Raw genomic sequence first — 51172 nt, 5'->3', positions numbered from 1 at the left:
GTCCTTCTGTGACGGTCCCCGGCCCGCCCGTCGGGCCGGGGACCGTCACAGAAGGACGACATGCCCGGACGACTCACGCCCCGCCGCCCCGGACCGCACCGCCGATCCGGCCGACTGCGTGCCACCGCACTCGGCGCCGCCCTCGCCACCGTGCTCGTCCCCGCCCTCAGCGCGTGCGGCGGCGACGCGGCCTCCGCGAGCGGCGACGCCACCCTCAAGTGGACCTCCACCTACTTTCCCTCCCACTGGGACCCCGTGGTCGGGGGCAGTGGCGCCCAGTTCCGTGAACTCTCCCTGGTCTACGCCTCGTTGACCCGAACCGACGAGTCCGGCAAGGCCGTCCCCGACCTCGCCGAGAGCTGGGAGTACAACGACAGGGGCGACCGGATCACCTTCCACCTGCGCCCCGGACTGAAGTTCAGCGACGGCGAACCGGTGGACGGCGCGGCCGTCAAGGCGGCCGTCGAACGGGCCCAGAAGCAGAAGAACTCGGCGCTCTTCGGCGACCTGACGTCGATCGAGTCGGTGGACGCCAAGGGCCTGGACGCCACCGTGAATCTCAACCAGGTCGACTACCAGATACCCCAGTTGCTCGGCCAGCGGGTCCTGCAGATCGCCAGCCCCAAGGCCGCCGCCGCGCCCGAGAAGCTGGACCAGAACCCGGTCGGCGCGGGCCCGTTCACCGTCACCCGGATCGTCCCCGGGACCAAGGCGGTACTGAAGAAGAACACGGAGTACTGGGACGCGGACAACATCCACATCGACACCGTGGAGCTGACCTCGGCACCCGACGCCTCCACGGTCGTCTCCGGACTGCAGACCGGCGTGTACAACTTCGCCGACATCGACCCGAGTCAGGCGGACGCCGCCAAGAAGGCCGGCCTCGACGTCTTCGTCCAGCCCGGTTTCAACGCCTCCAACATCAGCCTGAACGTCAACAAGGCGCCGTTCGACAACGACAAGGTCGTCGATGCCGTACGGCACGCGGTCAACCGCCAGGAGTTCGTCGACAAACTGACCTTCGGCTACGGCGAGGCGACCAACCAGCCCTTCCCCAAGGGTTACGTCGCCTACGACCCCGAGTCCGAGGACGCCCACCCCTACGACCCGGACAAGTCGAAGAGGCTTCTGGCCGAGGCGGGTTACCGGCCCGGGGACATCAAGCTCGACCTGGTCGTTCCGGAGGAGGACCCGCAGGCGGAGATCGTGCAGTCGCAGTTGGCCGCGGTGGGCATCACCGTCGACATCAGGATCGACAAGAACTGGGCCACGCCGTTCTTCGCCAAGGACCTCACCTTCTCGCTCTACGCCACCACCGGCCGGGACTCCGCGGCCCAGACGCTCACCGCCCACTTCGGACCCGACGGACCGCTCAACCTCAGCTCGCCCTACGAGCCGGACGGCTTCGAGGCGGCGATCGCCAAGGTGCGCGGGACCCCGCTGGACGCGCCCGAGTACCCGCAGGTGCTCCAGGAGGCGACACGGGCCGGACTCGCCAGCAAGGCACTGATCTTCACGCACTCCCGGCCCAACCTGGTCGCCAAGAGCAAGTCGGTCTCCGACCTGCCGAAGAACCCCGCCCACATCGACTGGACCGGCGTGACCATCGGCGGCAAGGGGGCGAACCCGTGACGGCCACCGAGGCGCCACCGGAGCCCGTCCCCGCCGGCGGGCTCGCCGCGAAGCGGACACGGCACGCGCTGGGCCGGGTCCTGGCCGTCCTCGCCAGGTCGGTAGCGATCTTCGTGCCGGTCTTCCTGGTGGCGACCTTCGTGACCTTCGCGCTGCGCTCGCTCAGCGGCCTCAGCCCCGCCCGGATCCAGCTGGGCGAGCAGGCCACGCCCGAGGCCGTCGCCCGGGTCGAGGCCGAGTGGGGTCTGGACCGGCCCTTCCTGGTCCAGTACGGCGACTGGATCGGCGGTGTCCTGCACGGCCGGCTCGGTGCGAGCTGGACCAACGGAGCGGACATCTCCACGCTCATCGGTCTCGGCCTGGGCGTCAGTCTCTCCGTCGCGACGTTCGCGCTGGTCATCGGTGTCGTGGTGGGCTTCGCGCTCGGCACCCTCGCGGCACTGCGCCGCACCACGTGGGTGGACCGTGCGGTCACCGGGTTCGTCACCGTGATCTCGGTGATGCCCGCGTTCGTGGTCGGCATCGTGCTGGTCGCCGTGCTCGCCGTACAGCTGCATCTGTTCCCCTCGGCCGGATACGTCCCGGCGGAGCAGGGATTCGGGCCGTGGCTCGCGCACATCACGCTCCCGGCGGTGGCGCTGAGCCTCGACGTCGTCGCCGACGTCGCGCGCCAACTGCGCTCCAGCCTCGTCGCCGCGTACCGGGAGAACTACGTGACGGGCGCGGTGGTGCGGGGGCTGAGTCCTCGGCGGATCTTCTTCGGGCACGTGCTGCGCAACGGCCTGGGGCCGACCCTCGCCACCCTCGGGCTGAAGTTCCCGTCTCTGGTGGGCGCCTCGGTGGTCACCGAGTGGATCTTCGGACTGCAGGGCTTCGGCCGGTTCGCCAACGACTCCGCCCAGGCCGGTGACGTACCGGCCGTGCAGGGCGTCCTCGTGGTGTCGATCGCGCTGGTCGTCGCCTTCAACCTCGTCGTCAACCTGGTGCTGGCGCGGGTCACGCCGGCCTCGCAGCGGGGAGTGTGAAACATGCTGCGTCGCGTTCTCTCCCTCACCTCCGGCCGCATCGCCGTGGCGATCCTGGCGGCGGTCGCACTGCTCGCGGTCCTCGGACCACTGCTCGCCCCGCAGGATCCGCTGGCCACCAGCGACAACGCGCTGGCCGCCGTGTCCGGCAGCCACTGGCTGGGCACGGACTACCTGGGCCGGGACGTCCTCAGCCGCCTGCTCGACGGCTCCCGGGTCAGCGTGCTCGGCGCGCTCGAGGTCGCGCTCACGGCACTGGTCGTGGGGGCGGTCCCCGGGATCCTTTCGGTGTACCTGGGGCGGGTCTTCGAGTGGGTCACCCTGCGGCTGGCGGACACGCTCGTGGCCCTGCCGTTCCTGCTGTTCGCCGTCGCCGTGATCGCCCTGCTCGGCAACGGGCTCACCCAGGCGATGCTGGTGACCGGCGTGCTGGTGTCGCCGCTGTTCTACCGGGTCTCCCGCGCCGCCACCCTGACCGTGGCCCGCTCGCAGTACGTCGAGGCCGCGCTGATCTCCGGCGCCTCGGTCGGCCGGGTGGTGCGGCGCCACGTCTGGTCCAAGGTGCTGCCGCCGGTCTCGGTGGCCTTCGCCCAGACCATCGGCACCGGTTTCGTCATCGTCTCCAGCCTGACCTTCCTGGGCATCGGCGTGCAGCCGCCGGAGCCGACCTGGGGCGGCCTGCTCGCCTCCGACCTCGGCTATCTCAGCCACCGGCCGTGGGCCCCGCTGGTCCCGGCACTGCTGATCATGATCACCGTCTGGGCCGGCAACCTGCTCGCGGACGCGATCCGCGACGTGTCCGGCGAGGCGGGCCGCGCCCTGCTCAAGGGCCGCGGAGCCCGCACCGGCCGGCCCGGACGATCCGAACCCGCTCCCGCAGGAGGCGCGTGATGACGACGGTTTCCGAGAAGCTCCTCACCCGGGCGGAGGAGACCGGCACACCGGGCCGGGCAGGCCCGCCCGGCAGTGCCGTGCCGCTGCTCTCGCTGCGCGGGGTGCGGATCGCCGACGGCAGCGACGGCCGCGAGATCGTGCACGGCGTGAGCTTCGACCTCACCCCTGGGAAGGTGGTCGGCATCGTCGGCGAGTCCGGCAGCGGCAAGACCCTCACATGCCGGGCCGCCCTGGGCATCCTGCCGCCCCACTTCGAGGTGACCGGCGGCTCGGTCGAGATCGAGGGCACCGACATCTCCACGCTCTCACCGGCGCGGTGGACGGCGCTGCGGGGGGCCACGATCAGCGCGGTCTTCCAGGACCCGGCGTCCTACCTGAACCCGTCGCTGCGGATCGGCAGGCAGATCGCCGAGGTCGTCCGGGTCAAGAAGGGCCTGGGGCGCCGCGAGGCGCGGCAGCGTGTCCTCGCCCTGCTGCGCGCGGTGCACCTGCAGGAGGCGGAACTCGTCCACGACCAGTACCCGTTCGAGCTGTCCGGCGGCATGCTCCAGCGCGTGCTCGTCGCGGCCGCGATCGCCGCCGACCCGCGGATCCTCATCGCCGACGAGGCCACCACCGCGCTGGACGTCACCGTGCAGGCCGAGATCCTCGATCTCCTCGCCGACCTGCGCGACCGGGCCGGACTCGCCCTTGTCGTCGTCTCCCACGACCTGGCCGTCGTCGCCCAGTTGTGCGACGAGGTGCTGGTGATGCGGCAGGGCGAGGTGGTCGAGCAGGGCCCCACCCGCAGGGTGCTCGACCACCCGCGGCACGACTACACGCGGATGCTGATCCGCGGGCACGAGAGCTACGGACTGGAGAAGTTCCTCGGACAGCCGAAGGAGGAGTCGTGACCGCCGACCGGCCGGACGACGACACCGGCACCGTGACCGGCGCCGGCGCCCGCCCCGTTCTGGACGTCACCGGGCTGGAGGTCCACTACGGCAGGCGCCGCAGGCGCCGCAGGGCCCTGCACGGCGTCTCCCTGACCGTCGCGCCGGGCGAGACGGTGGGCCTGATCGGCGAGACGGGCTCGGGCAAGTCCACCCTCGCCCGTACGGTGCTCGGGCTGGTGCGCCCCAGCGCCGGATCCGTGGTGGTGGACGGCGAGGACGTCACCGCCCACGGCGCCCGCCAGTGGCGTGACCTGCGCCGCCGCGGGGTGGTCCAGTACGTCTTCCAGGACCCGCTGCGCAGCCTCGACCCGGACCTCACCGTCGAGGCCTCGCTGACCGAGCCGCTGCTCGTGCGGGGCGCCACCCGGCCGGAGGCGGCGGCGCGGGTACGGGCGTTCCTGCCCCGTGTGCGGCTGCCGGAGGACCTCCTCGGCCGGTTGCCGGGCGAGCTCTCCGGCGGGCAGCGGCAGCGGATCGCGGTGGCCCGCGCACTGGTCACCGAGCCCCGGCTGGTCCTCCTCGACGAGCCGGTGAGCGCGCTGGACTCCGCCAACCGGGTGCAGGTCCTGGAGATTCTGAAGGAGCTGCGGGAGAGCGGCGTGGCCCTGGTCTTCATCTCGCACGACCTCGGGTCCGTGGCGGGGATCGCCGACCGCATCGCCGTGCTGTACCGGGGGGAGCTGGTCGAGGTCGGTGCCGCCCGCGACGTCGTGGGCCGGCCGGAACACCCGTACACACGGTTGCTGGTGGGCTCGGCACCCACCCTGCGCGGCACCTCCGCCGACCGGGGCGAACGCGCGGCGCTGCGTGCGCTCCTGCCCGCCTGACCCCCGCCCGCCCCGGTCGTCACAGTCCCTTCCCCGCGGAACACTCCACCGAGCAGCCCGTTCCCCACCGAGCAGTCCGTTCCCCACAGACAGGAAGACCCATGTCCCGAAGGATCCATCTCGCCCTGCATCCCTACGGTGTCGGCGGCCCCGGCCAGCACGGCCTGTGGAAGGACCCCCGTGTCGCCAAGAACGCCAGCGTCGACATCAACTACTACATCAAACAGGCCCAGGCGGCCGAACACGCCCTGTTCGACGCCCTGTTCATCGTCGACAGCCAGTTCATCAACGCCACCTACCCGGCGCACTACCTCAACCGGCTGGAGCCGCTGACCCTGCTGTCCGCCGTCGCCACGCACACCCGGCACATCGGCCTGGTGGGCACGGCCAGTTCGACGTACAACTCGCCCTTCAACCTCGCGCGGCGCTTCGCCTCGCTCGATCTCATCAGCGGCGGCCGGGCCGGCTGGAACGTCGTGACCAGCTTCGACACCGGCACGTCGCGCAACTACGGGCTGGACGAACACCTCGACTACGCCACCCGGTACGGCCGTGCCCTGGAGTTCGTGGAGGTGGCCCGCGGACTGTGGGACTCCTACGAGGACGACGCCTTCCCGGCGGACGTGGCGCGCAACGTCTTCCTCGATCCCTCCAGGCTGCACGAACTGAACCACGAGGGCGAGCACTTCAGGGTCGCCGGACCGCTGAACATCTCACGCTCGGCACAGGGCCAGCCGGTCGTCTTCCAGGCAGGTGTGTCCGAGGAGGGACGCGACCTGGCGGCGCGGGTGGCCGAGGGCGTCTACGCGCCGGGCGGGTCGCTGGAGCAGGCCCAGGAGTACTACGCCGACATCAAGAGGCGGACCGCCGCCCACGGCCGGGACCCCGACCACATCAAGATCTTCATCCACGGCGGTCCCGTGGTCGCCGCCACCGACGAGGCGGCCCGGCGCCGCGAGCGGGAGATCTTCGAGGAGGACAACGACTTCGACCGTCATCTGGCGCTGCTCGGCCGTTCCTTCGGCGCCTACGACTTCAGCGTGCACGATCTCGACGCACCGTTCCCGGACGTCGCGCACCTCGCCGAGAAGGGCGGCCGCACGGGCGCCGCCAGAATCATTGAGCGGGCCCGCAAGGAAGGGCTGACGCTGCGTCAGGTCGCGCAGTCCGTCGCCGAGTTCCGTCGCTCCCCCTTCGTCGGGTCACCCGAGACCGTGGCCGACACGATGGAGCGGTGGTTCGGCGCCGGCACGTTCGACGGCATCAACCTCGCCTTCCGCACCCAGGAGGAACTCGACTACTTCGTGGACGGCGTGGTGCCGATCCTGCAGAAGCGCGACCTGTTCCGCACCGAGTACGAGGCCGACACACTGCGCGGCAACCTGGGCCTGCCGGTCCCGGCGAACCGGCACAGCAGCAGGCGTACGTCCGTGGACGGCCGGGGGGACCGGACGTGACCAGTGGGCGACCCCGCTTCAGACTGGGCTTCCTCACCCATGTCCAGGGACGCGGCACCGACCTCGCCAGGACCTACCGCAACGCCCAGGACCTCTTCGTCGTCGCCGACGAACTCGGTTTTGACACGGGCTGGGTGGCTCAGCACCATGTGCCGCTCGGCGGTGGCGGGCTGTCCGCTCCGTGGGTCTTCCTCGCGCACGCCGCCGCGCGCACCACCCGCATCCGGCTCGGCACCGCCGTCACGGTGCTCCCGCTGGAGGACCCGGTCCGTCTCGCCGAGGACGTCGCGACCGTCGACGCGCTCAGCGGCGGGCGCGTCGAGCTGGGCGTGGGAAGTGGGTCCAGCGACCTGGAGTACGCCGCGTTCGGCCGGGACGTGGCCCGCAGACGCGAACTGACCAGCGAACACCTGGACGTGCTGCGGCGCGCCCTGCGGGGCGAGGAGGTCGGCGCCCCCGGCTTCCGCGTCCAGCCCGCCGGCGGCGACTTCACCGGCCGGATCTGGCAGGGTGTGTTCAGCGGGGGCGGGGCGGCGTACGCGGCGGGCAGCGGCTCGAACCTGCTGCTCAACCGGGCCGCCTACGGCCACGACGCGCCCACCGACGAGGTGCAGCGTCCCTGGGCGGACGCCTTCCTCGCCGCCTGGGACCGGCCCCGCAGGCCGCGCGTCGGCCTGTCCCGGCTGGTCTTCCCGGCGAAGGACCGCCGCACGGCGCTGCGGCACATCGGGGACGACGTGCACCGCGCGGCCCTGCGCATGGCGGAGCACGGGGCGTTCCCGAAGGGGCTCGGCGCGGACGAGGCGCTGCGTCGCTTCCACGCGTTCCTCGGGTCCCCCGAGGAGATCGTCGCGGCCCTCCGCCGGGAGAAGGTCCTTCCCCTGGCCACCGATCTGATCACCCAGTTCAACCCCGCCGTCCCCGACCACGACGCCACGATCCGCGCGCTGGAGCTCATCGCGACCGAGGTCGCACCGGCCCTCGGCTGGAGCCCGGCGGCCCGCGACGAGCCCGCTACCGCAGGAGTCCGACATGAGTGACCACACCGACCACTACGCCCCGAACGGCCTGCGCACCCGCGGCACGGTCGTCGTGGTGCCCGGCCGCGGCGAGACCCGGGCGACCTACGGCCGCCTCTCGGCCCGCCTCGCGGCCGACGCCTACCGCGTCCGCGTCGTCGACGCACCCGACCTCACCGTCCGGGACGGCGACGACAGGGGGGCGGCACTCACCCGGTTCGGTGCCCGTCTGGCGGAGGCGGTCGAAGGCACCGCGGACACCGACGGGGTGACGGAACCCGTGGTCCTGCTGGGGGCGGACGCGGGTGCCGTCGCACTCGCCGCGCACCTGGGACGCACGGGGCGGCTGCCCGGGGGCCGGCGGCCCGACGCCCTCGTCCTCGCCGGGGTGCCGGGCCGAACGGCCCCCGGCGTCGGCTCCTGGGACGAGGAACTCGACGTACGCACTTCCTGCCCCACGCACCGGGGCACGCTGAGCAACGACGCGCGGGTGCGGCGGGGTTCACTGGGCGAGGCTCTGCCGGATGCCCTGCTCGATGCCGCCTACGACGCCGAACTCGCCCTTCCCGTGCTGTTCCTGACCGGCGGCACGGACCCGCTCGCGGACCGGGCCGCCCTGCTCCGCACGGCCGAGTCCCTGCCCCGGGCCCGCCTGTCGGTGGTCCGGGACGCCCACCACGACGTCCTCAACGACGTGCAGCACCGCTCGGTGGCCGCCGAGATCGTGACGTTCCTGGAGGCCCTGCGGGGTCAACTGGTGCCGGTGGTCGCGGTGGAGACGAGCGCCTGGTGAGTTCCGCGCCCACCGTCACAGGCCGGCGTCACGGGTCCGGCCGCCCCCTCTGAATCCCGACCTCGAAAGGGTGCCCCCCATGGCCGCCATCCTGTCCGTTTCCGGAAGCCCCTCCCCCACCTCACGCACCGCGCGCCTGCTGCGCCACCTGGACGACCGGCTGCGGCTCCAGGGCCACGACGTCACTCCGCTGGACGTACGCACCCTGCCGGCCGAGGCACTGCTGGGCGCCGACTTCCGGCACCCGGCGATCACCGGTGCCACCGCCCTGTTCGAGCGGGCGGACGGGGTGGTGATCGGCACCCCGGTGTACAAGGCCGCGTACTCCGGGCTCCTCAAGTCGCTGCTCGACCTGTTGCCGCAGTACGCGCTGACCGGCAAGACGGTGCTCCCGCTGGCCACGGGCGGCAGTACGGCCCATGTCCTGGCCGTCGACTACGCGTTGCGCCCGGTACTCAGCTCCATGGGGGCGCTGCACGTCGTCCCCGGCTGGTTCACGCTGGACCGGGACGTCACCGTCGACGACAGCGGCGCGACGGTCGTCGCGCCGGGCGCCGCCGAGGCGCTGGCCCGGGTCACGGACCAGTTCTCGTCGGCGCTGGGCGGGCGCACGGCCGCACTCGCGTCGACGGCGTGAGCGCCGGTCGGCCAGTCGTCATCGGGGGCGCCGACGCCTGCGTGGATCCGTACGGTCGGGGAGCGCTCATGAACCCCAGCCGCCCCCGACGCCCCGGCTGGAGAGGAACGAGTCCCGCAGGGCCCGGCGCAGGCCGGGGACCTGCGTGTCGAAGTGGGCGGCGAGTGCCTTCAGCGACTGCTTGTGCTCCCGGCGCTCCTTGCCCGTGAACACGGTGCTCACCTCGCACTCGGCGGCGAGCACGGCCATCGTCGACGCCTGGGACGGGACCGCGGCCGGGGCGTGTCCGGACAGTACCGCCTCGCGCGCCGTCGCCTGGAGTCCGAGCACCTGTCCGGGGTCCGCCACGGTGACGTGGTGGGAGGCGAGCGGGGACAGGCGCCGCTTCTCGGGCGGTGCGACGGCGCCCGCCGCCACCAGCTGGGCGCGGACGGCGCCCTCCGCCGTGTGCGCCTTGTTGTGCACGAACCGGAGCCACCGCTTCGGCCGCTCGGTGGGCAGGTCGCTCCACACCTCGGCGGCGAAGGTGTCGGCCGGCGGTTCACCGGTGCGCCGCGCCACCTTTCCGCCGTCCGTGCCGAGCAGCCCGGCGAGAGCCAGCTCGGCCAGCGCGCCGGCGCGCAGCAACTGGCCACGGCCCTGGAGGTCCACGGCCCTGAACTTCTCCTGGTCCACGGTGTAGCAGAGCAGGTACAGCTTCTGGGGCAGCGTCAGGTGCATCGTTCTCCTCGGGTTCGGACGGGACGACTCCTTCCAGGCTGTCGTGAGCACGGCGGCCGCAGCAGTGCGATCTGCCATCGGTCCCCATGACATCTGTCATGCGCTGTGCTCCCCCACTCACTCGGACGCGAACGATGGCAGCGACTGTCATCGCATGTTACTGTCGATGACAGCGACTGACATCGACAGTGGTGCCCTGTCCGGCTTCGCGGGCAGGGGCGGTCGCAATGCGGGACGTACGACGTACCTGGAGGAATCTCATGCGTGTTTTCGTCACCGGCGCCTCAGGCTGGATCGGCTCGGCCGTCGTTCCCGAGCTCGTCGGGGCGGGTCACCGGGTCGTGGGGCTCGCCCGTTCGGACACCTCGGCCGACGCGCTCACGGCAGCCGGGGCCGAAGTGGTCCGCGGCACCCTGGACGACCTGGACGTCCTGCGGGGCGCCGCCGCCGACTCGGACGGCGTCGTCCACCTGGCCTTCAAGCACGACATCGCCTTCTCGGGCGACTTCAAGGGGGCCGGCGAGGCCGACCGGCGCGCGGTCGAGGCGATCGGCGAGGCACTTGTGGGCTCCGACCGGCCGTTCACCGTCGCGTCCGGGACGCCCGCGACACCGGGACACGTGGCGACCGAACGCGACGGCCACGACCCGGACCTGGCCGCTGCCGCCCGGGGCGACGCCCAGCACGTCCGGGCCGCCACCACCGAACTGGCCCTCTCCCTGGCCGCCCGCGGGGTGCGCTCGTCCGCGGTGCGGCTGGCTCCGACCAACCACGGCGAGGGGGACAACGGGTTCGTCCCGGGACTGATCGGGATCGCCCGGGAGAAGGGCGTCTCCGGGTACGTCGGGGACGGCACCAACCGCTGGTCCGCCGCGCACCGCCTCGACTCGGCGCACCTGTTCCGCCTCGCGCTGGAGCGGGCGCCCGCGGGCTCGACACTGCACGCGGTGGCCGAGGAGGGAGTGCCCGTACGGGACATCGCCGAGGTGATCGGGCGCCGGCTCGGCCTGCCGGTGGTGTCGGTCCCGGCCTCGGACGCGGGGGCCCACTTCGGCTGGCTGGCCGGGTCCGTGGCGGCCAACCGGGCCGCGTCCAGCGCGCTGACCCGTGAGTTGCTGGGGTGGGAACCGGTCCAGCCCGGGCTCCTCGAGGACCTCGAGCAGGGCCACTACTTCGCGTAGCCCCGCCTGTCACCCCGCCCCGCCCCGGCACACGCCGGTCCGGCCGGCGGCCGGTCCGCCGGGGCGCCCGCGCGGGGACTCACACGAGTTCGGGGCGGGGCTGTGCGGGCTTCGGGGGTTCCGGCACTGCCGGTGCGTCCTCCCGTTCCCAGGCCCTGGTGGTCCGTACGTGGCCGAGGACCACGGAGCCCGTCGCCAGGACGAGCAGCGGTCCGGCCGCCCACGGGTGTTCGGCCATCTCCACCGGCAGCAGGCGGTACGCGGCCAGGAGCGCGGCGAACACCGTGGTGCCGTGGGCGACCAGCACGGCGCCCGACCGGTCCCAGCCCCGCACGGACGCGCGCATCGCGGCCTCGACGGTCAGCGCGAAGACCACGCCCGCGATCAGGTCGGCGCCGTAGTGGTAGCCGAAGCCGAGCGTCGCGGTGAGGGTGGCGACCAGCCAGAACGCCCCCGCGAACCGCACCGCCCGCGAGCCCCTGCGGGAGTGGACGAAGAGCGTGGTGGCCCACGCCGTGTGCAGGCTGGGCATGCAGTTGCGCGGCGTGACCTCGTCGAACGGCACCGAGTGCGGGATGCCGAGCCGCGGCAGGACGTCCGGCCAGAGCTGGGCCACCGCCCACGCTCCGCCGTCGGCGCCGTAGGCGTAGACGGGCCCGACGACCGGGAAGACCAGGTAGACGGCGGGGCCGAGCAGGCCGATGACGAGGAAGGTGCGCACCAGGTGGTGGCTCGGGAAACGGCGATCGGCCGCCACGTGCCGCAGCTGGTACAGCCCGACCAGGGCCGCCGCCAGCGGAAGCTGGCCGTAGACGAGGTGGAGCAGGTGGCCGCCGACCGGCTCGGTGGCGTGCACGAACCGGCCGACCAGCCACGAGGGGTCGCCCAGCGCGTGGTCGGCGGTCGCCACGTACGGGTCGAGCACCACTCCGCGGGTCTCGGACGTGATGAGCAGCCAGGTGTCGCCCGTCTTGTGGCCGGCGACCAGCAGCAGCCCCAGTCCGACCCCCTTCAGCAGCAGCGTCCGCTCGCCACCGGTCCGGCGGGTGACGGCGACGACCGCACAGCCCAGCACCACCCACAGCGCGCCGTTGCCGAAGTTCATCTCGGCGCCCACCGCCCAGCGCACCAGCCAGAGCACGACGTCCAGGCCGACCGCGGCACCGGCCGCGACGAGGCGCTGCCGCCAGGTGAGCACGACCATCGTCAACGCGAGGCCGGCGTAGAGCAGCGGTCCCGAATCGGGAGCGAACACGACCTCGCGCGCCTGGTTGGTGAGCGGCCCCCGCACGCCGTAGTGGCGCGCGGCGAATTCCAGCGCGACGAGGAACCCGGCGGTCACCGCACCGGCCGCGCCCCACAGCACGGCCCGCGGCCGGCGCCGGGGGGTGAGCGGCCAGCCGCCGTCCCCTCGCGGGGGTATTCGTGTGGGTGTGGTCTTCAATTGTTTGGCCCGTTTGCTAGGGGTCGGACATCTGGTCAGTCGGACATCTGGTCACTCGTGCCGATCGTCACGAGTTCGAACATGCTAACGGCACGCGGTGCGGCACCCGATCGTCCGATCCGCCCTGTTCGGCGTCGTACAGGGCCTGGATCAGGGCGGTACGGGCCCGGGCGACGCGGGACCGCACGGTGCCGACGGGACAGTCGATCAACTCGGCCGCCTCCGCGTAGGGCAGTCCGACGAGTTGCGTGAGGACGAAGGCCTCCCGGCGCTCCGGGGGCAGCGCGTCGAGCAGTCCGGTGAGCGCGACGCCGTCGTCGAAGCCCGGCAGCCCCGGCTCCCGGGCCCGCTCGGCGGCGGCCTCCCAGTCGTCGGTGCGGGCCGGCCGGGGCCGCGCCGAGGCCTGTCGCCGGCTGTCGAGCACCGCGCGGCGGGCGATGGCCAGCAGCCAGGTGCGCGCGGAGGAGCGGCCCTCGAACAGGTGCAGGCTGCCCAGGGCCCGCAGGAAGGTGTCCTGGGCGAGGTCCTCGGCGGCCTGGGGGTCGGCACCGAGGTGGGTGACGAAGCGGCGGACGTCGCGGTGGAGGGCGCGGACGAAGTTCTCGACGGCCTCCGGGTCGCCGGTGCGGGCGGCCAGCGCCCAGCCGGTCGCGGGGTCGTCGCGCAGGGGGGACGTGGTGGGAGCGGTCACGTGCGGCCCTTCTCGTGAGTCCGGACGCACGGCACACGCGGTCCGGGGCGGGGCACCGGCGGGCGGCCTCGCGGCCGACGGCACACGGGGAGGTGCCGCCGGACCGCGCGCCCGCGCACCCGGTGGGGCGCGTGGACATGCGGGCGTCCGGTACCGGTCTCGCGGCCCTGCACGGGCACGCGGCGGTCCGGTGGGGCGGGTGAGTGGCGGGCGTACTCACGCGTGGCGGGCCTGCGCCCGTCGCCCGTCACCGTCCGGCGCCGGACGCCCGGCCGGTGACGGGGGTGGACCGGCTGCCTCAGACGGCAGCGGTGCCCGCGGGCGGCCCCCTGGAGGTGATCGCGTACACGAGGAGCAGTCGCCGCGGCCGGCGGGCCGCGCGGCCGCGGCGGGCTGCCGCGCGCGGGCGGCGCGCGGGTGCGGGGAGGGCGAGGACCAGCCGCAGCGGGGCGGCCAGCCGGGCGGCGGCCGCCCGCAGGACGCGGAAGGCCGCGCGTTCGCCGTACGCGAGCCACAGTCCCGTGAGCAGCGCGGCCAGCAGGTGGGCGGCGAACATGCCGGCGGAGGACGCCTCGGGCATCCCCGCCATGGCCGGGTCGGGGCCCGTCGCGGATCCCCCGGCGTGCACGGTGTGGCTCATGTGCGGCATCGACGCCGTCGGCGGCACCGGGGAGGCCGGCGGCCTCGGCAGTTCCTGCACGCGGGAGAACCACACGTGCAGCACCGCCTGGGCGGCCACCACGGCGGACGGAACGAGGAGGAGCCCGCGTTCCCGGCCGGCCAGCGACCACCCCGCGCCGCCGGTCACCGCGACCGCGACGGCGAGGACCCACCGGGGCAGCGGAGAGCCGGACATGAGGACGTGTCCGAGGGCGGCGAGCAGCACGCAGACCGCCGCGAAGACCGCGGCCCGTGTCGCGCGCAGGCACCACCCAGCAGTCATGGCGGCCCACCCTCGCATTCCCGGCCCCGCCGTTGGAGGGGGAATACGCAACTTCGCCGCCCGGCAATCAGCCCCGGGATGTGATTCACCTCACATGCACGAGTTTGCCTAACCTGATTAGGCAAGCCGATAATCGTCTGCGGTGCTCCGGAGGCCGGTCCGGAGGGCGACGTGGAGGACGCAGGTGGCACGCGTGGGGCTGACGACCGAGACCCTGATCAGGGCGGGGGCCGAGACGGCCGACGAGATCGGCTTCGAGCACACCACGCCCACGGAGCTGGCCCGGAGGTTCGGCGTCCGGACGGCGAGTCTGTACTCGCACGTGAAGAACGCCCACGACCTCAAGACCCGCATCGCGCTGTTCGCCCTCGAGGAACTGGCCGACCGGGTCTCCGAAGCGGTGGCCGGCCGGGCCGGCAAGGACGCGCTGACCGCCTTCGCGAACGTCTACCGCGACTACGCCCTCCAGCACCCGGGCCGCTTCGCCGCCACGCAGTTCCGCCTCGACGCCGAGACGGCGGCGAACAGCGCCGGTGTGCGGCACGCCCAGATGTCGCGCGCCATCCTGCGCGGATACGACCTGGCCGAACCGCACCAGACGCACGCCGTGCGGCTGCTGGGCAGCGTCTTCAGCGGTTACGTCACGCTGGAGGGCTCCGGCGGCTTCAGCCACAGCGCGCCCGGCTCGCAGGAGAGCTGGACCGAGATCCTCAACGCCCTCGACGCACTCCTGCGCACCTGGCCGACCGGCTAGTCCGGCCCGGCGATAGGGTCGGTGCCCAGCCAGCCCCGGACGCCACGGACACACGGATACACGGACAAGGAGTCGGCCATGGGCCCCCACACTCCCCAGGAGGCGCAGCCCGCCGAGGACACCGCAGCCCGGCTGAGGGCGATCGGGGACGAGTTGTCGGACCGCTTCTACGAACGGGCCGACGTGGTGCGCACGTTGCTGGTCACGCTGCTGGCCGGCCAGCACTCGCTGATCCTCGGCCCGCCCGGTACGGCCAAGTCCGAGCTGGCGCGGGAACTGACGGGCCGGATCGAGGGAGCGTCCTACTGGGAAATACTCCTGTCGAAGTTCACCGCGCCGACCCGGATGTTCGGCCCCATCGACGTCGCCGCGCTGGCCCGCGGCGAGTACCGCCAGGTCTACGACGGCCGCGCCACGACCGCCCATGTCGCCTTCATCGACGAGATCTTCAAGTGCTCCACGGCCGCGCTGAACGAGACCCTCGGCTATCTGAACGAGCGGATCTACCACCCCGAGAACGGCGGTGAGCCCGTCCGCTGCCCCCTGATCGGCGCCATCACCGCGAGCAACGAGCTGCCCGAGGGCGAGGACTCGGCCGCGATCTACGACCGGCTGCTGGTCCGGATCGAGGTCAAGTACCTGGAGGACCCCTCGAACTTCGCCGCGCTGGTCCGCTCCGCCGTCAGCCGGCCCGCGGCCCCGGCACGCACCACCGTGGAACTGGCCGCGCTCCGGCACGCCGTGGCCGAGCTGGTCCCTGCCGTGGACGTCCCCGACCCGATCGTGGACGCGGTGTGCACGCTGCGGGCCGCCCTGCGCCGCAGGGAACTGGTCGCCTCCGACCGGCGCTGGCGGCAGGCGGTGAGCCTGCTCCAGGCGTCCGCGTACCTCGACGGCCGCCGGTCGGTCGCCGACAGCGACCTGTCGGTGCTGACCCACGTGCTGTGGAACTCCCCCGCCGAGCGCCCCGCGGTGGAGCGCGAGGTGCTGCACCTGGTCAACCCCGATGCCAAGGAGGCCCTCGACCTCGCCGACACCATCGACGAGCTGGAGGCCCAGCTCGACGCGATGGCGGGGCAGTCCCGCGAGGCACTGAGCGAGTGGGTGATCAAGAAGGCCCACCACCAGCTCGCCACCGCGGGCAGGCGGCTCGAGAAGCTCCGCGAGGAGGCGGCGGGCGCGGGGCGCTCCACCGCCGCCGTCGACCGGGTCACCGGCCGTCAGCGTGCCGTCCGGGCCCGCGTGCTCACGGAGGCCCTCGGCGTCGACGCGAGCGCGGTACAGGCACAGCTCTGAGCACCGGGGCGGACGGAGGGCGAACGGACGGAAGGGCGGAAGTCCGGAAGGACGGAGAGGACGGAACGGAGAGGACGGAGAGGACCGTGGCGCAGACACCGGACCGGGCCGACGTGCCGGCGGGACCGGCCGACGTACGGCCCGGCCGTCCGCAGGCCGCGTCCACGGGGCACACCGGGGCGGTGGTCGCCGACCGCTTCGACCGGATGACGTGGCACGACACCTACGAGCAGGCCGCCGCCCTGCGTGAGCTGGCCGCGGAACTGGGCGAGCACCACGCCCACGCCGCCGACCTCCTCGCCGACGTCTTCCTGGCCGCCTACCGGGTCGGCCCACGCCTGCGCGATCCGGGCGGGATGGAGCCGTCCAGGCTGGTCAACCACCGGATCGTCGGCGCCCTGCTGGAGTCCCCGCGGTTCGCCGAACTGCACCGCGAAACGGCCGGCGACCCGTACGCCGCCGCCATGACGGTCCTCGCCCAGTCCGGCGCGCTGCGGCGCATGCTCGACGACTCGCGGCAGGCACAGGAGCAGGGCGAGCGGGCGAGCGCAGCGGCGCAACGGGCGAAGGCCGCGGCTGCCGCCGTGTCCGAGGCCCTCTCCCGGGCCGCCGAGGCCACCGGTGCCGACGAGGCGGCCGGTACCGACGGGGAAGGGGCCGTGCCGGGCCCCGCGGCCGAGGCGGTGCGGCGCGCGGTCGACGACGCGGAGGCCGCCGCGGAGCGGGCCGCGCAGGAGGCCCGTCAGGCCCTGGCCGCCCCCTTGCCCGGGGTCACCGCCGCCGCGCGGAGCGCGGTGGCGCGGTCGGCCGCCGCGGCCCGGCAGGAGGCCTCTCTGATGCGTGCCTGGGGCGTCGGATCCGGCGAGCTGGAGCGGATGCCGTTCGACGAACGCGCGGCGCTGGCCGAGCGGCTGCGCACCGGCCGGCTCGCCCAGTGGGCCGAACTGATCGGCCGCTTCCGGCAGATGGCCCGGGGCGAGCGCGCCCGCAAGGTCGAGAACGCCACCGGTGAACTGATCGGCGTCACCCTCGGCGACGACCTCTCCCGTGTCATCCCGTCCGAACTGGCGGGCCTCGGAGTGCCCGAACTGCGCGCGGTGTTCGCGGCGCGCTACGCGGCCGGGGAGCTGATGCTCTACGACAGCCGGGGCGAACAGGCCACCGGCCGGGGCGCCGTCATCGCGTGCGTGGACACCTCGCACTCCATGTACGAGGCGGGGCCCGGCGGCATCACCCGGGAGGCGTGGTCGAAGGCGTGCGCCCTGGCCCTCCTCGACCAGGCGCGCGACGCGGGGCGCGACTTCGTCGGCATCCTGTTCTCCGCCGCCGACAAGCTGCAGGTCTTCCGCTTCCCGGCCGGCCGGCCCGCCCCGCCGGCCCGGGTCCTCGACTTCGCGGAGAGCTTCCTCGGCGGCGGCACCAGCTACCAGCGGCCGCTGACGGCGGCGAGGGAAGTGCTGGAGGAGGAGTTCAACGACGCCGCCCGTGCCCGTGGCGACATCGTGATGCTCACCGACGACGACTGCGGCGTCACCGAGGAGTGGATGCGCGGCTGGAACGACGCCAAACGGCGTCTGGGGTTCCGTGTCTTCGGCGTCGGGATCGGTGCCCCGCGGGTGGCCGCGGCCGGTTCGGTCCTCGAGGCGCTGTGCGACAACCTCCGGTCCGTCGAGGACCTCACCGACGTCCACGCCGCGGCCGACCTCTTCCGCGTGATCTGAGCCCCGCGGAAGAGGTCCGGGCCGCTACGGCTTGCGGGCCACCGCGCCGTACATCGCGATGTCCTCGTCGCGGATGTCCTTCTCCCCGGTGCCGTCCGGACGCCACTGGTGGACCTGGACGATGCCCGGCTCGACCAGGTCGAGTCCCTCGAAGAACTCGTGGGCCTCGCCGATCGTCCGCAGCCGCATCGGCATGTCGCGGGCCGCGTACTCGCGGGCCACCCGGCCCACCTCGTCCGGGGCGAACTCGGCGGTGCCGATGGTCATGGCCAGGTAGCTTCCGGAGGGCAGCGGCTCCAGGAGGCGGCGCACGATGCCGACCGCGTCGTCCTCGTCGAGGACGAAGTGCACGATCGCGATCACGGTGAGCGCGACCGGCTCGCCCAGGTCCAGGGTCCTGCGGAACTCGGCGGACTCCAGGACGGCCTCCGGGTGCTGGAAGTCGGCCTCGATGTACGTCGTACGGCCCTCCGGCGTGCTGGACAGCAGGCCCTGGGACAGGGTGAGGACGATGGGGTCGTTGTCGACGTAGACCACCCGCGACGCGGGCGCCACCGACTGCGCGATCTCGTGCAGGTTCGGAGAGGTGGGGATGCCGGTGCCGATGTCGAGGAACTGCCGGATGCCCGCCTCCTCGGCCAGCCACCGCACCGCACGGTTCATCCAGTCGCGGTTGGCGCGCATGTGAACGGGCAGCGCGGGCCACTCCGCGGCCATCGCGTCCCCCGCCTCGCGGTCGGCGGGATAGTAGTCCTTCCCCCCGAGGATGTAGTCGTAGATCCGCGCCGAGTGCGCGTGCTCGGTGTCGATCCGGTCGGCCGGCCATCCGCTGTCGGACAACGTTCGCCCCTCTCCATTCGGTCGTGCTTCGGGTCGTACGGTACGAGTGGACCCTGCGGGCCGGCAGGCCTGTCGGGTACAGGAGTCCGGGCCGTTCAGAGGTCCTTGCGCAGCGCGCCGAGGACCTCCTCCGTTCCTCTGGCCGGCACGGCCTGGGCGCCCAGCCGGTCCAGGGCCTCCCGGTAGACCACGACGTCGTCGTGCTTGTCCAGGTAGACGGCGCCCACGAGGCCGCCGAGGTAGACGATGTCGGGCAGTTCCGGGGCCCGGAAGCGGAAGACGTCGTACGCGCCCGCCCGCAGGGCCGGGTGCGGGCCGGACCCGAACGGCATGATCTGGAGCGTCACATGGGGCAGCCGGCCCACCTCGATCAAGTGGTCCACCTGTTCGCGCATCACCCGGGAGCCGCCCACGGGCCACCGCAGAACCGTTTCGTCCATCACCACCCACAGGCGGGGCGGCGCGGGGCGGGCCAGGAGCTCCTGGCGCCGCATGCGCAGGGCCACCCGCCGCTCGGTGGCCAGGGAGGAGGCGTGCGGGTTCCCGGCGCCCAGCAGGGCCCGCGCGTAGGCCGGGGTCTGCAGCAGCCCGTGCACGAACTGGGGCTCGTAGGCGCGGATGTGCAGGGCCGCCTGCTCCAGGCTCAGGTAGGCCGCGAACCAGTCCGGCATGACGTCGCGGTAGGTGTGCCACCATCCCCGCTTGTTCGCCTCGCGTGCCGACTTCAGGAAGGTGTCGATCTCCTGCTGGTCGCGGACGCCGTACACCTGGAGCAGTTTCTCCACGTCCGGCAGGCGCAGCCGCGCCACCTTCGCGGCCTCCATGCGGCGGATCGTCGAGTGGCTCACCCCGATCGACTCACCGGCCTGTTCGAAGCTCAGACCGGCCCGGGTGCGCAACTCCTCCAGCTGTCTGCCGAGGATCATGCGCAGCACGGAAGGGGCACCGCCCCAGTCGGTCTCGGCGGTCACACCATCTCCCTCTCACCGTCTGCCGCGCCCGGGCCCCGGAGGCACAGTCTGTCATGCGGACACGTCCGCCCGAGGAGCATGCCGTCACTCAGCTGCAATTTTCAACTTGGCGGTTGCGCAGGGTTGTTGACGGATGACACAGTGGCTGCACCGCTCCCCGTTTCCTCCTTTCGCCAACCGGACACCAGACCCGTCCTGCAGATGACGCATCCCCCACCCCTGGGACGGTCGTGCATGACAACGTTCTCCTGGTGCTCCGCCGGTTGTACGCGCCGAAGGACACCCCCCATGGACCTGCAGCACACCCGTGACCCACGCCCGTCAGCGACCACCGCGCGTGAGGGAGCGTGCACGCCCGGCAGCGTCCATCCGCCGCTGCACCGCACCCCCGGCCCGGCCGCGCTCCGCCTGCCCGCCGGGCTGCGCTCCGGTCTCGGCCACGACGCGGTGGGGACCTGCCCGGAGCACGGTGAGCGCATCCTGGCCGCCCTTCCCCGCGCGGGCTGCGTCTTCGCCGCCGAGGGACGCTGGTGGTGGATCGTCCCCTCCGGATCGGACATCGGGGTGGCCTGGCCGCACAGCACCCACTACGTCTTCGGCGACCCTTCGTGGACCCGCCCGGCGGCCGCCGACCGGCCCTCCGGCCCGCGTCTGGTGCACGGCCCGGACGGCGACTCCCCGTACACGGCACCCATACCGCTCTACTTCCTCGTGTGCCGGCTCACCGGCGTACCGCCGCGCTGGTCCCTGACGCCCTGACGCCCCGGCCCCGCCGCCCGCGCCCCGACGGCCTCGCGGGGAGCTCCGCCCGGGGGAACCCCGCACTGCGGCCGGTGCCGCCCGACCGGCCCACACACACCGGCGGGCCCACGCACGCCGGCGGGCCCGTACACACCGTCAGTTCCACGCACGTCGGCGGTCCGCACGGGGAGCCGGATCCGCACGCGCCGGCGTCCGGGATCCCGACGGGCCCGGACCCTCGCTGACGGGCGGCGTGCCACGAGCGTTTCGCGGCCCCTTTCGGCCGGCTTCCGGGCAGGAACGGCATGTCCCTCCGCTTCCCCTTGCACAGATCGCCGTGGACACCGGCAGATCGGCGCGGACACCGATGGTACAGACCACCCAGCATCATAAGCAGCGGCGAACATGTCAATAACGGGGACCACAACGTCCGGTCTGTGGCGGGCACTTGCCCAATCGAGGGCTTTGTCCGCTTCACTTCCCGAACCTGGAGCGGCTTCTTCCGATTGATCTCGTTCAACTAGTTGACATGCGCAGGGAAGGACTACAACCCTGCAAGTCCCCCCACACCAAGGAGGACCGTGTGCTTTCCCCACGCAAGCTGACGGCGTCCCTGGCCGTCGCGGCGTCCATCGGCGCCATCGCCGTCGTCGGCGGCCCGGCCGAGCACGCTTCCGCCGTGCCGGACACCATCCCGCTCACCCTGAAGAACGACTCGGGCAACGCCGAGCAGGTCTACGTCTACGTGATCGGCACCGAACTGGCTTCGGGCACGCAGGGATACGCCGACGAGAGCGGCGCCTTCCACGCCTGGCCCGCCGGTGGCGCTCCGCCGGTCCCCGCCCCCGACGCCTCGTTCGAGGGGCCCGCAAACGGCGGGTCAAAGACCGTTCAGCTTCCGAAGTTCTCCGGCCGGGTCTACTTCTCGTACGGCAAGAAGCTCGACTTCCGGCTCGCCGAGGGCGGCCTCGTGCAGCCCGCCGTCCAGAACGCCGACGACCCCAACCACGACACGCTGTTCAACTGGACCGAGTACACGCTCAACGACTCGGGTCTGTGGATCAACTCCACCCAGGTGGACATGTTCTCGGCGCCCTACTCCGTGGGTCTGACCGCAGGGGACGGCTCCACGAAGCAGACGGGTTCGCTGAAGCCCGGCGGGTACAAGGCGGTCGCCGACGGCCTCACCCAGCAGGGCGGCGGCTGGGAAGGACTCGTCCAGACCCAGGGCGACGGCTCGCCCCTGCGCGTCCTGGCCCCCGGCCACGGCATCGGCTCGGGCGACATCCCCGCCGACGTGATGGACGACTACATCAACCGTGTCTGGGACAAGTACGGCACGGACACGCTGACGGTGACGCCGTTCAAGGAGCAGCCGGACACGAAGTTCTACGGCAAGGTCAACGGCGACAAGATGGACTTCACCGACGGCAGCGGTGCGGTGGTGACCTCCTTCGAGAAGCCGGACTCCGACTCGGTCTTCGGTTGCTACAACAAGCTCGACGCCCCCAACGACCAGGTGCGCGGCCCCATTTCGCGGACCCTGTGCGCCGCGTACAACCGTTCCACGCTGCTCACCAACTCCGAGCAGCCGGACGCCGACAACTCCGGGTTCTACCAGGACGACGTCACCAACCACTACGCCCGCCTGATCCACGGCCAGATGCAGGACGGCCAGGCGTACGCCTTCGCCTTCGACGACGTCGGCAACCACGAGTCGCTGGTGCACGACGGCGACCCCAAGGACGCGGCGATCACGCTCGAGTCCTTCGACTGACCCGGCCGGCCCCACCCGCGCCGGAACAGCGCTTCATTCCCCCCACCTCCTCGGTGCCCGCTCCCTCCGTGGGAGCGGGCCCATGAAGGGAGAGACATGGCCTCCCCAAGACTGCTCCGCAGTTGCCTGCTCGCCACCCTGTCGGCCACTCTCGTGGCGGCCGCCGCGGTGGCCCCCGCGCAGGCGGAGCAGAAGCCGCAGTCCGCCCAGGCGGTGACGTTCTCCGACACGTTCGACGGACCCGCCGGATCCGGTGTCGACTCCGCCAAGTGGCAGCTCGAAACCGGTGACAACGTCAACAACCACGAGCGGCAGTACTACACGCCCGGCACCGACAACGCGAAGCTCGACGGGCAGGGCAACCTGGTCATCGAGGCCCGCCGGGAGAACCCGGGCAACTACCAGTGCTGGTACGGCACGTGCGAGTACACCTCCGCGCGTCTGAACACCTCCGGCAAGTTCACCGCGACCTACGGTCACGTCGAGGCCCGGATGAAGATCCCGCGCGGGCAGGGCATCTGGCCCGCGTTCTGGATGCTGGGCCAGGACATCGGCGAGGTCGGCTGGCCCAACTCGGGCGAGATCGACATCATGGAGAACGTCGGCTTCGAGCCGTCGACCGTGCACGGCACCCTCCACGGCCCCGGCTACTCCGGCGAGGGCGGCATCGGCGCGGGCTACACACTGCCGAACGGCGAGGCGTTCGCGGACGCCTTCCACACCTTCGCGGTGGACTGGGCGCCGGACAAGATCACTTGGTCGGTCGACGGCAACGTCTACCAGACCCGCACGCCGGCCGACCTGAACGGCAACGCGTGGGTCTTCGACAAGCCCTTCTTCCTCATTCTGAACCTCGCGGTCGGCGGCTACTGGCCCGGCGACCCCGACGGCTCGACCACCTTCCCGCAGCAGCTGGTCGTCGACGAGGTGAAGGTCACCACGAGCGACGGCTGACCCCACGGGGCGGCACCCCGCGCGGCGCGGGGGTGCGGGAGGGCTCTCGCCCGCTCGCGCCCCCGCGTCTTCGCGTGCCGCGGTCAGTGGGTGGTCGTCCTGGCGGCCTCGGCCCCCGGAGCGTTCTCGTCCGGGGCCGCGGGTGGCGGAAAGATGAGGTCCTCCAGCGCGTCGGCGGCGAAGAGGAAAGCCATCATCACGACGGGTAGGAGCAGCGCGAGCAGAATCACAGGACCTCCCGGCAGGTCGGTCTGTGGGCTTCGTGGCCCGGTCTCCAGGATGACCCCGAATGGCGGAGTGCGCACGGCGGGCGACGCGAGACCCGCGAGCACCCCACCGGTATCGAATACATGTTCACTCGCGCGCATGTCTCTCGCCCCTTGCCGTCGGCCGTCCGCCGCCGGTGGCGTCCGCGGGCCCCGGCGGTGCGCAATGCCCGCATGCACTCCCCCGCTCCCGGCGCCGAGCGCCCGAACGCGCCCGGCTCGCTCCTCGCAGCCTCGCCGGTGTCGGCCTCGCCGTCCTCGATCCCGCCGGCCGGGTGCTGCCCGGCCTCGGTCACGACGGGCGCTGGGAGCCAACCGGGGTACGAGCGGGTTCCGACGAGTGCTGGAGCAGAAGCCGGAGGGGGGCGGTGCGGCCGGTTCGGTCCCGAGTCACAGACGCCGGGCGACAGCCCAGGTCCGAGCGCGGTCTTGCGCGTCGAAGAGGTCGGTGTGGGTGATCATGACTTCGGTGGCCCCGGCGTCGAAGTAGCGGCGCAGACCGGCAGTGACGGTGTCCTCGTCGCCGGCGATCAGCAGGTCCGCCGCACTCGACAGCCCCTCGGTCGCGATGACCTTCCGGTAGGACGGGATGCTGTCGTAGAAGCCGAGGGCGGCCGAGACGCGGTCGCGGGCGGCCGCTGCGTCGTCGGTGACCACCGCGGGCACCCCGGCCACGATCTGCGGGGCCGGCCGCCCGGCCGCGGCGGCGGCTTCGGTGATGGCCGGCACGATCTGTTCGGTGAGGGTACGAGGCCCGGCAAGGAACGGAATCGTTCCCTCGGCCAGCTCGCCCGCGGCCGCGAGGGCCTGAGGCCCCATCGCGGCCACCAGGACCGGGACCGCCGGGGAAGCCCCGGCCACGGCCGTCGAGCCGACCGGACGCGACGTCAGCGTCTCCCCCACGAAGGCGGCGTCGTCGCCGTCCAGCAGCGGGCGCAGCGCGGTGAGGTACTCGCGCAGGTGCTGGATCTGCGGCGGATACGGCAGGCCGAACTGCGGCTCGAGAACAGTGCGCGCGCCGAGGCCGACGCCGAGCCGGAAGCGCCCTGCGGCAGCCGCCTGCGCCGTCTTCGCCGCGGCCGCGAGCAGCAGCGGATGGCGAGGATACATCGGCACGACCGAGGTCCCTACGCGGACCCTGGGCTCCGCCCGGCCCACCAGCCCGGCGAGCTGGGGCGCGTCGTAGTCCGCCGCCTGCCCGAACCACACGGTGCGCACCCCGGCGTCCGCCACCTCGTGCGCGAACTCCACAGTCCGGTCGACAAGGTTGGCCATGCCGGGTTCCTGCGCGAACGTGCCTCCCAGAAACGCTCCGACCCTCATTCCGGCAGTGTCCATCACGAGCTCCTTCGTGATCCGCTTCACATGACTCACGTCGTCTTCGCAGCCGCGGCCTCCGTCGTCCCGCAGCACCACAGTGATTACAGGTTCTGCAATCACTGTACAGCTTGATTGCAGTCTCTGTAGTCACTACTCTGCGTGTCATGGGACGATGGCCGGGCGGCACGCAGGAACGACTGCAGAAGGCCGCGATCGACTTGTTCACCGAGCGCGGCTACGAACGCACGACCGTCGCCGAGATCGCGACGCGCGCCGGCCTGACCGAGCGCACCTTCTACAACCACTTCGCCGACAAGCGCGAGGTGCTCTTCCCCGAGCAGGACTCGTTCATCGCCAAGGTCCGCGAAGCGGTGGGCGCGGCGCCCGCCGAGCAGTCCCCGCTCGACGCGGTCAACGCGGCATTCATCGCCGGCAGTGACTGGTTCGACCAGCGCCGCGAGGCAGCACAGCGCCGCAGGCACATCCTCGACGCACATACCGATCTGCGCGAACGCGAATGGGCGAAACTGGCGGCCCTCGGTGAGGCGATCACCGCCGCGCTGCGCACACGGGGCATCCCCGACCCGGCGGCCACGCTGACCGCCGCGGCCTCCGTCGCCGCATACCGGCTCGCCGCGGCCCGGTGGCTGGCCGATCCGCAGTACGGCACGCTCGGGCATCACCTGCACACGACCTTCGAGGATCTGCACCGCACCGCACGCAGCTGGTAACGCCACCTCGATACCGGCTGCGGCCGTCGGGAACCTCACCGCCGGACGGCCGGCGCCAGACGCCTCATTCCGCGGGGTGTTGTCGGCCAGGGGGTGCGGAGAGGTCGCCGGTGGTGTGGACGTGGCCGGCGACGGCGGTGGGCTCGGACGTCCAGGACTCCTTCGGCTGCGAACCCGCCATACTCATGGCTGCCGGTGAACCTCGCGCGCCAGTTCCTGCGACACCCCGGCCAGAAATCGGCGAACCCGCCTGCTTCGCCGGGGCGCCGACGGGGTCCGGCACCACGAGGTGACCTCCTCCTCGTAGTCAGCCCGCCGGTGACGGGGCGGCCCGGCGGCAGCAGGGCGGCGCCCGGCGGCGGGAGCACGGTCCCCGACATTGACATGGACGCGCCCCGGCGCGACTCTGAGAGCGCTCTCAGGATCGGTACGGACCAATTCCCCCACACCCCGCACGGAGGTGGAGAGTGCTCTCGAGACTCAGACGCCGTCTGCTCGCCGTGGCCACGGCCGCAGGTCTGGCCGGCGCCCTGCTCACGTTCGGCGGCGCACCGGCCGCGGACGCCGCGGTGCCCGCCACGATCCCCCTGAAGATCACCAACAACTCCGCCCGCGGCGACGCGGTCCACATCTACAACCTCGGCACTTCGCTGACCACCGGACAGCAGGGCTGGGCCGACGCCAACGGCACCTTCCACGCCTGGCCCGCCGGCGGCAATCCCCCCACCCCGGCACCGGACGCGTCCATTCCAGGACCGGCGGCCGGGCAGACCAAGACGATCCGGATCCCGAAGCTCTCGGGGCGCATCTACTTCTCGTACGGCCAGAAGATCGACTTCCGGCTGACCACGGGCGGCCTGGTGCAGCCCGCGGTCCAGAACCCGAGCGACCCCAACCGCAACATCCTGTTCAACTGGTCCGAGTACACGCTCAACAACGACGGGCTGTGGCTGAACAGCACCCAGGTCGACATGTTCTCCGCGCCCTACACCGTCGGCGTGCAGCGCGCCGACGGCAGCGTGACCAGTGCCGGGCAGCTCAAGGCCGGCGGCTACAACGGGGTGTTCGACGCGCTGCGGGCGCAGCCTGGCTGGGGCGGGCTGATCCAGACCCGGCCCGACGGCACCGTCCTGCGGGCGCTGGCCCCTCTGTACGGAGTGGAGACGGGGGCGTTGCCCGCCTCGGTCATGGACGACTACATCAACCGCGTGTGGCAGAAGTACACGACGACCACCCTCACGGTCACGCCCTTCGGGGACCAGCCGAACACCAAGTACTCCGGCCGTGTCTCGGGCAACGTCATGAACTTCACCAACAGCTCCGGCGCGGTCGTCACGAGCTTCCAGAAGCCCGACGCCTCCAGCGTCTTCGGCTGCCACCGGCTCCTCGACGCACCCAACGACCAGGTGCGCGGGCCGATCTCCCGCACCCTGTGCGCGGGCTTCAACCGCTCGACGCTGCTGAGCAACCCGAACCAGCCCGACCCGTCGGCGGCCGGCTTCTACCGGGACTCGGTGACCAACCACTACGCCCGGATCATCCACGACCGGATGGCCGACGGAAAGGCGTACGCCTTCGCCTTCGACGACGTCGGCAACCACGAGTCCCTGGTGCACGACGGCAACCCGGCCGAGGCACGGCTCACCCTCGCCCCGCTCGACTGACCGACCGGTCCGACGCGAACCCGCCCCCTCCCACCGCCGACGCGGCGGGCGGGGGCGGTCCCCGCCTCGACCGGCCGTCGGTTCACGCCGTGGGCGGGGCGGCGGGTGAGAAGTCGTACAGGCAGAAGTCGGTCACCGGCCGGTAGCCGATGCGCTGGTAGAGGCCGTTGCTGGTGGGATTGGTCAGGTCGGCGAAGAGCACGAGGTCCGTTGCTCCCCGGGCCAGCGCGGCCCGGCTCGCGGCGACCGTCGCGGCGCCGCCGTATCCGCGACCGCGCAGGGGGGCGGGGGTGTAGACGGGGGCCAGCCGGACCTGGCCGGCCACCACGGGGCTGAGCCCCGCCATGGAGACCGGCTCGCCGTCCGGGGTCTCCCAGAGGGTGACGCGCTGGCCCGCGATGCGCTCGTCGGCCCACCGGGAGGCCCCGGACGGGACCGCACGCGTGGCGGCCGCGAACTCGTCGTGCCAGGTGACGAGTCGGGCGCGGTCTCCCTCACCGGCGACCCTCGCCCGCCCTTCGGGCACCGGCGTCGGCGGTGTGAGCGTGTCCAGGCGGTAGAGGCGGTGCCGCTCGGCGAGGTCCGGGGCGGCACCGGTGTACCGCTGCCAGGCCCAGGCGAAGGCGGTGGCGGTGGGTTGGTCCGCGTTCACACCCGGCAAGGGGTGGCCGAGGGCGGACAGACGGGCGGCGAGAGCGTCGGCCTCCCCGGGGGAGAGCGGGGTCACGCTCAGGTGGCGCGGCGGAGTGCGGAAGAAGGAGGCGACGACCTCCCCCGCCCGCTCCAGCCACCCGAAGACGGGCGCTGCGGTGCCGAACATGTCCATCCCCTGGGTACGGAGCGACTCGGTCACCGTCAACTGCAAGGTGTGCAGGCCGGGTCGCGAGCGCAGGAACGCTCCGGTGCGGGTCAGGAAGTCGTCGAGGTCGTGGGTGAGGTACCAGTCGTCCGGATGCATGCCTCATGCTTCCAGGCGCGGCCGCCACGGCGCCCCCGGTTTTCCGGTCGGGTCCGCACCGTACGGCTGTGGGGCTGTGCGGCTCCGGCGACTCCTCAGCCGGTGTCGGGGAGCACGTCCGGACCGGTCCCGTCCGTTTGGCGGCGCGCCCGGCGGGCGTTCTCCTCGCGCCACGCGTCCAGCCACCGCCACGGTCTGATCTCGTCCAGGGTGAGGCCCGGACAGGCCAGTTGGTGGGGGACGCGGCAGGTGGTGCCGGGCGGGGGTTCCTCCAGGCCGCCGTTCCCGGCCTGGCCGCCCGGATCGACGTGCCACCGGTGCCCGCCGGGGACCAGGTGGGCCGGGACGGTGAGCCGGGGTTCGAGGAGCACGTGCTGCCCCGTGTAGGTGCGGCGGCGTTCGCCGCGCAGGCCGCAGTACGGGCAGACGGGCCGGGCCGGCGGCTCGGGTCCGTTGGCGCCGTCGCGGACGGCCTGCCGCCGGTCGGCGCCCTCCCAGGGCCGGGGCACTCCGGCGGGCGGCTGCCGGTGTCCGTCGGGACCTGGCACCGGGAAGAGGTTCGGTTCGTGTGTGTCCCCCATGGACGTGAGTGTGCGGCGCCGTACCGTCGCAGGGCAGGGCGCAGAACGGGCGCACCGGCGGCACGGCGGCGTCATGGCCGGCCTGGCCGGGGACGTGCGGGGCGGGAGAGGTGACGGGTGCCCGTGGCAGCCGGCTGGAAGTGGGACGGGACGCGGTTCTCCGGTACCGCCGTCCACCACCGCCCTCCACCGAGTCTCTGCGGGGCGGCGGCCGGCCAGCCCGCGGACTGCCCGGGGGCGGCACGCGCCGGATGCCGGCGGTCGCCCCAGCTTGCGGCGTCCCGGCGGCCGGGCGGCCGGTACGATGCGGCCGAACTCCTCGCCGGCGTCCGGCTTCCGGTGCGCCTCGGCCGACCCGGCCAGGGGCAGCACCTCGTGGACGACCGTCGGGGCCGCGCCGACGGAGGCCCGCGTCGCGGCCTCACGGCGCTTCGCCGCGCTGGTGATCCAGGCCTTCCGGGCCTCTTCGGAGCACGCGCCGCTTCCACCGGTGCCCCGGCCGGCGCCCACGTCGTCCGGCTGACCCGGTCGGCCCACGGCGGGCGTTTCCTCCCGGGCCGACGCTCGTTGGGGCGGACATGATCAAGAAGCTCGCCTGTGTCTCCGTCCTGGCCGCCGCCCTGCTGGTCTCCGCTCCCCTCGCCGAGGCCGCCCCCGTCCCCGTCCCCGAGCCGTCCGCCGGTGTACCCGGCGGTCCGCTCCTGAACGGTCTGCTCGGATCGCTGGAGGTGGGGCACCCCGCCACCTCCCCGCAGTCGCTGCTGCCCGCGGGCATCCTCGGCAGGTGACGGACGCCGGGCGGGCCCGGGCCGTCGCCCGCGCCCGCCCGGCGGTGGGCGGAACGCGCCGGCAGCAAGCCCCCGTTCCCCGTTCCTCCTCCTTCGCGCGGCGGCCTCCGGTGCGTCGGCCCATTGACACGGCCGCGATCCGTGCCGTCAACTGATCGTCCACACATGAGAACGACGACCACGTATGAGGATGGCATGCAGGCTGACACCTCCGAACGCATCGTCGACGTCACCGTGACGCCCGTGGCCTTCCGGGACCCTCCCCTGCTCAACTCGGTGGGCGTGCACGAGCCCTACGCGCTGCGCACCGTCGTCGAGATCACCACGGAGAGCGGGGTCAGCGGCGTCGGGGAGAGCTACGGCGGCACCCTGCACCTGGAGCGGCTGCGCCGCACCGCCGCCGGGCTGGACGGCCTGGACGTGTGGAACCTCAACGATCTGAACGCCCGCGCGAGGCGCGCGCTGGGCACCGACACCACCGGCGGCGACGGCATGGCCGGGATGGTCACCGGCAGCAGCACCGTGGACCGGGTCGTGTCGCCCTTCGACGTCGCCTGCATGGACGTCCAGGGCAAGCTCGTGGGCCGTCCGGTCAGCGACCTGCTGGGCGGAGCGGTGCGCCCCGCCGTCCCCTACAGCGCCTACCTCTTCTACAAGTGGGCCGGGCATCCCGGCCAGGAGGACGACGACTGGGGTGCGGCACTCGACCCGGCGGGCCTGGTCGACCAGGCCCGCCGCATGATCGAGGCCTACGGCTTCGCGTCCGTCAAGCTCAAGGGCGGCGTGTTCGCGCCGGACGAGGAGATGGCCGCGATCCGTGCGCTGCGCGAGGCGTTCCCGGACCACCCCCTGCGCCTGGACCCCAACGCCGTCTGGAGCACACGGACCTCACTGCGCGTGGCGCGTGAACTGGCGGGCGTACTGGAGTACCTGGAGGACCCGACCGCCGGCCTCGACGGCATGGCGTCCGTCGCCGCCGGGACGCCGACTCCGCTGGCGACCAACATGTGTGTGGTCTCCTTCGACGACCTCGCCCCCGCCGTGGCCCGGAAGTCGGTCGGCATCGTGCTCTCCGACCACCACTTCTGGGGCGGTCTGCGGCGCTGCGGTCAACTGGCCGCGATCTGCGAGACCTTCGGGCTCGGCCTGTCCATGCACTCCAACTCCCACCTGGGCATCAGCCTCGCCGCGATGACCCACCTCGCGGCGGCGACGCCCCACCTCACCTACGCCTGCGACACGCACTGGCCGTGGAAGCGCCCCGACGAGGACGTGGTGGACCCGGCCCCGCTGCGCTTCAGCGAGGGCGCCGTCACCGTGCCCACGGCCCCGGGCCTCGGCGTGGAGCTGGACCGGGACGGGCTTGCCCGCCTGCACCGCCAGTACCTCGACTGCGGGCTGCGCGACCGCGACGACACGGGCTACATGCGGCGCTTCGAGCCGTCCTTCTCCGATGAGATCCCCAGGTGGTGACCCCGACGTGCGCATCTGCGGGCGGGCTGCCCTTCCCTAACCGGGCTTGACCGCCCCGTCGTTGGCGCAGCGGAAGCCGAGGTTGCCGGACGACGACTCCGGGGTGTTGGAGGAGCGGGCGGCGACGCGGTAGCGGTTGCAGTACGAGTCGTGGCAGAGGTAGGAGCCGCCGCGCAGCACCCGCGCGGTCCCGGCCTCGGCGCCGCGCGGGTCCGCCTCGGGCGACTGGGAGTAGTAGGCGGGTGAGAACCAGTCGGAGCACCACTCCCAGACGTTGCCGGCGGTGTTCCACAGGCCGAAGCCGTTGGGCCGGTACGTCTTGACCGGCGCGGTGGTCACGTGACCGTCCTCGGCGGTGTTGACGTGCGGGAAACGGCCCTGCCAGATGTTGCAGCGCCACCGGCCGCCGGGCGTCAGCTCGTCGCCCCAGGCGTAGCGGCGGCCGGCCAGTCCGCCGCGGGCGGCGTACTCCCACTCGGCCTCGGTGGGCAGCCGCTTGCCGGCCCACCGGGCGTAGGCGGTGGCGTCGTTCCACGAGATGTGGACGGCCGGGTGGTTCTGCCGGGTGGTGATGTCGGACCGCGCGCCCTCGGGCCGGCGCCAGTGTGCGCCGCGTACGTTGATCCACCACGGGGTCCCGGCCGCGCTGCCCAGGACGTCGCTGGAGCCCGCGTCGACCACGAGGTGGAAGACCGCCGAGGAGCCGTAGCGTTCGGCGTCGGTCACATGGCCGGTGGCCTTGACGAACGCCGCGAACTGGGCGTTGGTGACGGCGGTGGCGTCGATGTGGAAGGGCGCCAGCCGCACCGTGTGCACCGGCGTCTCGCCGTCGGCGGGGTACCCCTCGCCGAAGGCGTCGCCCATCGCGAACTCCCCGCCGGGCAGGCTCACCTGCCCGCGGGTCGACCGCGGCCCGGCGGCGGGGCCCGGTGCGGGCGGGGCCACCGTGACGGCGGCGGGTGTCCCGGAGGGGGCGCAGCAGGGGCGGTGGTCGTGGCTCATGGTTCCTCGAAGCGGTCGGTTGCGGGGCCGGCGCCGGGACGGGCGCCGGCCCGGGGGCGGTCAGGCCTGTGCCGCACCGTCCCGGTAGGTGGACTCGTCGAGCCCGCTCAGTGTCGGGTCGTGCCCCACCTCGCCGACGTCGTACATCGACGTCATCCAGTGGTAGAAGTTGTCGCCGCGCTCGCGCAGCACGTCGTACAGCCTACGCATCATGCGGCTGCGGACCTCGGCCCGCTCCGGGTGGGCGTAGACGTTCTGCAGTTCGTCGGGGTCGGTGTGCAGGTCGTAGAGCTCGTTGACGGAGTCCGGGTTGACTACGAGCTTGTAGCGGTCCTCGCGCAGCATGCGCTGGGGGTAGGGGAAGTGGTGGCCGTGGAACTCGCAGACGATGTCCTGCTCCCAGTCGACCGTCTCGCCCCGCACGAGCGGCAGCAGGCTGCGCGAGTCGACGGCGGGTTTCGGGTCGGCGCCGGCGAGTTCGAGGATGGTCGCGGTGCAGTCGAGGAGACTCACGAACTCGTCGCGCACCTGGCCGGCGGGCGCGCCGGGGACCCTGAGCAGTCCGGGGGTGCGGTAGATGTCCTCGTACATCGCCGGGCCCTTGTCGTGCAGCCGGTGGGCGCCGGTGAACTCTCCGTGGTCGCAGGTGAAGAAGACCGCGGTGTCGTCCACCAGGCCGAGCCGTTCCATGGCCGCCGTGACCCGGCCGATCTGGGCGTCGATGAGGGCGACGTAGCCCCAGTAGACGGCGATGAGCTTGCGGGTCGTCTCGATCGGCATGGTGTCGAAGGTCCAGTGCGCGCTGTAGTTGCGCTGGACCGGCGGTTTGCCCTCGAAGGTCTCCGACACCGACCGCGGCAGCTCCACGTCCGCCGGGTCGACGAGGTCGAAGTACTCGTCCGGCAGGATGTAGGGCAGGTGGGGTCCGAAGAAGTGCAGGGCCAGGAAGAAGGGCTGTCCGTGTGCGCGGGAGTCCGCCGCGTACCGCTCCAGCTGCTCGATGGCGCGGGTGGCCAGGTAGTACTCGAAGGTGGCCTCGACCGGCTGGTGCAGGCGGGCGGCCAGCAGGTTGCCGGGGCCCCCGTTGGGCAGGGTGCCGCGGACCCGGTCGCTGATCTCGTACGGCGGCAGCCCGTGCTCGTCGAGGTACGCCAGGTAGTCGGGGTGGTCGACGGGGTTGTGCCAGCCGGGCAGGTCGGGGCCGTCGAAGCCGTAGTCGGCGGCCGTGCGCCTGGTGCCGGTGTGCCACTTGCCGAACAGCCCGCAGTTGTAGCCGCGTTCGCGCAGGGCGCGGGAGAAGGCGAACTGGTCCTCGGCCAGGTCCTCCAGGTAGCCGACGTTGCGTTCGTGGTTGGCGAGGAGCTTGTGGCGGAAGGGGGCCTGGCCGGTCAGGAGGCTGGCGCGGGCCGGGGTGCAGATCGCGGTGGGGGTGTACCAGCGGTCGAAGCGGGTTCCGGTCGCGGCCAGTTCGTCGAGGGCGGGCGTGCGGGCCAGCGGGTTGCCGTAGGCACCGAGGGTGTCCGTGCGGTGCTGGTCGGTCATGAGGAAGAGGATGTTCTTCCCGGACTCGGCCCCGGTCCCGGCCCCGGCCGCGCTCACTTGCCCGCTCCCGTGAAGAGGTCGCCGGTGTAGTAGGTCTTCGGGTCGACGGGCTTCTCCAGCTTGCCGGTCCCCTCGAAGTACTCGTTCATGCCCTGGAGCCACTTGACGACGGTGCCGTCCTCGGTCAGCTTGTCGAGTTCCCCGACGCTGAGCACCTTGTTGTTCGCGGCGTCGGCCTCGACCTGGTCGACGGGGATCTTCAGCTTGCCGGCGGTGATCTCGATCGCCTCGTCGGTGTGCTCGGAGCGGAAGGCCATGGCCTCGCGGAGTACGGCGAGGACCTTCTTGGTCTTCTCCGGCTGGTCCTTCACCACCTTGTTGCCCGCGACGAAGGCGGTGGGGAAGGAGACGTCCTTCTCGAAGTCGGCGTTCTTGGCGAGCTCTACCAGGTCGGGCACCTGCTTCTTGATGGTCGCCGCGGCCGGGTACCAGAAGCCCGCTGCGTCGACCTGCTGGGAGGAGAAGGCGGAGACGATGGTGGACGGGTCCATCGGGACCACCTTCAGGTCGTCCTTGGTCATCCCGGCCTTCTCCAGGGCGAGGCTCAGGATCATGTCGCCGGAGGTGCCCTCGGGCACGGCCACGGTCTTGCCCTTGAGCTGCTGCATGGAGGTGATGCCGGGCTGGGCGAGGACGCGGTCGGAGTTGCCGAGCGTGTTGACGGCGACGACCTTGGCCTGGCCGGAGGCGGGGAGCCACATGGCGCCGGGGCCTATGTAGCCGAAGTCGAGGTTGTCCGTGCCCAGGGCCTGGATCTGCAGCGGTCCGTTGGTGAAGACCTTGCTCTCCGCCGTCAGCCCGTGCTTCTTCCACAGGCCCTTGGCCTCGGCGATCGCGATCAGGCTGGCGCCGTTGAAGTCGTTGATGTAGCCGAAGCGGACCTTGTCCCCGGAGGAGCCGGAGGACGATCCGTCGCCGCAGGCGGCGAGCAGTGCCATCGCGGCCACGCCGGCCAGGGTGGCGGTCAGGCGCCTGCGGGTGGGGGTGCTGGACATGGTGGTGCGTCCCTTCCGGGTCATGACGGGGTGGAGGAGCGGGAACCGGAAAGGGCGGCGGTGCGGCCTTCCTGGTGGTAGACGGAGTGCCAGACCCGGTTGCGCAGGGCGGCGAACTCGGGGCTGAGCCGGAAGGCCTCGTCGCGCTCGATGGCGGGGTCGACCTCGATGACGTCGTAGACGCGTCCGGGGCGGGCGGCCATCACCACCACCCGGTTGGCCAGGAACACGGCCTCGTCGACGTCGTGGGTGATGAACAGCACCGTGCGCTTGTCCTGGCTCCAGGTCTTCAGCAGCTGCTCCTGGAGCTTGACCCGGGTCAGCGCGTCGAGGGCGCCGAAGGGTTCGTCCATCAGCAGGATCGAGGGGTCGACGGCGTAGGCGCGGGCGATGGCGCAGCGCTGGCGCATGCCTCCGGACAGCGTCTTGGGCAGGGCGTCGGCGAAGGCCTCCAGGCCGACGAGCTCGATGAAGTGCTCGGCGCGGGCGCGGCGTTCGTGCTTGGGCACGCCCGTGGTGCGCAGTCCGAACTCGACGTTCTGGCGCACGGTGAGCCAGGGGAAGAGGGCGTACTGCTGGAAGATGACGCCGCGTTCGGGCCCGGGGCCGGAGACGGGGGCGCCGTCCACCAGGGCGCGGCCGGAGGTGGGGGTCTCGAGTCCGGCGAGGATGTTCATCAGGGTGCTCTTGCCGCAGCCGGAGGGGCCGACGACGGTGACGAACTCGTGGTCCGCGATGTCGATCGAGACGTCGTCGAGGGCGGTGAAGGTCTCCCGGCCCAGCGCGAAGGTCTTGGTGACGCCCTGGACGGAGATCTTGGCTGTCTTGGCGGGTTTGCTGGTCATCGGCGTTCCTGCCATCGGGTGAGCCGGCGTTCGGCGAGGAGGAGGATCCGGTCCATGAGGAGACCGAGGACTCCGATCGAGATGAGGCCGACGAAGATGGTCGGCAGGTCGTAGTAGAGCTGGGCGTTCTGCATGCGGTAGCCGAGGCCCTCCTGGGCGGCGATCAGCTCCGCGGCGACCAGGGTCGCCCAGGCGGAGCCGAGGCCGACCCGCATGCCGACGAGGATGAAGGGCGTGGAGGCCGGCACGACGACGCGGGCGAAGATGGTGAGGTCCTTGGCGCCCAGCACCCGGGCGGCGTTGACAAGGGTGCGGTCGACGCTCACCACGCCCTGGAAGGTCGAGATCACGCAGGCCAGGAACGCGGCGAGGAAGATGACGAAGATCTTCGGCGTCTCGTCGATGCCCATGGCGACCACAGCCAGCGGGATGATCGCCAGCGGCGGGATGGTGCGGAAGAACTGGATCCAGGGTTCGATCAGTCCGCGCACGATGCCGTACCAGCCCATCAGGAATCCCACCGGGATCGCGACGGCCGTACCGAGGGCGAAGCCGGTCAGGACCCGGGTCAGGCTGGCCAGGGCGTCCGCGCCGAGCGTGCCGTCGCCGATCAGGGTCCGGGCCCGGGAGACGACCTCCGGCGGGGTCGGCAGCTTGAAGCCGGCGGACGCCAGGAGCCACCAGACGGCGATGCCGAGGGCGACGGACAGGGCGTTGAGGGCGAGGGTCAGCCCGCGTCGGCCGGAGCGTTCGCGCGTCCGTGCCGTCTTCGCGGCGCCCGGGCCGGCGTCGGACGGGGCACCGGACGGAGCCTCGGGCTGCTGTTCGGGCGGCGGGTGACCCGGGCCGGCGCCCCGCTTGTCAAGAACGGACATGGGCGGCTCCTTCGGAGGCGGAGTCGGGTGCATCGGAACGGCCCTTCACGTCGGCGGTTTCGGGATACCTCGCCAGGAGGGGAGAGCTGTGGAAGACCGCGGCGAGGGCGCCGAGGGCGCCGTCGTCGTCGGAGAGCCGGGCCGCCGCGACCGCGGGCCCCGCCGACGCGGTCGGGAAGATCTCGGCGGCGAGGGTGGCGGCGACCTGTTCGACGATCACGGGCGCCAGGCGGGTGATCTCGCCGCCCACGACCACCTTCGCCGGGTTCAGCATCATGGTGGCGGCGCCGACGACACGGCCCAGCGCCCCGGCGGCCTCCCGGAGCACCCGGTCCACGACGGGGTGGGCGCGGCGCACGGCGGCCGCGAGGTCGTCGAGGTTCTCCAGTTGCAGGCCGAACTCCCAGCAGGCGGCGAGGATGCCGGGCACCGAGGCCACGGTCTCCAGACAGCCCCGTTTGCCGCAGCGACAGGGACGGCCGGCGGGTTCGACGGTGACGTGCCCCAGCTCGCCGGCGAGTCCGGTCGAGCCGGTCACCAGCTGGCCGCCGACGACGAGTCCGCCGCCGACGCCGTCGGACAGGCGTACGTAGACGAGGTCGGCGACGCTGTCGGCGCCGCTGATCGCCTCGGCGAGGGCGGCCAGGCGGGTGTTGTTGTCGACGATCACGGGCGCGTCGAAGCGTTCGGCGAAGGCCACGTCGACGCCCTCGGGCGCCGGGCGCAGCACCGTGGCCGCGGTGGTGGAGCGCGGCCAGGCGGCCCCGTCCGGCGCGGGGTAGGGGCCGGGCACGCCGATGCCGATGCCCTGCAGCGCCCCGTAGTGGACCCCGGCCTCGCCGCTCAGCCGGTCGACCAGGCCCAGGGCCAGTTCGGTGCGGGTCCGCCAGGTCGCGGTGTCCTCGTACCGGACGGAGCCGGAGACCATGATCTCGTGGGCGGCGTCGGCGACGACGACGTGCACGCGCCGGTGTCCGAAGTCGACGCCCATGAACTGCGCCGACGCCGGGTCGAGCGCCAGCCGCTCGGCGGGCCGCCCGCTGCCCTCGCGCCGGTTCGCGTCGGTGTCGACGACGACGATGGCACCCCGCTGCAGGAGGTTGCCGGTGATCTCGGACAGGGTCGTGCGGGACAGGCCCACGACCCTCGCGATCTCGCCGCGGCTCATGGCGCCGTTCTCCTGCAGCGCACGCATCACTCGCTCTTCGTGGGTCCGCCGGACCAGTGCGTGCACTCCGCTGGGCATCTGCATGCCGGTCAACGTAGGGAGGCCCGATTATTCCGTCAACACTCCGGCAGAAAGACGAAATGAAGCGTTCACAATGCCTGGTGGGCCCCATCCTGTGGTTCTTCCAGGTCATGGATTATTCGTCCGCCCTGTTGACGTAAATGAGCGGGCGTTCGCATGCTGTGCGCCATGCCCCCGTCGCGGCGGCTCGTGCGCCGCCCCTCGGTTCCCGGACGGGGACGACGAAGGAGAACGCGACCGATGACCCATGCCGTGAACGGACCGCACCGACGATCCCTGCTGGCCGGCGCCGCCGGTCTCGGGGCGGCCTTCGCCCTGCCCGCCGGCGCCGCCCAGGCGTCCCCCGCGACGGAGCGGGGCGCGTCGTCGGGGCGGCACCCGGCCAACTGGCCCGACCCGGAGCCGTACGGCGTCGCGGACGTCCGGCCGGACCTGTGGCCGCGCGAGGACAACTCGTTCGTGCTCCCGCTGGAGCTGCGTCCCCGGGACGAGGAGCGCGGCACGGTCTGGATGCGGGACACCTACGTCAACTGCTTCACCGTGCAGGGCCGTACGGTCTACGTGGCCACGGGCACGACCCGGGTCCCGGGCCTGGAGGCCGCCGCGCCGTGGAACGACGGCATCTTCGTGTGGCTGGCCCCGTCCCTGAAGGGCCCGTGGCGGCTGGCCGACACCACCGGCATCCGGCCGGACGCCGAGAAGGGCAAGGTGTGGTCGCCGGAGTTCACCGGCGAGAACCGGCCCGGCCGCACGGTCGTGGCGCCCTGGCAGGAGTACTGGCACGACGAGGAGTTCGGCAAGCGCGGCCAGGCGTGGGCACCGGAGCTGCACTATTTCCGCGGCAAGTGGTACCTCGTCGCCTGCATGGGCGACCACTCCCGGAAGGTCGGCTCGTTCATGCTGGTCAGCGAGGGCGGTGCCGAGGGCCCCTACCGGCTGGTCGAGGGGAACCTGGAGAAGCCCTTCGGGGACTCCTTCATCGGCGGCCCGGCCTTCATCGAACCCGGCGCCTACCACCACATCGACGGCAGCCTGTACTCCGAGGGCGACGACGCCTGGCTCGTGCTCCACAACGACCTGTACGCCAGGTTCCGGGACGACATGGAGGACATCGTCCCGACGACGGACCTGCCGAGGTTCCGGCAGACGCCGTACTCCCCCGAGCCGTATCTGGAAGGCGCCTACGTCTTCAAGTACCGGGGCAAGTACTACCTGGTCCACGCCGCGTGGGACCGCACGTCGCTCGACGCGTACGGCAGCACCCGGCACGCCTACGACCCGCCCGGCACGGGCCGCGTGCAGTACCAGTACGACGCGGTCGTCGCCGTCTCGGACCACTTCGAGGGGCCGTACTCCGAGCGGTGGACGGCGGGGGTCGGCGCCGGTCACAACAACTTCTTCGTCGACCGCTCCGGCGACCTGTGGGCGACGTTCTTCCGCAACCCCAACTTCGGGTACTGGGCCGACCCGTCCCGCGTCGCCGACGCCGCCGTGCCCGGGGTCGTGCGGCTGGAGTGGACGGGCCCGAAGGACAGCCGTCTCTACGTGCAGCGCAGACCGGGCGGGCGGGACCGCTGACCGCTCCCCGCTCCTCCGTCACCTCGTACCGCCTCACATGACGTCGGAGGCGGTACGGGCGTAATGTCCAGGTATGCGCGACGTTCGGTGCGGCTGATGGAATCCGCGATGGCCGCGGTGGTGCGGGCGAGCGGTGCGTTCGGAGGGATCCTGTACGCGCTGCCGCCGGGCGACGACGCGCTGTGGCAGGTCCTGGTGGCGGGGGTGCCCCAGGAGATGGCCGCACCGTGGCGGCGCGTCGGTCGCGATGCCCCGATGCCGGTGGCGGACGCGGTCCGCGAGGGGCGCCTGGTGTGGTGCGGCGGCCGCGAGGAGATGGCCCGCCAGTACCCGCGGGTGGCTCTCGTCCTGCCGTACGAGTTCGCGCTGGCGGCCGCCCCGGTCGTCTCGGGCACCACGGTCCGCGGCGCGCTCGTCCTGCTGTGGCCCGGGGACCGCCCGCCGGAACTGGGCCCCGGTGAGCGCGAGGTCATCGGCACCGGCTGCCGTCGCCTGGCCGAGTGCCTGCGGCGGTCGGCCGACCGCGGCGACCCGCTGCGGCCGGCCGACCGGCCCCGTACCCTGCCGCCCCCGGAGCCCCGTATGCCCTCCCCCACCGAGGCCACCGCGCTCTCCGCCTTCGTGGAGCGGCTGCCGGGCGGGTCCTGCGCGCTGGACCTGGAGGGACGCATCACCTTCGTCACGCCGGGGGCCGCCGGACTGCTCGGTGCCGACCGGGCCGCGCTCGTGGGCGCCCTGCCGTGGGAGGCCCTGCCCTGGATGGACGTCCCGCACGTCGAGGACCGCTACCGGGCCGCACTGGTCAGCCGCCGGCCGCAGACCTTCACCGTGCTGCGCCCGCCGGAGACGTGGCTGTCCTTCGCGCTGTACCCGGACGCAACAGGGCTCAGCGTCCGCATCACGCGCGGCACGCCCGCCCCTGACCGGCTCCCCGAGGGGTCGGCGGCGGGCTCCGTGCCCAGCCGCGCCACCGTCCTCTACCACCTGATGCACCTGGCCTCCACCCTGACCGAGGCCGTGGGTGTGGACGAGGTGGTCGAGCAGACCGCCGACCAGTTGCTGCCGGCCCTGGGCGCGCAGGCCATGGTGGTGATGGCGCCGGAGGACGGCCGCCTGAGGATCATCGGCCACCGCGGCTACGGCGCCGGCGTCCTGGAGCACTACGACGCGGCACCGCTGACCCCGGACATCCCGGCCGCCGACGTGATGGCCACCGGGGTGCCGGGTTTCTGGACGACGTTCGCCGAACTCCACGCCGCCTACCCGGCCACCGTGCACGAGGACGGGATGGCCGCGTGGGCCGTGCTGCCGCTGATCGCCTCGGGCCGCCCCGTCGGTTCGCTCCTGCTCGCCTACGCCCGTCCGCACCTCTTCCCGCCCGGCGAGCGCGCCGCCCTCACCTCCCTGGCCGGACTGGTCGGACAGGCGCTGGACCGGGCCCGGCTCTACGACGCCAAGCACCACCTCGCCCACCGGCTCCAGTCCGCCCTGCTGCCGCACACCCTCCCCCGCCTGCCCCGGCTGAACGTCGCCGCCCGCTACCTCCCGGCCGCGCGCGGCCTGGGCGTCGGCGGCGACTTCTACGACCTCATCCGCCTCGACGAGCACACGGCCGGCGCGGCCATCGGCGACGTCCAGGGGCACAACGTGGACGCCGCCGCCCTCATGGGGCAGGTCCGCACCGCCGTGCACGCGCACGCCACCGTGGGCGCACCGCCCGACGAGGTCCTGGCCGGCGCCAACCGCCTGCTCACCGACCTGGACCCCGGGCTGTTCGCCAGCTGCGCCTACGTGCACCTGGACCTCGCCGCGCACCGGGCCTGCGTGGCCCTCGCCGGCCACCCGCCGCCCCTGGTGCGCCACGCCGACGGGCGCGTCGAGCAGCTGCGGGTGCCGCCCGGTCTGCTGCTCGGCATCGCACCGGACACCCGCTGCCCCGCGGTGGAGTTCCCCTTCCCCGCCGGCAGTGTGCTCGCGCTCTACACCGACGGGCTGGTGGAGGCGCCCGGCGTCGACCTCGACGACGCGATCGCCGCCCTCGGCGGGCTCATCGAGCACGGTGACCCCGCCGACCTGGACGGCATGGCCGACCTGCTCGTCCGGCACGCGCCCACCCCGGGCGACGACATCGCTCTGCTGTTGCTGGGGCCCCGCGGGTGACCGGCAGGCACTCTGCCGGGTGACGGATCGTTTGTACTGGTGAGAAGCACGGGAAGCCGGACCTGACAGGCCGGCAGCGGAGGAGAAGACCCTTCATGAGACACCAGAGGGTGAGCGATCTGATGAGCGACGCCGTGGTCCGCGTGCAGCGGGGCACACCGTTCAAGGAGATCGCCCACCTGTTGCTGGAGTACGACATCACGGCGGTGCCGGTCGTCGACGAGGCGGACCGTCCCGTGGGGGTGGTGTCCGAGGCGGACCTGCTGCAGAAGATGTGGGGCGGGGAGCCCGACGGCTCCGCCGAGTACGCCGAGTGGTCCCGGTCCGCCGGGGCCAAGGCGTCCGCCACGGACGCGGCCGGGCTGATGACCTCGCCGGCGGTCTGCGCCCGGGAGGGCTGGAGCGTCGTGGACGCGGCCCGGGTGATGGCGCGGCACCGCATCAAGCGGCTCCTGGTCACCGACGAGGAGGGACGGCTGACCGGGGTGGTCAGCCGCAGCGACCTGCTGCGGGTCTTCCTGCGCACGGACCGGGCGATCCGCACCGAGATCATCGAGGAGGCCCTGGTCAAGGCGCTGGGGCTGGCCCCGTCCTCGGTGCAGGTGGACGTGGAGCACGGACATGTGGTGCTCAGCGGCCGGCTTCCGGGCCATGTGCCCGCGCCCCTCCTGGAGGAGCACTGCAGGAGCGTGGACGGCGTCGTCGCCGTGGAGTTCCGGCCGGCCTGAGCGGCCGCGCGGTCCGGGCCGGGCGTGCGTCCGGCCCGTTCTCCGCCCCCTTCCGCGAACGTCTGGCGCGGCTCCCGCTGAACGCCGAGGGCAGCCTGCCGCCCGCCGCGCTCTCCCCCTTCGTGAGTGCGTAGGGCCACATCCACGGCCTCGTCGTGCTGGAGGTGTTCGGTCACACCTCGTTCCTCGAGGACCACCGGGCCGACGTCTTCCGCTCCTCGGTGCGGATGACGGTCGAGGACATCCACCGGCGGATCCCCGCGCGCTGAGCAGATCCGACCCGGGAGCGCGGTCTACGGGGTGTCGTCCGCGGGCTCGCGGGCGGGGGCGGCCGGGGCCGTGAGGGCGGGGATCTCCGGGTGGTCGCGGAGTGCGGCGATGACCGCGCCGACCGCCGCGCGCTGCGGGGCGCCGCGGCGGACCACGACGGCGACGTTGCGGTGCACCGCCGGACTGAGCCGGCGGGTGACGACGGCGTGGTCGGCCGTGACCGCCAGGGCCGGCAGCAGGGCGACCGACCCCGCGGTCTCGACGTGCCGCAGCAGCATCAGGTAGTTGCCGAACCGGCAGGCGACCCTGGGTTCGAAGCCCGACTCGCGGCACAGCCGTACGGTCAGGTCCGCCATGTACGACTGCGGCCGGTCGCACGCCCAGGACTCGTCCTTGCACGCCGCGAGGTTCACCGCGCCGCGGGAGGCGAGGGGGTGGCCGGGCGGGAGCACGAGGACGACGGAGTCGCTGCCCAGCGACATGATCTCCAGGTCCGTCCCCCAGGAGAGGCCGGCGTAGTCGGTGGTGGTGACGATGACGTCCGCCTCGCCCGACCGCAGGGCGGGGCCGCTCTCGTGCGGCTCCATCTCGGCCAGTTCGACGTGCAGGTGCGGGTGGGTGGTGGCCAGGCGGGCCGCCGCCGGGACCGCGAGGCTGAAGATCGCGCTCTGGAACACCCCGAGCCGGACGGTGCCGATGGGTTCGTCGTTCAGCGCGCGGAGTTCGGCCTCGGTGTCGGCCATCCGGTCCAGGATCTCCCGGCCCCGCCGGGCCAGCAGCAGCCCGGCCGGGGTCAGCCGCACCCGGCGTCCGGTCCGCTCGATCAGCCGGCACCGGGTCTCCGTCTCGAGCACCGCCAGCTGCTGGGAGACCGTCGACGCGCTCAGGTGCAGCGTGTCGGCGACCGCGCGGACGGTGCCGAGCGTGTCCAGCAGGCCGATCAGGTGCAGCCGTTGCGAGTTGAGCACCCGGGGATTGTACGGCTGTGGCGCACAGCCTCGTCGGATGTGTGCGATGGACGCGTGCAGCAGTCCGTCCCTACCGTCGGTCGCATGCCTTCCGAGACGCCCGGCGCCGATCCGGGCCGCCACCTGATCCGCTACTCCGGCCACGCACCGTTCTCGCCCGAGGTCGTCGTCCGCGCCGCGGGCACCTCGGTCTTCACCGAGGGCGGACGCGAGCTGCTCGACTTCACCTCCGGCCAGATGAGTGCCATCCTCGGCCACTCCCACCCGGCGATCGTCTCCACGGTGCGTGAGCAGATCGCGCACCTCGACCACCTGCACAGCGGCATGCTCAGCCGGCCCGTGCTCGAACTGGTCCGGCGGCTCGCGGGCACCCTTCCCGCGCCGCTGGAGAAGGGGCTGCTGCTGACGACGGGGGCGGAGGCGAACGAGGCCGCGGTACGGATGGCGAAGCTCGTCACCGGCCGCCACGAGGTCGTCTCGTTCGCCCGTTCCTGGCACGGCATGACCCAGGCGGCGGCGAACGCCACCTACAGCGCCGGGCGCAAGGGCTACGGCCCCGCCGCGCCGGGCAACTTCGCGCTGCCGGTGCCGGACCGCCACCGCCCCTCGGTCGTCGGACCGGACGGCGAGCTGGACTGGCGCCGCCAGCTCGACCTGGGCTTCGAGATGATCGACGCCCAGTCGGTCGGCAGCCTGGCCGCCTGTCTGGTCGAGCCGATCCTGTCCTCGGGCGGCGTGGTCGAGCTGCCGCCGGGCTACCTCGCCGCACTGGCCGCCAAGTGCCGGGAGCGCGGCATGCTGCTGATCCTCGACGAGGCGCAGACCGGGCTGTGCCGCACCGGCGACTGGTACGCGTTCCAGCACGACGGCGTCGTACCGGACATCCTGACGCTGTCCAAGACGCTCGGTGCGGGCCTGCCGCTGGCGGCCGTGCTCACCTCACCGGAGATCGAACAGCGGGCGCACGAGCGCGGGTTCCTGTTCTTCACCACCCATGTCAACGATCCGCTGCCCGCGGCCGTGGGCAACACCGTCCTCGACGTCCTGGTCCGCGACCGGCTGGACGAGCGCGCCCGGGAACTCGGCGCGAGCCTGCGCCGCGGGCTCGACGGCCTGGCCGCCCGCCACGAGGTGGTCGCCGACGTGCGGGGGCGCGGACTGCTGCTCGGCGTGGAACTGGCCGGCGACGGGGTGCTGGGCGAGGGCGGTGCCGACCGGCTGGGTGCCGAGGTCACCCGGCGCTGCTTCGAGCTCGGACTGCACATGAACATCGTGCAGTTGCCGGGCATGGGCGGCATCTTCCGCATCGCGCCGCCGCTGACGGCGGGCGACGACGAGATCGCCCGGGGCGTCGCCGTCCTCGACGAGGCGCTCACCGGGGCCACGCGGGGGTTGTGAGACGGCGGCCCCGGTGACCTGGGCGTCCAGGTCACCGGGGCCGTCCGCGCCGCACGAGCCCCGTGCGCGGGGGTCAGACGCCGGCCGTCTCCGGCTCGCGCGCGGGCTGCTCGGGCGGGGCGGTGTCGCCCAGCTCCCGGTGCAGCTTCTCGCCCTCTACGTCGACGTTGGGCAGCAGGCGGTCCAGCCACTTCGGCAGCCACCAGGCCTTGGTGCCCAGCAGGGCGAGCACCGCCGGGACGATGGCCATGCGGACCACGAACGCGTCGAAGAGGACGGCGATCGCGAGGCCGAAGCCCATCATCTTGATCATCGCGTCGTTCTCGAGGATGAAGCCGGAGAAGACACTGATCATGATGATCGCGGCCGCGGCGACGACCCGGCCGCCGTGGGTGAAGCCCGTGGTGACGGACTCGGCGGCGGACTGCCCGTGGACGTAGGCCTCCCGCATGCGGGTGACGAGGAAGACCTCGTAGTCCATGGCGAGGCCGAAGACCACGCCGATCATGAAGATGGGCATCATCGACATGATCGGGCCCGGCTGGTCCACGCCGAAGACGTCGGCGAGCCAGCCCCACTGGAAGACCGCGACCACCGCGCCGAGCGCCGCGGCCACCGAGAGCAGGAAGCCGAGCGCCGCCTTCAGCGGGACGAGGACCGAGCGGAAGACCAGCATCAGGAGCAGGAAGGCGAGTCCGACGACCAGCGCCAGGTACGGGACGAGCGCGTCGTCCAGGGTCTGCGAGAAGTCGATCGTCATCGCGGTGGCGCCGGTGACCAGCATGGTGGCGCCGGTGTCGGTCTCGATGCCGGCGGACAGCGAACGGATGTCGTGCACCAGCGACTCGGTGGTGGCGTCGCTCGGGCCGGTCTTCGGGACGACGGTGAGGACGGCGGTGTCGCCCTCCTCGTTGAAGGTGGCCGGGGTGACGGCCGCGGCCCCGCCCAGCCCGGTGATCTCCTTGCCGACAGCGTCGGCCGCGGCCTTCGGGTCGCCGGCGTCCCGGGCGTCGACGGTGACCATCAGCGGGCCGTTGAACCCGGCGCCGAAGGAGTCGGACAGCATGTCGTACGCCTTGCGCTGCGTGGTGTCCGGGGCGGAGCTGCCCTCGTCGGGCAGGCCCAGCTCCATTCCGGCGGCCGGCACGGCGATCACGCCGAGACCGAGCACCGCGGTCAGCAGCACGGTCACGGGACGGCGCAGCACGAAGCGGGCCCAGCGGGTGCCGAGCCTCGGCGCGGCGGAGGCGGCCCGGGCCGCGGCGGGTGCCTTGCGGTCCTTGCGGCTGAGCGCCTTCTTGCCGGCGAAGCCGAGCAGGGCCGGGGTGAGGGTGAGGGCGATCAGCACGGCGATGCCGACCGTGCCGGCGGCGGCCAGGCCCATCTTGGTGAGGATGGGGATGTTGACGACCGCGAGACCGGCGAGGGCCACGACGACGGTGAGTCCGGCGAAGACGACGGCGGAGCCCGCGGTGCCGACCGCGCGTCCGGCGGCCTCCTCGGGGGCGCGGCCGTCGGCTATCTCCGCGCGGTAGCGGGAGACGATGAACAGGGCGTAGTCGATGGCGACGGCGAGGCCGATCATCATGGCGAGGGTGGAGGTCGTGGCGGACAGCTCCAGCGTGCTGCCGAGCGCGCCGATGGCGGAGATGCCGATACCGACCCCGATGATCGCCGAGAGCAACGGCATCCCGGCGGCGACGAGCGAGCCGAAGGTCAGCAGCAGGACGACGGCTGCCACTCCGATGCCGATCAGCTCGGCGGTGCCGCCCATCTCCTGCTCGGCCACGACCGCGTCGCCACCGGTCTCCACGGTGAACCCGCCCGCGCGGGCCTCGTCGGTGGCGGCGGTGAGCGAGTCGCGGGCCTGGTCGGTCAGCTCCATCGCGTTGACCTTGTAGGTCACGGAGGCGTAGGCCGTGGTGCCGTCCGCGCTGACGGCGTCCGCCTCGAACGGGTCGTCCACCGAGGCGACCTGCGGTCCGGCCTTCAGGCCGGCGACCAGTTCCCCGACCTGGGCCCTGCCGTCCGCGTCGGAGATCTTGGCACCCTCGGGGGCGCGGATCACGACGCGGGCCGTCGCGCCCTCCGCACTGGCGGCCGGGAACTTCTCGTCGAGCAGGTCGAAGGCCTTCTGCGACTCCGTGCCGGGCATGGAGAAGGAGTCTTCCGGAGGGGCGGGCGCGGCGGACGAGGCGACGCCGGCGCCCACGAGTATGGCGATCCACAGCAGGGCGACGAGCCCGCGGCGCCGGAACGCCCGCCGGCCGAGTCGATAGAGGAACGTAGCCACCTTTTGGACCAATCCGTCGGGTTACGGGCAGGACGAAGACCCGGCACATGGGGGGAAGGCGGAGTCGCTCACCGGGGTACACATCCATGCTCGCCCGGGATCGGGGACGATTGATCAGACCCTGGGTCTGGACTGGCGTACTGCGAAGGGTGTAGGGCGTTCCGGCGCACCGCTCCCCCGGGTGGAGCCGACAAAGATGGGTGTACTCCGCATTCCGTTGCCGCGGGCAGCCGACCTCGCTCAGTCGGTGACGGGCGTCGCGTTCCCCCCGGCACCGCAGCGCAGGGTCCAGGGCCGGTCGGAGCGTTGCCCGCCCTCGTGGATCCGCACGTCGACCTCCGAGGCGGGCAGGTCGCCCGGGACGTCGGCGTAGGCGGCGGTGCAGACGAGCTGGCTGACCGCGGTCACGTCGAGTTCGCCGGTGCTGACCTGGAAGGGGACCACGATGTCGACGCTGCCGTCACTCGTGGTGGCGGTGATCCGGCCGCCCGCGACGGGCGCCACCTGGGTCTTCAGACCGCGCTCGCGCTCCGCCTCGTTGGGTCCGCCGAGGAGGAGTTCGAGCGCCTGCTGGGGGGCGAGGGGACCGTCCGTGCGCCGGGTGACGGGGCGGGTGCCGTACGGGCCGGCGAAGTACAGGCGCACGGTGGTGGCCTCGGCGCCGGGCCGCTGGACGCCGGACGCGGGTGCGCCGGCCTGCACGGCGCCCGTGGTGTCGATGCCGCAGCCGGTGGCGACGGCGGCGACCAGCGCGGTCACGGCGGGGGCGGCGCGCTTCGGGCGGGGCGCCGGGCGGCGGGTCATGTCGTTCCCGGGGAGGAGGCGGCCGGCGGCCGGACGAGCGGCAGGGTGAGGGTGAAGACGGCACCGCCGGCGGGGTGGTTGGCCGCGGTGAGGGTGCCGCCGTGCAGGGTGGCGTTCTCGTGGGCGATGGCCAGGCCGAGGCCGCTGCCGCCGGAACGGGGGCGGGCCGCGTCGGCCTTGTAGAAGCGTTCGAAGACGTACGGGAGCGCGTCGTCGGGGATGCCGGGCCCCCGGTCGCTGACGGTGACCTCGGCCCGGTCGTGGTGCGCGCGGACCGCGACGGTCACCGGCGGGCGTCCGTGGTGCAGCGCGTTGGCGACGAGGTTGCCGAGGACGACATCGATCCGGCGGGGGTCGACGCGCACGGGCGCCCGTTCGGGCAGGACGGCCCGGACCCGCTCGTCGTGGGCCCAGCCGCGCAGTTGGAGGGTTTTGACCACGAGGGTGCGCAGATCGACGTCCTCCCGGTGGACGGGGGCGGCCTTGGCGTCAAACCGGGAGACCTCCATCAGGTCCTCCACCATCCGGGCCAGGGTGCGGACCTCCTCACTGATCAGCCGGACGGCGTCCTCCGTGTCGACGGGCAGCACACCGGAGGCGGCGTCCTCGTCGAGGACCTCGGTGACCGCGGCCATGGCCGCGAGGGGTGTGCGCAGTTCGTGGGCGACGTCGGCGGCGAAGCGACGGGCGCCCGACTCGAGCCGGCGCAGCTCGGCGGCGTCGCGCTCCAGGGTCTCGGCCATGGTGTTGAAGGAACGGGTCAGCTCGGCGAGTTCGTCGTGGCCCTGGGCCGCCAGCCGCGTGTCCAGCTCCCCGGCGGCGATGCGTTCGGCGCCGAGGCGCAGCCGGCGTACGGGGCGCAGGACGCTGCGCGCCGCGAAGAGGGCGGGGACGAGGGCCAGGGCGAGCGCGGGGACGGCACCGGCCTGGGCGGCGGTGACCAGGGCGTCGATGTCGGCGTCGTCGTCGTCGAGCGGGAAGGACGCGTACACGGTCAGCCCGGTGAGCGAGCCGGAGTCGTTGCCCTTGGCCGTGGCCTTGGCCTTGTCTGCGGAATCTGCGGACTTGTCGTCCTTGCCCGCGGACTCGTCGGCGTAGGCGACGGGCATGCCGAGGGCCAGCCAGGGGCGGCCGTCGTGTTCGATCCGCTGATGGACGGCGCGTCCGGTGTCCTGGACGGTCTCGCGCAGTTCGTCGGGGACGGGAGGTGTGCCGGTGGAGGCGGAGACCGGTTCGCCGCCCCGGTAGGAGGCGGCGGAGTGCCAGCCGCGGGCCCCGCCGGCCTGGTCGATCTGCCGGGTGAGCCCGCGCAGGTCCTCGGCGTCCGGCGGGAAGCTCAGGTCGGGGGCGAGGGAGTCCAGCTGGATGCGCAGATCGGCGACGGCCGTCTCCTCCGCGCGGTCGAGGATGGCCCCGCGGGCCCGGTCGAAGGTGAAGCCGGCGGTGAGCAGGGCGCCGAACGCGGCGGCCAGGAGGAAGGCGACGACGAGCCGTACGCGCAGCCCGCGGGGCACGCGCGGCCGCAGCCCCCTCACAGCGGACCGAAGCGGTAGCCGAAGCCGCGCACGGTCTGCACGTACACCGGTTTGCGCGGATCGTCCTCGATACGGGCGCGCAGCCGCATCACGCAGGCGTCGACGAGGCGGACGTCTCCGTAGAAGGAGTGTTCCCAGACCTGCTCCAGGAGCTGCTGGCGCGAGTACACCTGGCCGGGGGTGGCGGTGAGGAACAGCAGCAGCTTCAGTTCGGAGGGCGCCAGCGGGAGTTCCGTGCCGTGCTTGGTCACGACCAGGGTGGTGCGGTCGACCGTGAGGTCCGCGTACCGCTCGGGGCCCGCGGCCGAGGGCTGCTCCGTACGGCCGTCCTGGGCGGGCGCGACCCGGCGCAGGACCGCCCGGATCCGTGCCTCCAGCAGCTCGGCGCCCGCCGGTTTGACGACGTAGTCGTCGGCGCCCGCCTCCAGGCCCACGACCATGTCGATCTCGTCGCCGCGCGCGGAGAGGATGATGATCGGGATCTGCTTGCTCTCCCGGATGCGCCGGCACACCTCCAGACCGCTCATGTTCGGCAGCATCAGGTCGAGCAGCACCAGGTCGGGCCGGTGGCGCTCCAGGCTCAGCAGGCCGGTCTCGCCACTGCCCGCGACGGCCACCTCGTGCCCCCGGCGTTTCAGCGCGAGCGAGACGCCTCGCTGCACGGCGGGGTCGTCTTCGATGAGCAGGACTCGTGCCATGTGGGTGTGCTCTTCTCCGTCTTCTCGGCCGGCCGGGCGGCCGTCTTCTGCCAGCCTGCGCGAAGCCTATGACGCCGGGTCCCGCGTCATGTGATGAAACGATGACAGCACTCCCCGGGCCGGGGGCGTGTGACCTGTGCTGGAGGCATGAACAACGAGATCAACTCCATCGGGCGGTCGCTGCCCGCCCGCCGCGTCGCCGGATACGCCCTCGTGGCAGCGGCCGTGGCCCTTTCGCTGACCGGCTGCCAGGACTCCGGCAGCGGCGTGAAGGAATCCGCCGGCGACAGCTCGGCGGCCGGCACCTCGGACAGTGCGAAGGACTCCTCCGGCGGGAAGAAGGGCGACAAGCCGCAACGCCTGCTGTGGATGGGCGACTCCATCGGCGAGGCCGAGGCACCGGCCCTCGGTGCGGCCATGAAGGCCAAGGGCGTGGAGTTCAAGTCGATGGCCTCCACCGGCGGCGGCGGTGTCGTCGGCGAGATGGCGGCCCCCACCTGGGACCGCCTCCCGAAGACCCTGAAGTCCTTCACGCCGGACGTCGTCGCCTACCAGATCACCACCTACGACTGGGAGAACCCGGCCACACAGCGCAAGGCCTACGAACGCCTGGCCGAGACGGTGAACAAGGCGGGGGCCGACCTCCTCCTCGTGTCCGCCCCGCCCTTCAAGCTCGACGACTTCTACAAGCCGCACAAGGCGGAGATCGAGACCGCGCCCGAGTCCGCGAAGGAGGTGGCCGCGGCCCACCCGGACACGACCGGCTTCCTCGACGCGTCCGCCCTGTGGGGCGACGACAACGGTGCGGACAAGGCGCAGCGCAGCAAGGACGGCATCCACTCCTGCCAGCAGGGCTCGGCCGCGTTCGCCGTCTGGTTCGGCGAGCGGCTGAAGGAGCAGTACGGCTTCGAGCCGGCGGACGCCGACGAGTGGGCCACCGGGGCGTGGACCGGCGACAAGGTCTACAGCAAGCTCGGCTGCGCGTAACCACCGCCGGCGGGGGAGGCCTCCCGCACGGAGCCGTCCCCCTCCCTCGGCCGGTGCGTGGACACCCCGCCTCCCCCCGCCAGGCGCGTCCACGCACCGCCGACTGCTTCCCCGACCCGACCCGACCCCCGCCGCCCCCGCCGGCGCCCGTC

General features: G+C 72.7%; 47 protein-coding genes. 25 read left to right on the top strand and 22 right to left on the bottom strand.

The window, feature by feature from the left end; genetic code table 11:
- Positions 1-60: 60 nt before the first annotated feature.
- From HZS56_RS20820 to ssuE, 9 genes are all read left to right on the top strand, one after another.
- A complete protein-coding gene (locus HZS56_RS20820; RefSeq protein WP_216722253.1) occupies positions 61-1632 on the top strand; it encodes an ABC transporter substrate-binding protein in 1572 nt (523 codons plus the stop codon).
- Positions 1629-2657 (top strand): ABC transporter permease, encoded by a 1029-nt coding sequence (locus tag HZS56_RS20815; RefSeq protein WP_216722252.1) that lies wholly within the window; start codon positions 1629-1631, stop codon positions 2655-2657. Before HZS56_RS20820 ends, HZS56_RS20815 begins: the two co-directional genes overlap by 4 nt.
- Positions 2658-2660: 3 nt before the next feature.
- Positions 2661-3548, top strand: a complete 888-nt coding sequence (locus HZS56_RS20810) for an ABC transporter permease (protein ID WP_216722251.1) — start codon at positions 2661-2663, stop codon at positions 3546-3548.
- Complete coding sequence (locus tag HZS56_RS20805; protein ID WP_216722250.1) at positions 3548-4444, top strand: ABC transporter ATP-binding protein; 897 nt, start codon at positions 3548-3550, stop codon at positions 4442-4444. The genes HZS56_RS20810 and HZS56_RS20805 overlap by 1 nt, the downstream gene beginning before the upstream one ends.
- A complete protein-coding gene (locus tag HZS56_RS20800; RefSeq protein WP_308408113.1) occupies positions 4441-5313 on the top strand; it encodes an ABC transporter ATP-binding protein in 873 nt (290 codons plus the stop codon). Before HZS56_RS20805 ends, HZS56_RS20800 begins: the two co-directional genes overlap by 4 nt.
- A gap of 101 nt (positions 5314-5414) precedes the next feature.
- Entirely contained in the window at positions 5415-6770 is a 1356-nt protein-coding gene (locus tag HZS56_RS20795) for an NtaA/DmoA family FMN-dependent monooxygenase (RefSeq protein ID WP_216722249.1), read from the top strand.
- Positions 6767-7810 carry an LLM class flavin-dependent oxidoreductase gene (locus HZS56_RS20790; RefSeq protein WP_216722248.1) on the top strand — a complete coding sequence of 348 codons (1044 nt, stop codon included), beginning with the start codon at positions 6767-6769 and terminating at the stop codon, positions 7808-7810. The genes HZS56_RS20795 and HZS56_RS20790 overlap by 4 nt, the downstream gene beginning before the upstream one ends.
- Positions 7803-8582, top strand: coding sequence for an alpha/beta hydrolase (locus HZS56_RS20785; protein WP_216722247.1), 780 nt, complete (start codon positions 7803-7805; stop codon positions 8580-8582). The genes HZS56_RS20790 and HZS56_RS20785 overlap by 8 nt, the downstream gene beginning before the upstream one ends.
- Before the next feature lie 79 nt (positions 8583-8661).
- Entirely contained in the window at positions 8662-9219 is a 558-nt protein-coding gene (ssuE, locus tag HZS56_RS20780) for an NADPH-dependent FMN reductase (protein WP_216722246.1), read from the top strand.
- Between the two features lie 66 nt (positions 9220-9285).
- Here ssuE and HZS56_RS20775 read toward each other — a convergent pair whose 3' ends face one another.
- Positions 9286-9939 (bottom strand): GPP34 family phosphoprotein, encoded by a 654-nt coding sequence (locus tag HZS56_RS20775; protein ID WP_216722245.1) that lies wholly within the window; start codon positions 9937-9939, stop codon positions 9286-9288.
- A 260-nt stretch (positions 9940-10199) separates the two neighbouring features.
- Here HZS56_RS20775 and HZS56_RS20770 point away from each other — a divergent pair, with 260 nt between their 5' ends.
- Positions 10200-11120, top strand: a complete 921-nt coding sequence (locus HZS56_RS20770; RefSeq protein ID WP_216722244.1) for an SDR family oxidoreductase — start codon at positions 10200-10202, stop codon at positions 11118-11120.
- A 79-nt stretch (positions 11121-11199) separates the two neighbouring features.
- Here the strand turns inward: HZS56_RS20770 and HZS56_RS20765 are convergent, their stop codons facing one another.
- The 3 genes from HZS56_RS20765 to HZS56_RS20755 all read right to left on the bottom strand — a co-directional run bounded on the left by HZS56_RS20765 (position 11200) and on the right by HZS56_RS20755 (position 14198).
- Positions 11200-12564, bottom strand: coding sequence for a phosphatase PAP2 family protein (locus HZS56_RS20765; protein ID WP_216722243.1), 1365 nt, complete (start codon positions 12562-12564; stop codon positions 11200-11202).
- Positions 12565-12631: 67 nt separating this feature from the next.
- Positions 12632-13255, bottom strand: coding sequence for a sigma-70 family RNA polymerase sigma factor (locus tag HZS56_RS20760; protein ID WP_308408112.1), 624 nt, complete (start codon positions 13253-13255; stop codon positions 12632-12634).
- Between the two features lie 298 nt (positions 13256-13553).
- Positions 13554-14198 carry a hypothetical protein gene (locus tag HZS56_RS20755; RefSeq protein WP_216722241.1) on the bottom strand — a complete coding sequence of 215 codons (645 nt, stop codon included), beginning with the start codon at positions 14196-14198 and terminating at the stop codon, positions 13554-13556.
- Between the two features lie 184 nt (positions 14199-14382).
- Here HZS56_RS20755 and HZS56_RS20750 point away from each other — a divergent pair, with 184 nt between their 5' ends.
- The 3 genes from HZS56_RS20750 (at position 14383) to HZS56_RS20740 (ending at position 17969) form a co-directional block, all read left to right on the top strand.
- A complete protein-coding gene (locus HZS56_RS20750) occupies positions 14383-14952 on the top strand; it encodes a TetR/AcrR family transcriptional regulator (protein ID WP_216722240.1) in 570 nt (189 codons plus the stop codon).
- Positions 14953-15030: 78 nt separating this feature from the next.
- Positions 15031-16248: an AAA family ATPase gene (locus HZS56_RS20745; protein WP_216722239.1), complete on the top strand. Its 1218-nt coding sequence runs from the start codon at positions 15031-15033 to the stop codon at positions 16246-16248.
- A gap of 86 nt (positions 16249-16334) precedes the next feature.
- A complete protein-coding gene (locus HZS56_RS20740) occupies positions 16335-17969 on the top strand; it encodes a vWA domain-containing protein (RefSeq protein WP_374201187.1) in 1635 nt (544 codons plus the stop codon).
- 24 nt (positions 17970-17993) lie between these two features.
- Here the strand turns inward: HZS56_RS20740 and HZS56_RS20735 are convergent, their stop codons facing one another.
- Positions 17994-18809, bottom strand: coding sequence for an SAM-dependent methyltransferase (locus HZS56_RS20735; RefSeq protein ID WP_216722238.1), 816 nt, complete (start codon positions 18807-18809; stop codon positions 17994-17996).
- Between the two features lie 95 nt (positions 18810-18904).
- Complete coding sequence (locus HZS56_RS20730) at positions 18905-19780, bottom strand: Sco1979 family transcriptional regulator (RefSeq protein WP_216722237.1); 876 nt, start codon at positions 19778-19780, stop codon at positions 18905-18907.
- Between the two features lie 288 nt (positions 19781-20068).
- Here HZS56_RS20730 and HZS56_RS20725 point away from each other — a divergent pair, with 288 nt between their 5' ends.
- The 3 genes from HZS56_RS20725 (at position 20069) to HZS56_RS20715 (ending at position 23252) form a co-directional block, all read left to right on the top strand.
- Positions 20069-20539, top strand: coding sequence for a hypothetical protein (locus HZS56_RS20725; protein WP_216722236.1), 471 nt, complete (start codon positions 20069-20071; stop codon positions 20537-20539).
- 565 nt (positions 20540-21104) lie between these two features.
- The gene (locus tag HZS56_RS20720) at positions 21105-22298 is read left to right on the top strand and encodes a glycoside hydrolase family 64 protein (protein ID WP_216722235.1); all 1194 of its coding nucleotides are present in this window, start codon (positions 21105-21107) and stop codon (positions 22296-22298) included.
- A 96-nt stretch (positions 22299-22394) separates the two neighbouring features.
- Positions 22395-23252, top strand: coding sequence for a glycoside hydrolase family 16 protein (locus tag HZS56_RS20715; RefSeq protein WP_216722234.1), 858 nt, complete (start codon positions 22395-22397; stop codon positions 23250-23252).
- Positions 23253-23335: 83 nt separating this feature from the next.
- On the opposite strand, the gene HZS56_RS20710 is transcribed toward HZS56_RS20715, so the two are convergent.
- Together HZS56_RS20710 and HZS56_RS20705 are read right to left on the bottom strand one after the other, a co-directional pair.
- Positions 23336-23482: a hypothetical protein gene (locus tag HZS56_RS20710; RefSeq protein ID WP_216722233.1), complete on the bottom strand. Its 147-nt coding sequence runs from the start codon at positions 23480-23482 to the stop codon at positions 23336-23338.
- Positions 23483-23908: 426 nt separating this feature from the next.
- On the bottom strand, positions 23909-24841 hold the full coding sequence (locus HZS56_RS20705) for a TIGR03564 family F420-dependent LLM class oxidoreductase (protein WP_216722255.1): 933 nt from the start codon (positions 24839-24841) through the stop codon (positions 23909-23911).
- A 161-nt stretch (positions 24842-25002) separates the two neighbouring features.
- On the opposite strand from HZS56_RS20705, the gene HZS56_RS20700 reads away from it, so the two are divergent.
- Positions 25003-25569, top strand: coding sequence for a TetR/AcrR family transcriptional regulator (locus tag HZS56_RS20700; protein WP_216722232.1), 567 nt, complete (start codon positions 25003-25005; stop codon positions 25567-25569).
- Positions 25570-25633: 64 nt separating this feature from the next.
- Here HZS56_RS20700 and HZS56_RS38750 read toward each other — a convergent pair whose 3' ends face one another.
- Positions 25634-25756 (bottom strand): hypothetical protein, encoded by a 123-nt coding sequence (locus tag HZS56_RS38750; RefSeq protein WP_301543053.1) that lies wholly within the window; start codon positions 25754-25756, stop codon positions 25634-25636.
- Positions 25757-26036: 280 nt separating this feature from the next.
- Here HZS56_RS38750 and HZS56_RS20695 point away from each other — a divergent pair, with 280 nt between their 5' ends.
- A complete protein-coding gene (locus HZS56_RS20695; RefSeq protein ID WP_216722231.1) occupies positions 26037-27233 on the top strand; it encodes a glycoside hydrolase family 64 protein in 1197 nt (398 codons plus the stop codon).
- Positions 27234-27315: 82 nt separating this feature from the next.
- Here the strand turns inward: HZS56_RS20695 and HZS56_RS20690 are convergent, their stop codons facing one another.
- Together HZS56_RS20690 and HZS56_RS20685 are read right to left on the bottom strand one after the other, a co-directional pair.
- Positions 27316-28191, bottom strand: coding sequence for a GNAT family N-acetyltransferase (locus tag HZS56_RS20690; RefSeq protein WP_216722230.1), 876 nt, complete (start codon positions 28189-28191; stop codon positions 27316-27318).
- A 95-nt stretch (positions 28192-28286) separates the two neighbouring features.
- The gene (locus HZS56_RS20685) at positions 28287-28772 is read right to left on the bottom strand and encodes a DUF6083 domain-containing protein (protein ID WP_216722229.1); all 486 of its coding nucleotides are present in this window, start codon (positions 28770-28772) and stop codon (positions 28287-28289) included.
- A gap of 578 nt (positions 28773-29350) precedes the next feature.
- Between HZS56_RS20685 and HZS56_RS20680 the strand changes: the two genes are divergently transcribed.
- On the top strand, positions 29351-29560 hold the full coding sequence (locus HZS56_RS20680; RefSeq protein WP_216722228.1) for a hypothetical protein: 210 nt from the start codon (positions 29351-29353) through the stop codon (positions 29558-29560).
- A gap of 195 nt (positions 29561-29755) precedes the next feature.
- Positions 29756-31033, top strand: a complete 1278-nt coding sequence (locus HZS56_RS20675) for a glucarate dehydratase family protein (RefSeq protein ID WP_216722227.1) — start codon at positions 29756-29758, stop codon at positions 31031-31033.
- A gap of 36 nt (positions 31034-31069) precedes the next feature.
- On the opposite strand, the gene HZS56_RS20670 is transcribed toward HZS56_RS20675, so the two are convergent.
- The 6 genes from HZS56_RS20670 to HZS56_RS20645 are packed head-to-tail and all read right to left on the bottom strand — an operon-like array spanning position 31070 to position 37604.
- Positions 31070-32035: a formylglycine-generating enzyme family protein gene (locus HZS56_RS20670; protein ID WP_216722226.1), complete on the bottom strand. Its 966-nt coding sequence runs from the start codon at positions 32033-32035 to the stop codon at positions 31070-31072.
- Between the two features lie 60 nt (positions 32036-32095).
- Entirely contained in the window at positions 32096-33577 is a 1482-nt protein-coding gene (locus tag HZS56_RS20665; RefSeq protein WP_253914576.1) for a sulfatase family protein, read from the bottom strand.
- A gap of 53 nt (positions 33578-33630) precedes the next feature.
- Positions 33631-34632: an aliphatic sulfonate ABC transporter substrate-binding protein gene (locus HZS56_RS20660; RefSeq protein ID WP_216722224.1), complete on the bottom strand. Its 1002-nt coding sequence runs from the start codon at positions 34630-34632 to the stop codon at positions 33631-33633.
- 20 nt (positions 34633-34652) lie between these two features.
- Positions 34653-35477 (bottom strand): ABC transporter ATP-binding protein, encoded by an 825-nt coding sequence (locus tag HZS56_RS20655; RefSeq protein ID WP_216722223.1) that lies wholly within the window; start codon positions 35475-35477, stop codon positions 34653-34655.
- Complete coding sequence (locus HZS56_RS20650) at positions 35474-36352, bottom strand: ABC transporter permease (RefSeq protein WP_216722222.1); 879 nt, start codon at positions 36350-36352, stop codon at positions 35474-35476. Before HZS56_RS20650 ends, HZS56_RS20655 begins: the two co-directional genes overlap by 4 nt.
- Positions 36339-37604: an ROK family transcriptional regulator gene (locus HZS56_RS20645; protein ID WP_216722221.1), complete on the bottom strand. Its 1266-nt coding sequence runs from the start codon at positions 37602-37604 to the stop codon at positions 36339-36341. The genes HZS56_RS20650 and HZS56_RS20645 overlap by 14 nt, the downstream gene beginning before the upstream one ends.
- A 237-nt stretch (positions 37605-37841) precedes the next feature.
- Here HZS56_RS20645 and HZS56_RS20640 point away from each other — a divergent pair, with 237 nt between their 5' ends.
- From HZS56_RS20640 to HZS56_RS20630, 3 genes are all read left to right on the top strand, one after another.
- The gene (locus HZS56_RS20640; protein ID WP_216722220.1) at positions 37842-39179 is read left to right on the top strand and encodes a family 43 glycosylhydrolase; all 1338 of its coding nucleotides are present in this window, start codon (positions 37842-37844) and stop codon (positions 39177-39179) included.
- A gap of 96 nt (positions 39180-39275) precedes the next feature.
- On the top strand, positions 39276-41339 hold the full coding sequence (locus HZS56_RS20635; protein ID WP_216722219.1) for a SpoIIE family protein phosphatase: 2064 nt from the start codon (positions 39276-39278) through the stop codon (positions 41337-41339).
- Positions 41340-41434: 95 nt separating this feature from the next.
- Positions 41435-42067, top strand: a complete 633-nt coding sequence (locus HZS56_RS20630; RefSeq protein WP_216722218.1) for a CBS domain-containing protein — start codon at positions 41435-41437, stop codon at positions 42065-42067.
- Between the two features lie 293 nt (positions 42068-42360).
- Here HZS56_RS20630 and HZS56_RS20620 read toward each other — a convergent pair whose 3' ends face one another.
- Entirely contained in the window at positions 42361-43305 is a 945-nt protein-coding gene (locus HZS56_RS20620) for a LysR family transcriptional regulator (protein ID WP_216722217.1), read from the bottom strand.
- Positions 43306-43389: 84 nt separating this feature from the next.
- Between HZS56_RS20620 and HZS56_RS20615 the strand changes: the two genes are divergently transcribed.
- On the top strand, positions 43390-44703 hold the full coding sequence (locus HZS56_RS20615; protein ID WP_216722216.1) for an aspartate aminotransferase family protein: 1314 nt from the start codon (positions 43390-43392) through the stop codon (positions 44701-44703).
- 73 nt (positions 44704-44776) lie between these two features.
- On the opposite strand, the gene HZS56_RS20610 is transcribed toward HZS56_RS20615, so the two are convergent.
- From HZS56_RS20610 to HZS56_RS20595, 4 genes are all read right to left on the bottom strand, one after another.
- Positions 44777-46996 carry an MMPL family transporter gene (locus HZS56_RS20610; RefSeq protein ID WP_216722215.1) on the bottom strand — a complete coding sequence of 740 codons (2220 nt, stop codon included), beginning with the start codon at positions 46994-46996 and terminating at the stop codon, positions 44777-44779.
- Positions 46997-47236: 240 nt separating this feature from the next.
- Positions 47237-47800 carry a hypothetical protein gene (locus tag HZS56_RS20605; RefSeq protein ID WP_216722214.1) on the bottom strand — a complete coding sequence of 188 codons (564 nt, stop codon included), beginning with the start codon at positions 47798-47800 and terminating at the stop codon, positions 47237-47239.
- The gene (locus HZS56_RS20600; protein ID WP_308408111.1) at positions 47797-49314 is read right to left on the bottom strand and encodes a sensor histidine kinase; all 1518 of its coding nucleotides are present in this window, start codon (positions 49312-49314) and stop codon (positions 47797-47799) included. The genes HZS56_RS20605 and HZS56_RS20600 overlap by 4 nt, the downstream gene beginning before the upstream one ends.
- 17 nt (positions 49315-49331) lie before the next feature.
- Entirely contained in the window at positions 49332-50033 is a 702-nt protein-coding gene (locus HZS56_RS20595) for a response regulator (protein ID WP_216722213.1), read from the bottom strand.
- A gap of 147 nt (positions 50034-50180) precedes the next feature.
- Between HZS56_RS20595 and HZS56_RS20590 the strand changes: the two genes are divergently transcribed.
- Positions 50181-51020, top strand: coding sequence for an SGNH/GDSL hydrolase family protein (locus HZS56_RS20590; protein WP_216722212.1), 840 nt, complete (start codon positions 50181-50183; stop codon positions 51018-51020).
- Positions 51021-51172 lie beyond the last annotated feature (152 nt).

This window comes from Streptomyces mayonensis, assembly GCF_018982965.1.
Lineage (GTDB): Bacteria > Actinomycetota > Actinomycetes > Streptomycetales > Streptomycetaceae > Streptomyces > Streptomyces mayonensis.
This window is presented reverse-complemented; position numbering and strand designations above follow the sequence as displayed.

Coding starts and splice junctions, on each gene's coding strand:
- HZS56_RS20820 (WP_216722253.1), top strand. CDS start 61: ATGCCCGGACGACTCACGCCCCGCCGCCCCGGACCGCACCGCCGATCC.
- HZS56_RS20770 (WP_216722244.1), top strand. CDS start 10,200: ATGCGTGTTTTCGTCACCGGCGCCTCAGGCTGGATCGGCTCGGCCGTC.
- HZS56_RS20685 (WP_216722229.1), bottom strand. CDS start 28,772: ATGGGGGACACACACGAACCGAACCTCTTCCCGGTGCCAGGTCCCGAC.
- HZS56_RS20795 (WP_216722249.1), top strand. CDS start 5,415: ATGTCCCGAAGGATCCATCTCGCCCTGCATCCCTACGGTGTCGGCGGC.
- HZS56_RS20805 (WP_216722250.1), top strand. CDS start 3,548: ATGACGACGGTTTCCGAGAAGCTCCTCACCCGGGCGGAGGAGACCGGC.
- HZS56_RS20630 (WP_216722218.1), top strand. CDS start 41,435: ATGAGACACCAGAGGGTGAGCGATCTGATGAGCGACGCCGTGGTCCGC.
- HZS56_RS20605 (WP_216722214.1), bottom strand. CDS start 47,800: ATGACCCGCCGCCCGGCGCCCCGCCCGAAGCGCGCCGCCCCCGCCGTG.
- HZS56_RS20725 (WP_216722236.1), top strand. CDS start 20,069: ATGGACCTGCAGCACACCCGTGACCCACGCCCGTCAGCGACCACCGCG.
- HZS56_RS20645 (WP_216722221.1), bottom strand. CDS start 37,604: ATGCAGATGCCCAGCGGAGTGCACGCACTGGTCCGGCGGACCCACGAA.
- HZS56_RS20690 (WP_216722230.1), bottom strand. CDS start 28,191: ATGCATCCGGACGACTGGTACCTCACCCACGACCTCGACGACTTCCTG.
- HZS56_RS20755 (WP_216722241.1), bottom strand. CDS start 14,198: ATGACTGCTGGGTGGTGCCTGCGCGCGACACGGGCCGCGGTCTTCGCG.
- HZS56_RS20590 (WP_216722212.1), top strand. CDS start 50,181: ATGAACAACGAGATCAACTCCATCGGGCGGTCGCTGCCCGCCCGCCGC.
- HZS56_RS20655 (WP_216722223.1), bottom strand. CDS start 35,477: ATGACCAGCAAACCCGCCAAGACAGCCAAGATCTCCGTCCAGGGCGTC.
- HZS56_RS20615 (WP_216722216.1), top strand. CDS start 43,390: ATGCCTTCCGAGACGCCCGGCGCCGATCCGGGCCGCCACCTGATCCGC.
- HZS56_RS20715 (WP_216722234.1), top strand. CDS start 22,395: ATGGCCTCCCCAAGACTGCTCCGCAGTTGCCTGCTCGCCACCCTGTCG.
- HZS56_RS38750 (WP_301543053.1), bottom strand. CDS start 25,756: ATGAGTATGGCGGGTTCGCAGCCGAAGGAGTCCTGGACGTCCGAGCCC.
- HZS56_RS20745 (WP_216722239.1), top strand. CDS start 15,031: ATGGGCCCCCACACTCCCCAGGAGGCGCAGCCCGCCGAGGACACCGCA.
- HZS56_RS20635 (WP_216722219.1), top strand. CDS start 39,276: ATGGAATCCGCGATGGCCGCGGTGGTGCGGGCGAGCGGTGCGTTCGGA.
- HZS56_RS20785 (WP_216722247.1), top strand. CDS start 7,803: ATGAGTGACCACACCGACCACTACGCCCCGAACGGCCTGCGCACCCGC.
- HZS56_RS20665 (WP_253914576.1), bottom strand. CDS start 33,577: ATGACCGACCAGCACCGCACGGACACCCTCGGTGCCTACGGCAACCCG.
- HZS56_RS20775 (WP_216722245.1), bottom strand. CDS start 9,939: ATGCACCTGACGCTGCCCCAGAAGCTGTACCTGCTCTGCTACACCGTG.
- HZS56_RS20650 (WP_216722222.1), bottom strand. CDS start 36,352: ATGTCCGTTCTTGACAAGCGGGGCGCCGGCCCGGGTCACCCGCCGCCC.
- HZS56_RS20660 (WP_216722224.1), bottom strand. CDS start 34,632: ATGTCCAGCACCCCCACCCGCAGGCGCCTGACCGCCACCCTGGCCGGC.
- HZS56_RS20595 (WP_216722213.1), bottom strand. CDS start 50,033: ATGGCACGAGTCCTGCTCATCGAAGACGACCCCGCCGTGCAGCGAGGC.
- HZS56_RS20680 (WP_216722228.1), top strand. CDS start 29,351: ATGATCAAGAAGCTCGCCTGTGTCTCCGTCCTGGCCGCCGCCCTGCTG.
- HZS56_RS20705 (WP_216722255.1), bottom strand. CDS start 24,841: ATGAGGGTCGGAGCGTTTCTGGGAGGCACGTTCGCGCAGGAACCCGGC.
- HZS56_RS20640 (WP_216722220.1), top strand. CDS start 37,842: ATGACCCATGCCGTGAACGGACCGCACCGACGATCCCTGCTGGCCGGC.
- HZS56_RS20675 (WP_216722227.1), top strand. CDS start 29,756: ATGCAGGCTGACACCTCCGAACGCATCGTCGACGTCACCGTGACGCCC.
- HZS56_RS20700 (WP_216722232.1), top strand. CDS start 25,003: ATGGGACGATGGCCGGGCGGCACGCAGGAACGACTGCAGAAGGCCGCG.
- HZS56_RS20810 (WP_216722251.1), top strand. CDS start 2,661: ATGCTGCGTCGCGTTCTCTCCCTCACCTCCGGCCGCATCGCCGTGGCG.
- ssuE (WP_216722246.1), top strand. CDS start 8,662: ATGGCCGCCATCCTGTCCGTTTCCGGAAGCCCCTCCCCCACCTCACGC.
- HZS56_RS20670 (WP_216722226.1), bottom strand. CDS start 32,035: ATGAGCCACGACCACCGCCCCTGCTGCGCCCCCTCCGGGACACCCGCC.